Here is a 57671-nt window from a genome sequence, read left to right on the forward strand (position 1 = left end):
CGCTTTCGATGCAGTCGTACCGCCGATCGTGCAGACCTCGCTCTTCACCTTCAAGAACTATGACGAGATGGTCGCTTCCTATCGGGGCGAGCGCGTGCGGCCTATCTACACCCGCGGCCTCAACCCGACGGTCAGGCATTTCGAGGAGATGCTGGCGAAGCTCGAAGCCACCGAAGACGCCATCGGTTTCGCAAGCGGCATGTCGGCGATCTCCTCCACAGTCCTCTCCTTCGTCGAGCCGGGCGACCGCATCGTCGCCGTGAAACATGTCTATCCCGACGCGTTCCGCCTCTTCGGCACGCATCTGAAGCGCATGCGTATCGAGGTCACCTATGTGGACGGGCGCGACGAAGAGGCGGTTGCCAGGGCGCTTCCCGGCGCCAAGCTCTTCTACATGGAAAGCCCGACCAGCTGGGTGATGGACACGCACGATGTCGCAGCGCTTGCGGCTCTCGCACGCCGGCAGGGGATCGTCACGGCCATCGACAACAGCTGGGCCAGTCCGGTGTTTCAGCAGCCGGTCTCGCTCGGCGTCGACCTCGTCATTCACTCCGCATCGAAATATCTGAGCGGCCATAGCGATGTCGTCGCCGGCGTCGTCGCCGGGTCGAGCGACCTGATCGGCCGCATCCGTTCGGAAGCCTATCCCTATCTCGGCGGCAAGCTTTCGCCCTTCGACGCCTGGCTGCTGATCCGGGGCATGCGCACGCTGCCGGTGCGGATGAAGGCACATGAGCGCTCGGCGCTCGCGGTTGCCCGTCGTCTGGCCGAGCATCCGCTGGTCGAAACCGTCTGCCACCCGGGCCTCGGCAACCATCTGCCACCCGGTCTCTCCGGCACCTCCGGACTTTTCTCCTTCATCTTCCGCGAAGGCGTCGACGTGCGCCGCTTCGCCGATCACCTGAAACTGTTCAAGCTCGGCGTCTCCTGGGGCGGCCACGAAAGCCTCATCGTGCCGGGCGAAGTCGTCCTGGCGCAGAAAGCCGAGCCCAATTCCGCGGCAGCCTTCGGCATTTCACCGCGGTCGGTACGGCTCCATGTCGGCCTGGAGGGAACGGAGGCCCTCTGGAGCGATCTCGAAGCGGCGATGACAGCCGCTTCATCAGGCTGACGAACACGCAACCAGCGAGAACAAAGGGAACGATAAAATGAGGAAACTGATCACCGCCACCCTGCTTGCCACGCTGATGGCCGGCAGCGCCCTTGCCGATACCAAGCTGAAGCTCGTCGAGGTCATCACCAGCCCCGAGCGCACCGAAACGCTGAAAGCGATCGTCGCCAAGTTCGAACAGGCGAACCCCGGCACGACCGTGGAGATCATTTCGCTGCCCTGGGGCGAAGCCTTCCAGAAATTCGCGACCATGGTCTCGGCCGGCGAAATCCCCGACGTCATGGAAATGCCAGACACCTGGCTGTCGCTCTACGCCAATAACGGAATGCTCGAAAGCCTCGAGCCCTATCTCGAAAAGTGGGAGCACACCCCCGGCCTCACCGAGCGCGCGCTCGAACTCGGCCGCGACGTCAACGACACCGCCTATATGCTGCCCTATGGCTTCTATCTCCGGGCGATGTTCTACAACAAGAAGCTGCTCTCCGAAGCGGGCGTCGCCGAACCGCCGAAGACGATGGACGACTTCGTCAAGGCTTCCGAGGCGGTCTCCAAGCTGCCGGGCAAATCGGGCTATTGCCTGCGCGGCGGTCCGGGCGGTCTCAACGGCTGGGTGATGTTCGGCGCGACCATGGCCGGCGACAACAAGTTCTTCAACGAGGACGGCACCTCGACGATGAACAGCGAGGGCTGGATCAAGGGTCTCACCTGGGTCATCGACCTCTACAAGAACGGCCTCGCCCCCAAGGATAGCGTCAACTGGGGCTTCAACGAGATCGTCGCTGGCTTCTACAGCGGCACCTGCGCCTTCCTCGACCAGGATCCGGACGCGTTGATCGCGATCGCCCAGCGCATGAAGCCGGAGGATTTCGGCGTCACCACCATGCCCAAGGGGCCGAGCGGCAAGGCCTTTACCACGATCGGCTTTGCCGGCTGGTCGATTCTTGCCGCCAGCCAGAACAAGGATCTCTCCTGGAAGCTGATCGAAACGCTGGAAGGCCCCGAAGGCAATATCGAGTGGAACAAGCGCACCGGCGCGCTGCCCGTCCATAAGTCGGCCGAGAAGGACCCCTTCTATGCGAGCCCGCAGTTCAAGGGCTGGTTCGATGAACTCGCCGACAAGGACGTCGTGCTGACGGTCATGCCGACCTATCTCGAAGAATTCGCCTTCTTCAAGGATTCGCTCGCCATCAAGACGACCCAGGAGGCCCTGCTCGGCGACATCACGCCGGAAGAGCTCGCCAATCAATGGGCCGACTACCTGACCAAGGCGCAGCAGAAGTACCTCGCAAGCAAGAAGTAACGCAGGCACCGGCGGCGGTCAGCCGCCGCCGGTCGTCCGACGCAGGAAAAGGCACGCCGATCGATAACGGCGGTCAAAAAAGGGGAAATTTCGATCGATGGCCTATGCCGCACGCCATGACGGCCTGCCCGCAACCCGTCCGCCGCTGATGAAGCGGATCGCCGACGCCTCTGCGCCCTATCTCTATACCGCTCCGGCGCTCATCCTGATCGTTACGGTCATGCTCGTGCCTCTGGTGCTCGGCATCTCCTACGCTTTCCGCGACATCCAGCTGCTCAACCCCTTCTCCGGCGGTTTCGTCGGCCTCGATCACTTCCGTGCGCTCGCCCAGGACCAGGCCTTCTTCCGTTCGCTGCGCAACACGCTCTGGTGGACCGGCGCCTCCGTGTTCCTGCAATTCGCCTTCGGGCTCATCCTGGCACTCCTGCTCGACAAGCCATTCTATGGGCGTGCGGTTGCACAGGCGCTCGTCTTCCTGCCCTGGGCGGTGCCGAGTTTTCTGGCCGGCCTCAACTGGGCCTGGCTTTTCAACCCCGTCGTCGGTCCGCTGCCGCACTGGTTCTTCGCCCTCGGCATCATGAGCCAGCCGACCAACATTCTGTCCGATCCCCAGCTTGCCATGTGGGGACCGATCATTGCCAATATATGGTGGGGCATCCCCTTCTTCGCGATCACCCTGCTGGCAGCGCTCCAGGCGATCCCGCGCGACCTTTACGAGGCAGCGAGCATCGACGGCGCCGGCCCGGTGCAGCGTTTCCTTTCGATCACCCTTCCCTTCCTGGCGCCGACGATCGCGATCACCATTCTGCTGCGTACGGTCTGGATCTCCAATTTCGCCGATCTCATCATCGTCATGACCAATGGCGGGCCGGCGGACCGAACCCAGATCGTCGCAAGCTACATCTTCACCCAGGCGTTCAAGCGGCTGGATTTCGGTTATGCCTCGGCGATCGCGCTGGTGCTGCTGGCGCTGCTCCTCGCCTATTCATTGCTGATCGTGATCCTGCGGCAGTGGCTCCTGAGCAAGGATTGAGACCATGCGCGCCAAACAAGCATTTCTGACCATTGCGCATCGCCTGGCAATCCTCGCTTATATCGCCTTCGCGCTCTTCCCGCTCTTCTGGCTGCTCAAGGTCGCCGTCACGCCGAACGATCTCCTCTATTCGGAGGGCATTCGTCTTTGGCCGTCGCGGGCGAGCCTCGAACACTTCGACTTCGTGCTGCGGCACAGCGCCTTCCCGGTGTTCTTCCGCAACAGCCTGATCGTTTCCGGATCGACCGCCGTGATCGTCACCATCCTCGCCTCGCTCTCCGGCTACGCGCTCTCGCGCTTCCGGTTCCGCGGCAAATACTGGCTGGTCACGCTGATGCTGCTGACGCAGATGTTTCCTCTGGTGATGCTGGTCGCGCCGATCTTCAAGATCCTCTCGCCGCTGGGGCTGACCAACAGCCTCACCGGACTCGTCGTCGTCTACACCGCCTTCAACGTTCCCTTCGCGACATTCCTGATGCAGTCCTTCTTCGACGGCATTCCGAAGGACCTGGAAGAGGCGGCGATGATCGACGGCGCGACGCAGTTCGTCGCCTTCCGCCAGATCATCCTGCCGCTGACGCTGCCCGGAATCGCCGCGACCCTCGGCTTCGTCTTCACCGCCGCCTGGAGCGAACTGCTCTTCTCGCTGATGCTGATCTCCGGCAACGCGCAGGCGACCTTCCCGGTCGGGCTCCTGTCCTTCGTTTCGAAATTCTCGGTCGACTTCGGGCAGATGATGGCCGCCGGCGTGCTGGCGCTGATACCGGCCTGCCTCTTCTTCCTCCTCATTCAACGCTATCTCGTCCAGGGCCTCACGGCCGGCGCGGTGAAAGGCTGATACGCAATGGCTTCCATCGACATCGCCAACATCAAGAAGTCCTACGGTACCCATCCGGTGCTGCACGACGTCGACCTCAAGATCAGCGACGGCGAATTCGTCGTGCTCGTCGGTCCCTCCGGCTGCGGCAAGTCGACACTTCTGCGCATGATCGCCGGGCTCGAGAGCGTGACCGGCGGCGAGATCCGCATCGCCGGCAGGCGGGTCAACGAACTCGCCCCGAAGGACCGCGACATCGCCATGGTGTTCCAGTCCTACGCGCTCTACCCGCATATGTCGGTCGCGAAAAACATGAGCTACAGCCTGAGGCTTCGAAAGACGGCCAAGGATAGGATAACGACGGTCGTTGCTGGCGCCGCTGCCAAGCTCGGCCTCGACCCGTTGCTCGATCGCCGCCCCAAGGCGCTCTCCGGCGGCCAACGCCAGCGCGTCGCCATGGGTCGCGCCATCGTGCGCGAGCCGAAGGCGTTTCTCTTCGACGAACCGCTCTCCAATCTCGATGCGCGCCTGCGCGAGCAGATGCGCGCCGAGATCAAGAAACTGCACAAGGATCTGGGCGCCACCTCTATCTATGTGACGCACGATCAGATCGAGGCGATGACGCTGGCAGACCGCATCGTCGCCATGAACGGCGGCGTGGTCCAGCAGGTCGGAAGCCCGCTCGATCTCTACGACAGTCCGGCCAATCTTTTCGTCGCCGGCTTCATCGGCTCGCCGGGCATGAACTTCTTCGAAGGTACCTGCCACGCGGGCGACGCGCCGCGCTTCGAGATGTCGGATGAGATCGGCATCCCGCTCGACGCGGCCGCGCCCCTTTCGAATAACGCAAAGGTGACGCTCGGCATCCGTCCCGAACATGTCGTGCTTGCCGGCCACGGCCCGGAGACGCTGCTTGCCGGCGTCGATTTGGTCGAGCCGACGGGCTTCGGCATCATCCTGCATCTCTCGCTCGGGCGGGCGACCTTCAAGGTCTTCACCAACGACCGGTCGTTCCTGACGGCGTCCGGCACGATCCCCGTCCACTTCCCCGCCCACCACCTGCATTTCTTCGATGCGGAGGGCAAGCGCGTCTGACGCACGCGCCGAATGGCGGCCCGCAGGTTCAGGCTTAGCCAGAAGGAGCAATTGACTTCTCTACGACAAGGACTAGCTTCTTTCCTGTCGCACGTATCAACCGCCCCGGCGCACCATTCCTTAAGAGAAGCAAGCACCGCCAAAGCAGATTTGACGATAGCCTTCCTTGCCCCGCGCCGGGCGAAATTGAGGAAGTATCATGCGAATTGCACTTGCTGCCCTGTCTTTTTCGGCACTCTCGCTCTGTCCGCTCGCCGGGCTTGCCCAGGAGGGCGATGCCGAGGCCGGCGCCACCGTCTTCAAGAAATGCGCCACCTGTCACGTGATCGACAAGGACCAGAACAAGGTCGGTCCTTCGCTGCAAGGCGTCATCGGCCGGACGGCCGGCACCCATGCGGACTTCAAATATTCGCAAGCCATGATCGATGCGGGCAAGGGTGGTCTCGTCTGGGACGACGCGACGCTCGCCGAATATCTGCGTAACCCCAGGGCCAAGGTCAAAGGCACGAAGATGGTATTCCCCGGCCTCAAGAAGGACGAGGAGATTGCCAATGTGATCGCCTACATGAAGCAGCATCCCAAATAGGAATACTTGCGGGAAGTGAGAATTCGATCTCGTCCCGATGATTTGCCAGTATTTTCCGTTCGTGCAATAATTGTGATCGGAACTCTGCGATTGCGTATTCGTCTCACGGCCGATCACGGCGGGGGAGGGTCAGGGAATGGCCGTGGTAGTGATTCTGGTTCTGCTGGCCGTCGGCTCGGTGTTGTTCCATTTGCTTAGTCCTTGGTGGTGGACCCCGATCGCCTCCAATTGGAGTTACATCGACAATACCATCACCATCACCTTCTGGATCACCGGCATCGCCTTCACCGCCGTGGTCCTGTTCATGGCCTATTGCGTCCTGCGCTTCCGCCACCGACCCGGCAATACCGCCGCTTACGAGCCCGAAAACAGGCGGCTCGAAGGCTGGCTCGCGACGGGCACGACCTTCGGTGTCGCGGCGATGCTTGCGCCGGGTCTCTTCGTCTGGAACCAGTTCGTCACCGTCCCGCAGGATGCGCCCGAAGTCGAAGTGATCGGCCAGCAATGGCTGTGGAGCTTCCGGCTGCCCGGCGCGGACGGTAAGCTGGGCACGACCGAAACGCGCGATATCGCCCCCGAAAACGCACTCGGGGTCAATCGGGACGACGCCGCCGGGCAGGACGACATCATCATCGAAGGCGGCGAGCTTCACCTGCCGGTCGGCAAGCCGGTCAAGATGCTGCTTAGGTCGGTCGACGTCCTGCACGATTTCTACGTCCCCGAATTCCGCGCCAAGATGGACATGGTGCCCGGCATGGTCACCTATTTCTGGTTGACGCCGACGCGGACCGGAACCTTCGAGATACTCTGCGCGGAACTCTGCGGCGTCGGCCACCCGCAGATGCGCGGTACCGTCGTGGTCGACACCGAAGAAGACTACCAGGCCTGGCTCGCCGAGCAGCAGACCTTTTCGCAACTGTCCGCATCATTGGAAACAAAAGCAATTCCGGGAAAAGCGTGTAGCGGTTCTCCGTCCGGAGTTGCGACCGAACAAGGAACCGGAGCATTCGCGCTTTTTGAAGAAGGGCGAGAATGCTTCGGCCCGGCGGCGACGACGGTCGCCGCCTCAGCGGCGCAGTAGGAGGTGCCGTGAAGTAGCCCTGGGGAGGAGATATGATGGTCGACGTCCGGTCCGGTATTGGCGAGGCACTTCCGCCTCCCGAAGTCGAGGATGTTGAGCTTTACCATCCGCATAGCTGGTGGACGCGCTATGTCTTCAGCCAGGATGCGAAAATCATCGCCATTCAATACGGCACGACCGCGATCGCCATCGGCATGGTGGCGCTGGTGCTGTCCTGGCTGATCCGGCTGCAACTCGGTTTTCCCGGCACATTCGAGCTGATCGATGCCGAGCGCTACTATCAGTTCATCACCATGCACGGAATGATCATGGTGATCTACCTGCTCACCGCCCTCTTCCTCGGCGGCTTCGGCAACTATCTGATCCCGCTGATGGTCGGCGCGCGCGACATGGTGTTTCCCTATGCCAACATGCTGAGCTACTGGATCTATCTGCTCGCCGTGATCGTCCTGGCCGCAAGCTTCTTCACGCCCGGCGGACCGACCGGCGCCGGCTGGACCCTCTATCCGCCGCAGGCCGTCCTTTCCGGCACGCCCGGCGGCAGGGACTGGGGCATCATCATGATGCTCTCGTCGCTGATCATCTTCGTCATCGGCTTCACCATGGGTGGCCTCAACTATGTCGTGACCGTACTGCAGGGCCGCGCACGCGGCATGACGCTGATGCGGCTGCCGCTGACCGTCTGGGGCATCTTCACCGCGACGGTGATGGCGCTGCTTGCCTTCCCTGCCCTTTTCGTCGCCTGCGTCATGATGCTCTTCGACCGGCTGCTCGGCACGAGCTTCTTCATGCCGGCCATCGTCGAGATGGGCGAGCAGCTGCAATATGGCGGCGGCAGCCCGATTCTCTTCCAGCACCTGTTCTGGTTCTTCGGCCACCCCGAAGTCTACATCGTCGCCCTGCCCGCCTTCGGCATCGTCTCCGATCTCATCAGCACCCATGCCCGCAAGAACATCTTCGGCTACCGCATGATGGTCTGGGCGATCGTCATCATCGGCGGCCTCTCCTTCATCGTCTGGGCGCACCACATGTATGTCAGCGGCATGAACCCGTATTTCGGCTTCTTCTTCGCCACGACCACGTTGATCATCGCGGTGCCGACGGCGATCAAGGTCTATAACTGGGTCCTCACCCTCTGGCGCGGCAATATCCATCTGACCCTGCCGATGCTCTTCGCCCTCGCCTTCATCGTCACCTTCGTCAATGGCGGGCTGACGGGTCTCTTCCTCGGCAATGTCGTCGTCGACGTGCCGCTCTCCGACACGATGTTCGTCGTCGCGCATTTCCATATGGTCATGGGCGTGGCGCCGATCATGGTGATCTTCGGCGCCATCTATCACTGGTATCCGAAGATCACCGGGCGCATGCTCAACGAGGCGATGGGCCAGATCCACTTCTGGGTCACCTTCATCGGCGCCTACGCCATCTTCTTTCCGATGCATTATCTCGGCCTCATCGGCGTCCCGCGCCGCTATCACGAGCTCGGCGAGGCAGCTTTCGTGACGGCTTCGATCGCCGAGCTCAACGCCTTCATCAGCGTCATGGCGTTTCTCGTCGGCGCTGCGCAGATCCTGTTCCTCTTTAATCTCGCCTGGAGCCTGCGCCATGGCCGGGAGGCCGGGGGCAATCCCTGGCGCGCGACGACGCTCGAATGGCAAACGCCCGAGACGCCGCCGCCTCACGGTAACTGGGGCGATGAACTGCCCGTCGTCTATCGCTGGGCCTATGACTACAGCGTCCCCGGCGCGCCGGAAGATTTCATCCCGCAGAACCAGCCGACGCCCGGCCGCCTCAGTCACGAGACCGTCTCATGAGCATCGTCGCCTTCTTTCTGGCGGCGATCGCCGCCATCGTCGTGTGGTGGCTCGCAGGGCAACGCCTGACATCGCGCCCCTGGCTTGAGGTCGGTCACTTCCACGACCGCCGGGGCGCAACGCGTTTGCCGCCGGCGAAAATCGGCCTCGGCGTATTTCTCACCGTCGTCGGTGCGCTGTTTTCACTTGCGATCAGCGCCTATTTCATGCGCATGGCGTCATCCGACTGGGGCGCGCTGCCTTTGCCCGGCCTTCTCTGGCTCAATACGGGCATCCTCGCCGCCGGCAGCATCACCCTGCACTGGACCAGGGTCGAGGCAGAGCGGCGGAACGACGAGGCAGCTCGGATCGGTCTCCTGGCGGCGCTCGCCCTTGGCCTCGCTTTCCTCGTGGGTCAGCTCTTCGCCTGGCGTGCACTGTCGGACGCCGGATATTTCCTGGCCGGGAATCCGGCCAACAGCTTCTTCTATCTGCTTACGGGCATGCACGGCCTGCACATCATCGGGGGGCTTTTTGCTCTCGGCCGGGTAACCGTACATGCCTCGCAAACACCGCTCGACAACAGAACGCGCCTGTCGATCGAGCTTTGCGCCATCTACTGGCATTTCATGCTGATCGTCTGGCTGGTTCTCTTCGCTCTTTTTGCCGGCTGGGCCAGCGGCGTGATCGATTTCTGCCGCCAACTGCTGACATAGGAACCGTTGAACATGTCTGCACCGATGAAGAAGCCCGCAGCAGAAACGCTCCCGCGCCCCGCCGGTCTGGCCGGGCTCGCGTCGGACTGGGCCTCCGACCAGCGCACCTTCAAGGATGTCTCCTGGGGAAAGGCCATGATGTGGATCTTTCTCCTCAGCGACACCTTCGTCTTCGGCTGCTTCCTGCTTGCCTACATGTCGGCGCGGATGTCCACCGCCGTTCCATGGCCCAATCCGAGCGAGGTCTTCGCGCTCGAAATCGGCGGAACGCACATGCCGCTGATCCTCATCGCCATCATGACCTTCGTTCTCATTTCGAGCAGCGGCACCATGGCCATGGCCGTCAATTACGGTTACCGCCGCGACCGGCGGAAGACCGCGGCGCTCATGCTTCTGACGGCGCTTTTCGGCGCCACCTTCGTGGGCATGCAGGCGTTCGAATGGTCGAAGCTGATCGCCGAGGGTGTGCGGCCCTGGGGCAACCCCTGGGGAGCCGCTCAATTCGGCTCTTCCTTCTTCATGATCACCGGCTTTCACGGGACCCACGTCACCTTCGGCGTGATCTTCCTGCTGATCGTCGCCCGCAAGGTCTGGCGCGGCGATTTTGAAACGGAGCGGCGCGGCTTCTTCACCAGCCGCAAGGGGCGCTACGAGATCGTCGAGATAACCGGCCTCTACTGGCACTTCGTCGACCTGGTCTGGGTCTTCATCTTCGCATTCTTCTATCTTTGGTGAGGGAGGGCATCGTGGCTCACGCGGAAATACATCCGGCACAACCTGCGGTCGCCCATACGGAGCACCAGCAGCACCCGATCAAGCTCTACCTCCTGGTCTGGGGGCTGCTCTTCGTCCTCAGCGCTCTTTCATACCTCGTCGATTACTTCGGCCTGCAGGGCTATCTCCGCTGGTCGCTGATCCTCATCTTCATGATGCTGAAGGCGGGCCTCATCGTGGCCGTGTTCATGCATATGGCGTGGGAACGCCTGGCGCTGATCTACGCGATCATTCTGCCCCCGCTGCTGGTGCTCGTCTTCGTGGCGCTGATGGTGTCGGAATCGAACTATGTCCTCTTCACGCGCCTCACCTTCTTCGGTGGCGGCGAGTAAAGGCGGCTGCCGAAAGGTCGCGTTTCGGCGGCGCGTCCGCCTGCCGCCTCCCTGTTCGAGGAAAAACCTGTTCCTCGCCGCCCCGCAGGGTGTATTTTCTCGCTATATCAGCTAGATGAGCATCCTCGCGGCCGCGACCGTCCCCGCCCGCCGCCCGCAACATTCTGGTCGTGCAGCACGACGATTATGTCGTAGACAGGCTCAACTCGCGGCGCGGCAGGCTCTAATATCCGGCTTCAAAACCAAACCAGGGTCGCATCAATGGCAGAGTTTCCGGAAAAGGCGAAGGTCGTAATCGTAGGACTGGGTGGCATCGTCGGCGCATCGATCGCCCACCACCTCATCGAGCGTGGCTGGGACGATATCGTCGGCATCGACAAGTCGGGCATCCCGACGGATATCGGCTCTACGGCACATGCATCCGACTTCTGCTACACCACAAGCCACGACTATCTCTCGGTCTGGACGACGCAGTATTCGATCGACTTCTTCGAGAAGATGGGTCACTACGCCCGGATCGGTGGTCTGGAAGTCGCACGCACCGGCGACCACGTCTGGATGGAGGAGATCAAGCGCAAGCTTTCCTCCGCCAAGGCCTTCGGCACCCGCGCACATTATGTCTCGCCGGCCGAAATCAAGAAGCTGTTCCCGCTGATCGAGGAAGATCAGGTGATGGGCGGCATGTTCGATCCGGATGCCGGCCTTGTCATCCCGCGCTCGCAGACGGTGGCCGGCAAGCTGGTCGATGCGGCGGAAAAGTCCGGCAAGCTGCAGATATTCGGCAATACGCCGGCAACTGCGCTGCTTGTCGAAAACGGCCGTATCAAGGGCGTCGTCACACATCGCGGCACGATCATGGCCGACCATGTCGTCGTCTGCGCCGGCATCTGGGGTCGCCTGATCGCTGAAATGGTCGGCGAGGACCTGCCTGTCATGCCGGTCGATCATCCGCTCACCTTCTTCGGCCCCTACAACGAATTCGAAGGCACCGGCAAGGAAATCGGCTTCCCGTTGCTGCGCGATCAGGGCAACTCGGCCTATATGCGCGACACCGGCGACCCGAGGACCACCGAGGGCGGCCAGATCGAATGGGGCTATTACGAAACCGACAATCCGCGCCTCTGCCATCCGCGCGACATCCTCGAAAAGCACGAGGCACGCCTGTCGCCTTCGCAGCGCGACCTCGATATGGAGCAGATCATCGAGCCGCTCGAGCGCGCCATGGAACTTACGCCGATCCTCGGCGAGCTCGGCTATAACGAGGGCCACTCCTTCAACGGCCTGCTGCAGGTATCGGCCGCCGGCGGCCCCTCCTGCGGCGAGAGCCAGAAGGTACGCGGCCTCTGGTACTGTGTCGCCATCTGGGTGAAGGACGGACCGGCCTACGGCAAGCTGATCGCCGACTGGATGACGGACGGGCGTACCCATACCGACCACGCCTCGATCGACTACGCGCGCTTCTACCCGCACCAGCTCGAAGAGAAGTTCATCGAAGGCCGCTGCTTCGAGGCGGCGCAGAAGATCTACTTCCCGGCCGTGCATCCGCGCGAGCCCTATGCGAGCGGCCGCAACGTCAAGCGCTCGCCCTTCTACGAGCGCGAGAAGGAGCTCGGCGGCTACTTCATGGAACTCGGCGGCTGGGAGCGCGCCCACGGCTATGCCGCCAACGAGCACCTGCTCGAAAAATACGGCAACCGCATTCCGGTTCGCGAGAACGAGTGGGACAACCGCCACTTCTGGCGCGTTTCCAACGCCGAGCATCTGGCGATGAGCGAGGATTGCGGCATCGTCAACCTCTCGCACTTCCACATGGTGGATATCGAAGGGCCGGACCATGTGGAGCTTCTCGAGTGGCTTTGCGCCGCCAAGATCGGCGGAGACGGCAATATCGGGAAGGGCATCTACACCCACTTCCTCGATGACGAGGGCATGGTGCGGGCCGACTTCACCGTCTTCCGCATGAGCGACCGCTGCCGCCTCGTGAACGGTGCCGATGCCGGCCCGCGTGACTTCCACTATATGCGCCGTGTCGCGGAAGACCGGGGGCTCGACGTCACCATCACCGACGTTTCGGAGAAGTTCGTCACCATCGGCATCTGGGGCCCGAATGCCCGCGAAACGCTGAAGAAGGTCGTGGCGGAACCGGCCGGCCTCGATCCGGAAAATTTCCCCTTCGCCGCGATCAAGCAGATCGAGATCGCCGGCAGGCCCGTCTCCGCCTTCCGCATCTCCTATGTCGGCGAGCAGGGCTGGGAACTGCACATGAAATACGAGGACGGCCTGGCCGTCTGGGATGCGCTGCGCGCCACGGGCGTCATGGCCTTCGGCGTCGAGACCTACGCGAACTCGCGCCGGATGGAAAAGAGCCTCCGCCTGCAGAACGCGGATCTTCTCACCCACTACAATCTTATCGAGGCGGACCTTGCCCGTCCGAAGGTCAAGGAAGCGGACTTCCGCGGCAAGGCGAAGCATATGGAGTACAAGGCGCGCGAGCACCAGCCCGCCATGCTCTGCACGCTCCTCATGACCGAGAACACCGACAGGAACGGGGTGAAGCGTTATCCCGTCGGCAACCTGCCGGTCATGGACCCGGAGACCGGCGAGGTGCTGGTCGACGAACTCGGCCGCCGCTCCTACACCACCTCCATCGCCTACGGCCCGACGATCGGGAAGAACATCGCGCTCGCCTATCTGCCCTGGTCTTACTGCCAGGTCGGCCGCAAGCTCAATGTCGAGTATTTTGCCGAGACCTATCCGGTCGAGGTTGCCGGCGTCGGCTACAAGCCGCTCTACGACCCGGAGAACCTGAAGCCGCGGACGTAACCGGGCCGGAGAACCTGCCCGTGGTTTCAGGCCGATCCGGCGTGAAACCACGTGGAAGCTCTGGCCGGGTTTGTCGGCATGTTTCCTTGTTCGCAGTCGATCAAAGGACGAAAACATGCAGCATAAGGCGCGCGGCGCTGTAGGAGAGTTTTCGGAGGACTGCAACCTCTCCTCCCCTCATCCCTGTGCTCGTCACAGGGATGAAAGCAGCGCCGCGTCTGCGGCGCGGGAAGCGTTCTTTCAGCCCAAGGACTTGGTCTGGCTGGATTCCTGTGACAAGCACAGGAATGAGGGACCGGGATGTGCGGCTATTACAACCTTCGCTTGCGAATGTGCGAGGGAAGAGTCAACCTGTGACGCCGACCAGCTTTACCCCGGCACGTCACCCGCGTTCGAAGAGCCGCGCCACGGGCTCTTACGCCGGCATTTCGATCTGTATCTTCACGTCCGTGGGGCGCGCCTCGACGGCGCGGTCGAAGGCGGCGATACTCTCGTCGAACGGAATGGTAGCAGAGATCAGCGGTTTCAAATCGACCTTGCCGGAGGCGATCAGTTCGATGGCGCGGTCGTAGACATTGGCATAGCGGAACACCGTCTCGATCCGCAGTTCCTTGGCCTGCATACCGACGATGTCGAAGGGGACGGGGTCGACGGGCATGCCGACGAGCACGACGGTTCCGCCAGGACGCGCAAGACCCGGAAGAGGAAGGATTGCGGGTGCGGCCCCGGAGCACTCGAAGACCACATCCGCCCCCCAGCCGCCCGTCGCCTCCGCGAGAGCCTCGGATGCCGCCTGCTGGCGGACATTGATTGTCTCTATCCCCTCATAGGCGCCGATGACATCCAGTTTCGGCTGCGCGAGGTCAGCCACATAGACTTTGGAGCATCCCCCCGCGAGCGCGGCCAGTGCCGTCATCATGCCGATCGGGCCGGCCCCCATGACGACGCCGACATCCCCCGGCTTGATGCCCGCGCGAAGGGCGGCCTGCACGCCGATGGCGAACGGCTCGACCATCGCCCCTTCCGCGAAGGACACGTGGTCGGGGAGGCGATAGGTGAAGGCCGCCGGATGAACGACCTCGGGCGTCAGGCATCCATGGACCGGCGGCGTGGCCCAGAACCGTACGGACGGATCGACATTGTAGATGCCGAGCTTGGATGACCGGGAGGAGAGGTCCGGAATTCCGGGCTCCATGCAGACACGGTCACCCTTCTTCAGATGCCGGACTTCCGAGCCGACCTCCAGGACGACGCCCGCGGCCTCGTGACCCAGTATCATCGGTTCGTTGACGACAAAGGGCCCGATCTTTCCATGGGTATAATAGTGGACATCGGAGCCACAAACGCCGACGGTGCGGATTCCGATCAGCACGTCGGCGGGCGACAGATCCCGCCTGACCGGAATGTCGCGCAGCGACAATTGTCCCTTCTTTTCAAGTACAAGCGCTTTTGCCACTACCCGTTCTCCTCGTACAATAAGTTGCCGTTTACTGCCCTGGATCGAGATGGTTTTTGGGCCCGTGCCGCCTCTGCAGCAATTCCGGAAGACCCGCGCAGCGATTTCCGTCAGCAATTCCATCAAGTCAGAAGAGCTAGTGTGTTTTTGCGATTCGATGAAGAGAAGAACGCCCGGCGAAGCTTATTTGCCGATGCAGAACATCTCACGAGGTGGTGGGGACGGTCGACCCCTAACGGAAGGATCGAAACCGAAACCATCATCGGACCGATGGATCATGAAAATGCGACCCCGGCATGACATCGGCCGGGATGGGGCAGACATAGGATTTCCCGTCCGTCTTCTCCAGCCATTCCGCCCTGGCGGCGGCAAGCAGGTCCGGCGAAGTCATCAGCGACAGACCCGTCGTGGCGAGCGTCTTGGCGGCATGCGCCATGGCCTTGTGGGCGATCGGGCTTTTGCCCTGCGCAACGACCTGCCAGGTATGCGGGTTGGTGCCGATCGCCCATGCCGGCGCCCAGCACTGCGCCGTCGGCGTCACCCAGCTGACATCGCCGACATCGGTCGAGCCGGCACGGAAGTGTGAATGGCCTTCGAATTCGCGCAGGCCGAGATGCAATGGTGACGATCCATCGACATTGGCGTTGGAGAAGACGTCGCGCTTCATCTGGTAGAGGCGGATGCTGCTTTTGATTGCCTCTTGCGAGAACGTCTCCTGAATGGATCGGGCGAATGCGACGTCGGCCTCGTCGAAGGCGATCGGGCCGAGCGCCACCATATTGTCATGCATGGCGGTCTCGAGCGTGATATTGGGCAGGAGGTTGGTCGAGGCCGTATCGAAGACGATTTCCACCTCCGTCTCGGTCATCATGGCTGCGCCACGCGCCACCTTCTCGACGCGGCTGGCGAGATCCAGCGCCTGAGGCATTTCCGGCGCGCGGATCAGGTAGAGCACTTCGGCGTTCGCCTGCACGACATTCGCCGCCCTGCCCCCGGTATCGGTGATTGCATAGTGCACCCGGCAATCCGGCGGCATGTGCTCGCGCAGAAAGTTGACGCCGACATTCATGAGTTCGACAGCGTCGAGTGCCGAACGGCCGAGATGGGCTGCGTTCGCGGCGTGCGCGGCCACGCCCTTGAAGCGGTAGAAATATTCGAGAACGGCAAGATTGTTGGTGGAGCGCACTCCGTTGAACGGTGCCGGATGCCAGGTAAGCGCAGCGTCGACGTCGTCGAACAGGCCGGCACGCACCATGAAGGTCTTCCCGGAGCCGCCCTCCTCGCCGGGACAGCCGTAATAGCGCACCGTCCCGGGCAGATTGTGGGCCTTCAGATGCCGGGCGAGTGCGATTGCCGCCATCAGCGAACCGACGCCGAGCAGGTTATGGCCGCAGCCATGGCCACTGGCGCCTTCGACAAGCGGCTTCGCCTCGGCGATCCCGGCGGCCTGGCTCATGCTGGCGAGTGCATCGAATTCCCCCAGAAAGGCAATCACCGGCTTGCCGCTGCCGGACTCGCCGATGAAGGCCGTGCCCATGCCCGCCACGCCGCGCCGAACGGAAAAATCATTGTCTTCGAGAGCCTTGGCAAGCAGCCCGGCCGAGCGTTGCTCCTCGAATTTCAGCTCGGCGAAGTCCCAGATGCTGTCGCTCAAGCGGGTAAACTCCGGTTTCATCGATTCGATCGCCGTGGCGATCGAGATCACGTCCTTTCGGTTCATGACATGTCCTCGTATTTCGAAGGGCGGGCGCAGGAGATCGGCCCGGCGCCTGCGGCGCTGCGCGTCTCTTCAGACACGCAAAGGTCGCTTCGCCGGGTCGGTCCGATGGGTGATGGATTGGCCGGGTCGGTGTTCTGCCGCCCGGCGCAGGCGATCAGGGGGCTCAGTCGGCGACCGACACCTCCCAAAGGCGGGCGTTCGACTGCCAGACCGGCTGACCCTTCAGCTTCCTGGTCGCGCCCCAGACATCGACCATGTCGTAAAGGAAGATGCCCGGCATTTCCTTCAGCATGAGCTCGTGGAACTCGTCGAAGATTTTCTGGCGCTTGCCCTGATCAGCCTCGGCATAGGCTGCGTTCATCAGTTCTATAGCCTTCGGATCGTCCCACATCAGGGAAGCGTTCTCGTCCTTGTCGCCAACGTAGAAGGAATACATCAGGGCGGGGTCGAGACGCGGCGCGACCGACTGCGAAATGACCTGGTAATTGCCGGAACGGCGGCGGTCGACCTGAGTTGCGTAGTCCAGAACCTCGATCTGTACGTTGAGGCCGGCCTGCTGCATCATCGCCTGCGCCATGACGGCGGCCGGGAAGCTCGGCACATTGCCGCGCTTGTTGGCGATGATCGAGATCGGCTCGCCGTTGTAGCCCGCATCCGCCAGCTCCTTCTTGGCGGCCTCGATGTCATAGGGAAGACGCTTCTTCTGCGTTTCGCTGAAATAGACCGAGTCCTGCGACACCATCGAGCCGTTCGCCTCGCCCGTGCCGTTGGAGGCCGCAGCAACGAGCTGATCCAGATCGAGCGCCATCGCCATGGCGCGGCGCACGCCCGGATTGCTCAGGACCTTGTCGCGGGTCTGAATGTAGAAGAGGTTCTTGCCGTTATTGCGCGCGACGATCAATTGCATCGTTTCGCTCGACTGGAATTCGGGAATGAGATCCGGCGAGATTTCCGCCGTGTCGAGCACACCGGATTCCAGACCTGCCTTCACGGTCGAGGCATCCGGAATGACCATGAACTTGACACCGTCTGCAAGGGGCCGCTTCGAACCGACCATGCCATCCGGCTTTCCTTCGTTTGCCGGCGATACATAATCCGCGAATTTCTCGAGATGGATGTACTCGCCTTTCTTCCATTCCCCCCACATGAAGGGGCCGGTCCCGATCGGCTGGACGAAGCTGCCGTCGGCAGCGACCGATTCAGGCGAAATCATGCCGGTAAAGCCGCATTCGGGACGCGACATCAGGCCAAGGAAAACGGCCGACGGCTTTGCGAGCGTGATCTCGACGGTTGCCGCATCTGTGGCCTTGACGCCGGCGACAGGCGCGGCCCCGCCTTCTGCGAAATCTTTCAGGCAGGTCCACTTCGTCTCGGGCTTGAGGTAGCGCGTCCAGTTCCACACCACGTCGTCGGCCGTCATCGGTCTGCCGTTGTGGAATTTCACGTCGGTGCGCAGCTTGAACGTATAGGTCAGCCCATCGGCCGACATCTCGAAGCTCTTGGCCAGGAGCGGCTTCACTTCGCCGACATTGTTGTAGCCGACGAGGCCTTCGACGATGTGCAGGATGATGCTGTCGGTATTGCCGTCGCGGTTGACGCCCGGATTGTTGCTGCGCAGATCGGAGCTCTGCGCGATCGTGATGTCGCGTGCTGCTGCCATATTGGCCGTGGCGAGCAGTGCGGCGCCCGCAAGAAGAAGCTTTTTCATTGTTCTACCCTCTTTATTGATCGTTATGAGTGGAATCCGTCCCAGCAGGCACGCGAGAGCCTGCCGATCGTCTCGAGCGCCATCGTGTAACCCGGTGTGCCGTCCGGCATGACCTGCGGCACTTCGTCGGTATAGGCGGAGATGATGTAGAAGGGGGCGCCATCGCGATAGACGATGCCGGCATTCATGCGGCCGCGCTTGCCCGTGCCGCCCTTGTGCGCAACCACCGTACCGAACGGCAGGCGCGACGGAATAGCATAGCGCAGGATCTGGTTCTTCAGCGTCTGCAAGGCATAGGCGCACAACTGCGGCGATGTGCCGAGCTTCGCGATCGCGTCGGGAGAGGTCTGCGCGTCCAGGATCGTCTGCAACAGAAAGGCCTGGTCGCGGGCTGTCGTGGTCGTGACCGAGGTCAGCGAATGGTCCGGCGGCAGGGCCAGCGGCGGAATGAGGAAGCGATGATGCGTACCGTGCATGCCGATCGATTTGCAGTAGCTGTCCACTTCCTCCAGCGTCAGACGCTCGAACACCATCTTGGTGCAGACATTGTCGCTCAGCACCATCATACCGGTTATCGCGTCGCGCAACGAAATCACGATCCCGGGCGTCAGATACCGGAACATGCCGCTCGCGACTTCCTCGGCAAAGCGGGCTTCGTAAGTGATGGGCTCGTCGAGATCCAGCCGCCCCTCGTGCACCGCCTTCAGCGCCGCCATCATGATCGAGGTCTTGCGCGTGCTGGCAGAAGGCGTTTCCTCGTCGGCCCCGCGTTCGATCGCCTCTCCGGTCCTGAGGTTGCGCACAACGAAGCGTGTCACGAAAGGCTGCGCGTCGCAGATCTCCGCAAGCCTTTCCTTCACCGGGCCAGAATCGGTTAGCCTATCCACATCAATTCTCCAGACGCCATTTGAGTGTCACGCCGCCCTTTTCGTTCTGGTCGAGGGCGGGAATGGCCGAGAGAAGCCGGCGCGTATAGGCTTCCTTCGGACTGTCGAAAATCGTGTCGCGATCTCCCTCCTCGATGATCCGGCCGTCCTGCATGACGACGACGCGGTCGGCCACCTGTTCGACGACGCCGAGGTCGTGACTGATGAACAGGCAGGAAAAGCCGTAGCGTTTCTGCAGATCCGAGAAGAGATCGAGGACCTGCGCCCTGACCGTCACGTCGAGCGCGGATACCGGTTCGTCCGCGATCAGGAAGCGCGGGCGCCGCGCGATCGCACGCGCAATGGCGACGCGTTGGCGCTGACCTCCGGAGAGTTCGTGCGCATAGCGGCCGGCATAGTCGACCCCGAGACCGACTTCCTCCAGCGTTTCCAGGGTACGCTTGCGCTTGGCCTTGCCATCGAGGCCCGGGACCAGCCTCAGCGCCTCCTCGACCAGCGCGTCGATGGTCATGCGCGGATCGAGCGATGAATAGGGATCCTGGAACACCATCTGGCAGTTGAGCCGATAATCGGTCCAGTTTTCGGTGCGCGGCCGTCCCTGGAACTGGATGCGGCCCTCGCTTTCCGTGACGAGACCGGCAATGGTTCGGCCGAGCGTCGTCTTGCCGGAACCGGAACCGCCGACGAGTGCCACGACCTCGCCCTCGTGAATGTCGATGCTGACGCCATGCAGCGCGCGCTTCGGCCTGTTCTTCCTGAACAGCGACTTTCGGCCTGCATAGTCCACGATGATATCGCGGGCCGAGATCATGGGCACCCTCGTCATGTCGATCTGGCGCGGCCGGCCGCGGAAGGGCAGCGAGGAGAGGAGCTTCTTTGTGTAGGGGTGCTGCGGTGCCTTGAGCAGGTCCTCGGTCCGGCCGTGTTCCACGATCGAGCCCTTTTCCATCACGACGATACGGCTCGTGTAGCGCGCCACCATCGGAAGATCGTGGCTGATCAGCAAAACGGCCGTACCTTCCGCCCGCGTCAGATCCACCATCAGTTCCATCACGTCGCGCTGGATGACGGCATCGAGTGCGGTGGTCGGCTCATCGGCAATCAGCAGCGCCGGCTTCAAGAGCATGACGGAGGCGAGCATGATGCGCTGGCGCATGCCGCCTGAAAACTCGTGCGGATAGGAGGCAAGCGCCCCCTCCGGATCGCGGATTCCGACCCGCTTCAACATGTCGAGGACGAGGGAGCGTCGCTCCTGCGCCGAGGCCTTGGTGTGCAGGATGAGGCCTTCCTCCAGCTGCCGGCCGATCGTCATCGACGGGTTGAGCGAGGTCATCGGCTCCTGGAAGACGACGCCGATCTCTGCGCCGCGCAGATGGCGAAGCTCATTTTCCTTCATCTTCAGCACGTCGCGGCCCCTGTAGGACACCGACCCGCCGGCGACCTTGACGGTCGGCGGCAGCAGCGAGATCAGCGCTCGGGTCGCCAGCGTCTTGCCGGAGCCGCTTTCGCCGACGATGCCGAAGATCTCGCCCGGCGCGAGGTCGAAGGAGACCGACTTGACGACCTGATGGCCGGTTCTTGCGACTTCAAGCGAAAGGCCGCAGACGGTGAGAAGCTTGTCCATCGTCATTTCAGGCCCCTCATGCGCGGGTCGAGCCGGTCGCGGAGCGCGTCGCCCAGAAGATTGATGCCAAGCAGCGTCAGCGCGATGCACAGGCCGGGGAACAATCCGAGCCATGCGGCCTGCTGGAGGAATGGCCGCCCGGCCGCCAGCATGTTGCCCCAGGTCGGCGCCGGAGGCGGCACGCCGAGGCCCAGAAACGAGAGCGCGCTTTCCGACAGGATGGCCCAGCCGAACATGGAGGTGGCGAGAACCGTGATCGGCGCCACGCAATTCGGCAGGATATGGCGCAACATCGTATAAAGTTCGCCATTGCCCATCACCCGCGAGGCCTCGATGAACTCCCGCTCCCTCAGCGAAAGCACGGCGCCGCGCACGACGCGCGCCATGGAAGGCGTATAGGCGATGCCGAGCGCGAAAATGATGCCGTACTGGTTGGCGCCGAAAACGGCGAGCAGCCCGAGCGCCAGCAATATGCCGGGAAAAGCGAGAAGCGCGTTGTTGACAGCCATGATGATGCCGTCCACCCAGCCGCGCGCATAACCGCTGATGAGGCCTATGAGCGTCCCCCAGACAGTGGCGAAGCCGACGGTGAGCGCGCCGATCCAGACGCTGGCTCGGGCGCCGACCATCAGGCGGCTCAAGACGTCCCGGCCGAATTCGTCGGTGCCGAGCAGATGCGCGCTGCCGGGAGCTGCAAGCCGCGCGGTGAAGGAGAGTTTCATCGGGTCGAACGGTGTCCAGAAGAGACCGACGGCAGCGGTGACGATCAGGATGGCGATCAGGATGCCGCCGATCAGTCCGTTGAGGGTGAAGTTTTTCATTCGGCGACAACACGCGGATCGAAGAGAGGGTAGAGAAGGTCGACGACGAGGTTGACCAGCACATAGGAGAGCGAAACGAACAGAAGGCATCCCTGGATGACCGGGTAGTCGCGCGCGAAAATGCTGTCCACCATCAGTCGGCCGAGCCCCGGAATGGTGAAGACCGTCTCGATGACGGCAATGCCGCCCAGCAGATTGCCCAGGATGAGACCGATCATCGTCCAGGTCGGACCGAAGGCGTTCTTGAACGCATGGCGCCAGAGCACGGCGCTTTCCGACAGCCCTTTCGCACGGGCGTGGGTAATGTAATCGAGACGCAGCACTTCCAACGTGGAGGCACGCGCCATGCGGATCAGCACTCCCGCTTCATGGATGACCAGCGTCACGACGGGCAGGACGAGATAGAGCAGACCGGCGGTCAGATTGTCGCCGATCGAGACATAGCCCAGAACAGGCAGCCAGCCGAGTTCAAGCCCGAAAAGCAACAGCAGCAGCAAGCCGAGCCAGAAGGTCGGGATGGACAGAAGAACCGTTGCCGTTCCAACCAGAGCCAGGTCCGTCAGGCTGTTCTGACGCCACGCGGCAATTACGCCGGCCGGTACGGCAATCAGGCTTGCCAGAAGCACGGCGACGACCACGATCTCCGCACTCACCAGAAAGCGCGAAACGACCAGCGGCAGCACGGCCTCGTCATTGACGATCGAGCGGCCGAAATCGCCTCGCAGCACATCGCCGGCCCAGATCAGGAATTGCTGGGGCATGGACTTGTCGAGACCGAGCTCCACGCGCATTGCTGCGATCTGATCGGGCTGAGCCATGTCCCCCAGCATCAACGCGGCGGGGTCACCGGGAATGAAGCGGATCAGTGCAAAGACCGCCACGGCGACAAGCACGATCGTCGGAATCGCCACCATCAGACGGCTCAGGATAAAGCGTAGCATCGGTTCCCCACGATTGATGGTCGAGTTGAAATCGAGCCATCATCGGTTTCTTCGGCCCAGACTATGCGGGAATGAGGAATGCCGCGCAATATTATGCATATTCGTCATAGCCTTATGCGGGCTTTGGAAGATTGCGGAGCAATGGAACGGAGGGCTTAAAAAGAGCCAATATTTTGCTTTTATTGATCTTCTTGCGAAAGCCGGATCTGCTTCTTCAGGGCGTCGCTGAGCGCCTGGGCGGCGATGGAGAGCGGAACTCCGGCGGCACGCACCAATCCGAATTCCTGTGTCGCGCGAGGCACGAACGGCCGGTATACGACGGGCAGGTGACGGTAGAGATTCGCATAGAAGCTGCTGATGATCGACACGCCCAGTCCATGCGCGACATAGGAACACGCCGAACTGTTGGTGTGGGTTTCGATCTTGACCATCTGCTTTACCCCCGCCCGCTGAAAGGCCTGGTCGAGCGCCATGCGGTTCGGCCGCTGCCGACCGATCAGGATCAGCGGCACGTTTCTCAGATGCTTGATGGTGATCTCGGGCAGTTCGGCAAGCGAGTGATCCTTCGGAACGACGCAGACGCTTTCACCGCTCGCAACCTTGTCGATCGCAATGCCCGGCCCCGTTTCGCCTTCGATACGTAAAAAACCGAGGTCGATCACGCGTTCCTCGACCAGTTTGGTGATCGCCGTGGTCGTCTCGAAGAACGTTTCGATGCGAACGCCGGGAAAATCCCTGACATAATCGATCAACATGGCGGGTGCGAAATTTTCCCACATGCTGCTCGGCAGCCCAATGCGGACGATCTCCGGCCCGGAGGAGCCGTTGCGAAGGTCCTCCGCATGGCCGGACATGCGCTCGATGGCCAGCAGGACGTTTTGCGCATCACGCCCAAGAACCGTCGCCTCCGGAGTCGGAATCAACCGGCCCTTCTCGCGGGCGAAAAGCGTGATGGCCAAATCGCTTTCAAGCTGCTGCAGCATGCGGCTCACTCCCGACTGGCTGAGACCCATGGCCTTCGCGGTTGCGATGGTCGATCCGGTTGCAAGGAGTGTCCGCAGGACTTCCAGTTGCTTGATGTTCATGGGGTCAACACCTTCGATGGCGGCATGTTCGTCCCGGCTAGCCGGAAATGCCCTGCTGAAAGCCGGCGGTATCTTCGACAGAGGAAGCTCTTCGTGGCCGACAAAGCAATAGGTGACCGCCAGATAGAGCGTTTCACTGTGTCATTTAAAGACTGAAACGCTCTGTCGCTTTGAATCTAGGCATGTCCCGACGGAAAACCGCGCACTCTTTCCCGCCTCCGCTCGATTGCAGCGCCGGGCTCGAGCCTTGCTCTTCATGGACCTCAAACGCGGGTCATGCTGCGACGGCGCCATTGGTCGAAGATCACCACGACCACGATGACGACGCCCTGCGCGATGCGCTGCCAGAACGGGCTGACATCGAGCAGGTTGAGGCCGTTACCGAGCACGCCGATGATGGCCGCGCCGATGATCGATCCCCACACACCGCCTTCGCCGCCGAAGAGATTGGTGCCGCCGATGACGACGGAGGCGATCGAACGCAGCTCCTCGCCATCCGCCATAAGCGCATTGGCGGAGTTGAGGCGCCCGACCAGGATGATACCCGCGATCGCCGCCAGCAGGCCGGAAATGGCATAGGTCATGATCTTGGTCCGGGAAATGCTGATGCCGGACGAATGGGCGGCCGCACGGTTGCCGCCGACGGCATAGATCGCTCGCCCGAGCGCGGTGTAGCGAAGCACGTACCAGCCGGCAGCCGCGCAAAGGAGAGCGATGAGCGCGCTCACCGGCACGCCGAAGAGCTGCCCGCCGCCGACCCAGATCAGGCTTTCGGGAAGTTGCCGGCCGGCATTGAAGGAGGGGACGGGCAGGCCGTCGGTGACCAGGAGCGCCGCGCCGCGGAAAGCCGTCATCGTGCCGAGCGTCGCGATGAAATCCGGGATCTTGAACTTGGAGATGAGCCAGCCGTTGAGCGCACCGGCGCCCATGCCGATCAGAATACCGATGAGGATCGCCGCCGGCGGCGGCACGAAGCCGAAATCGATACCGAACAGCACGAGCGGCTGCGTGAGCAGGACGGCGGTTATCGAGGCGGAAAGCGCCGCAATGGCCGCGACCGAAAGATCTATGCCGCCCGTCAGGATGACGAATGTCTGCCCGACCGCGAGAATGGCAACGAATGCGGACTGCCGTGCCACGTTGGAAAGGTTGTCGAACGTCAGGAAGTTGGATGTGGCAAAGGTAAGATAGGCCATCAGCAGGACCAGGGCGATCAGCGGACCAGCCTGGAAGACGACCGCCTTCAACTTCGCCTTACGGGCACCAGCCGCACCGGCCGGGATGTCCGGATTCTTTTCCGCACGCATATCCATTCCCACTCCCTAGCTTGCATATCGCAGCAGGTTCTGCTGCGATATCTCTTCCCTCGGCAGCTCCGCCGAGAGGCGTCCGCTCCGCATGACCAGCACGCGGTCCGCCATGCCGATCAGTTCGTTGAGCTCCGAAGAGATCATCAGAATTGACGCGCCTTCCGACACCAGCCGGCTCATCACCGCGAACACTTCTGCCTTGGCGCCGACGTCGATGCCGCGGGTCGGCTCGTCGAAGATCAGGATTCGCGCGCCGCTCGACATCCACCGCGCCAGAATGACCTTCTGCTGGTTGCCGCCGCTGAAGAAGAACAGCTTGTGCGTGGCCGACGCCGGACGGATGCGCAGATCGGAAATGTAGCGGCTGCCTTCCTCGCGCTCGCGCGTAAGATCGAGACGCGACAGAAGCGACTTCCCGGAAAGCCAGGAGAGGCTGAGATTGGGACCGACCGGCTGCATCGGCACGAGGCTCTGCCGGCGGTCGCGCGAGATCAAGCCGAGGCCGGCCGCGATCGCGTCCGAGGAATGCCGGAAGTCCGCACGCTTGCCCCCGACCTCGATCGAGCCGGCCTTGACCGACTGCAAGCCGAATAGGGCGTTGGCAATCTCGGCCTGTCCCGCGCCCATAAGCCCGTAGATGCCGAGGATTTCGCCGCGGCGGAGGATGAACGAAAGATCCTTGAGCGTGCGGCCGGAGGCGAGGTTTTCGACGGCCAGCACGGGCGCCCCGAGTTCCACCGTTTCCTTGGGAAACTGTTCTTCCAGCCTGCGGCCGACCATCAGCCTGATCACCGTCGCCTCGTCCGCCTTATCGGCGGGCAGCGTCTCCACGACGAGGCCGTCGCGCAGCACCGTAACGCGATCGGCGATCATCGGAATTTCCGAGAGGTGATGGGAAATGTAGATGATGCCGTGACCGCGCTGTTTCAGGCGACGAATGACATCGAAGAGCCGGCTGCGCTCATTATCCGAGAGTGCCGAGGTGGGCTCATCGAGCAGAAGGATGCGCGGGCCGCGCTCCAGGACGCGGGTAATCTCGATCAATTGCTGCTCGGCCACTTCGAGGGTGCGCACTTCGGCCGTCGGGTCGATGGAAACGCCGAGCGCCTCGAGTGCGCGGCGCGCATCCTCGTAAGCCTTGCCCCAGTCTATCCTGCCGAAAGCCTTGCGCGGCATCCGGCCGAGCAGGATGTTTTCGGCGACGCTGAGCGCCGGGATAAGACTCAGTTCCTGATGCACGAGGCCGATGCCGAGTTCCGTGGCAAGCGTCGGCGTCAGCGCCGAAACCTTCCGGCCACCCACCACGATTGCCCCGCCCGTCGGCGCATGCTCGCCGGCGAGAATCTTCATCAACGTCGACTTGCCCGCGCCGTTTTCGCCGAGAAGCACCTGCACCTCGCCCGCGCGCACCTCGAGCGAGATCGACTTCAATGCCACGACACCGGGGAAGCGCTTCTCGATATTCTCGAGCTTCAGAAGGATTTCGTGTTGATCCATGCCCCACAACTACCGCTAGGAACTGGCACGGAACGTGCCCTTTCTATCTCTGCATGCCGTTTGCATCTGCATACAAGCGGCGGCGCGGAGCACCCCTCTCTCGAGAGGATGCTCCGCAGCCCTGGGAGAAGCTCAGTCGGCTTTCTTGCAGTTCGCCCGGATGGTCTTCCAGTCGATCGGCTCAAGCTTCGGTTCCGGATAGAAGTTGCGCGCATTCGCCTCGTAAACGCTGCGCGGGCGAATATCGAAGGTCTTCGGCACTTCCAGGCCGCAGGCGAGTTCGACGGCAAACTTGGTGCCGAACCAACCCCAATCGGCGAAGCCGTGGGTCGTTTCGGCGATCATCTTGCCCTCGGCTATGCGGTCGACCGACTCCGGCGTGACGTCATTGGTGAAGATCGCCACCTTCTTGTCACCGACAGTCGCGCCGTCCTGTGTGGTTTCGAGCCGGTTCTGCGAGCCGGCGACGAGCATCGCGCCGAGGCCCATCTCGTTCGACGCCGCCCAGATGAAATCGAGATCGCCCTGATTGGCCTGCAGGATGTCCTCGGCGCAACGCGTGCCCTTCTCGCGGTTCCAGTCGCCGGCGCAGGTGCCGCCGACGATCTCGATACCCGGGAACTGCTCGAGCACCTTGCGGAATCCGTCGAGGCGGGCCGTCGAGAAGAAGCCGCCGGCAACGCCCTCGATGATGGCACCGCGCGCCTTGATCTTGGCCTTTTCTTCGGCCGAGAGCTTGGAAGCGATATCCTCCCAGAACTTCAGGTCGAGATAGGTGCCGGGTTCGACATCGACCTTGTCGCCCCTACCGAGCACGCCCGGACCGCCGAAATAGTCTACGACCGAATAGGCGCTCACCTCCGCGCCCTGCGTATTGTCGAAGCCGATGTAGGACGAGACGTCAACGCCGTCGATCGGCTCGAGCAGATTGACGACGACGACCGGGATACCGGCTTCCGTCGCGCGGGCAAGGGCCGGCTTGACGGTCGCGACTTCAGCCGGGGAAACGGCGATGAGGTCGACCTTACGCTGGATCATGTCCTCGATGATGCTGACCTGCTCGGCGAAGGCCGTGGGGCTGGTGGGCGACTTCGTCAGAACCTTGACATTGAAACCATTCTTATTGGCGTCCTCGGCAGCCAGTTCGAAGAAATTCGTGGCCGTCTTGAAGACGCCGGTAATGTCCGGCGGCACCCAGCCGATGGTAACGTCGATATTTTCGCCGTCCTGCGCAACGGCCGGCACAGCGCCCAGCATCGGCAAGAGTGCGATAGTGGCCGCCGCTGCGAACAGCGATGATTTTGCGAGCTTTTTGAACATAGCTCCCCTCCCTCTCGAATTCTCCTCCACACGTGCGGCGGACGCCGATCGGCTTTCCCACTCTCACGCAAGGACATGCTAGACAATGCCATTTCGTAATTCAACTACATTTTTTGGTGATTTCGCTTGCGACAAGCCATTCCTCGCTTCAGGGAAACGCCAGAAACTTGGCCGTACACCAGGGAGCACTAGATGAATCAGACAGGAATCTATGCTGGATATGTAGCTTGACTACGTAAAACCCAGGAGCAATAGGCACCGACAGGAAATCACTGTCGACGCTTATTTATCATGTTGTACGTATAGCGTGTCATGCTGATAAATCAAACCGGGATCGGGTCCCCCTCCTCCCAAACCGCAATCCCGGACGGAAAACTGCTACGCACTTTTCCTGGAATTGCTTTGGTCGCTTAACCGCAATCCCGGACGGAAAACCGCTACGCATTTTTCCTGGAATTGCTCTTACCAGCAGGTATAGCCGGCATCCGCGGCAACGATGGACCCGGTCATGAGGCTGGAGGCGTCGGACGCCAGGAAGAGCACGACCGAGGCGATCTCGTCCGGCTGGCCGAGGCGATGCATCGGCGTCATGTCCAGCCATTGCTCGTACATCGGCTTGTCCTCCTTGGCGAAAGTCAGAAGCGGCGTGTCGATATAGGTCGGCGCGACGGAGTTCACCCGCACGCCGCGGGTCGCCCACTCGGCAGCAAGCGAGCGGGTCAGGTGATGGACGCCCGCCTTGGCCGCATTGTAATGCACCTGCTGTTGCGGCCGGTTGACGATGGTGCCGGACATGGAACCGATCGTGACGATCGATCCCCCGCCCTTGGCCAGCATATGCCTGCCGAAGGCCCTGCAGGACCGGAAAGCGCCGCTGAGATTGATGCCGATCATCCGCTCCCAGTCTGCGTCCGAGAGCTCTTCGGCCGGAACGCCGGCATGGGCGATCCCGGCATTTGCAACGAGGATGTCGGCCGCCCTGCCGCCATCTGCCAGGCGGTCCGCCACCGCATTGATGGAAGCGCTGTCGCCGATGTCGATCAGGTCGGTCTCGACGGCATATCCTTTGGCTGCCAGCGCGGCCCGACCGGCTTCGCAGCGCTCTACGCTGACGTCGGTGAGCACGACCGCCGCGCCGGCTTCGCAAAGCGCTTCCGCGCAGGCAAGCCCGATCCCCTGCCCGGCTCCCGTCACCACGGCCACGCGGCCGGAAAGATCGAATTTCTTAAGGTACATACCATTCCTTTCTGGCCGGGCACTGCCGGTCCGTTCCCACCTCAGCCGTGCTGGATATAGACGGCTTGCGTTTCCATGTACTCGTAGAAACCGTGCTTGCCGTCCGCACCGCCGATTCCGGATTTCTTGCGCCCGGCATGGAAGCCCTGATAGGCCTCGCCGTTTTCCCGGTTGATATAGGTCTCGCCGAACTGCAGGCGCCGCGTGACGCGCATCGCCTTGTTGAGATCCTGCGTGTAGAGCGATGACGTCAGACCGTATTCGGTATCGTTGGCGAAGTGGACCGCCTCGTCCGCATCTTCGACGACGGCGACCGGCGCGACGGGACCGAATATCTCCTTGCGCATGATCTCCATGTCCGGGGTGCAGCCGGTAAGCACGGTCGGTTCATAGTGGTGGCCGCGATTGCGCTCGGCGCGCTTTCCGCCCAGCACCACCGAGGCCCCCGCCTCGCGTGCCCGGTCGACCATGGCCTCGACCTTGTCCAGTTGGACCGCATTGACGAGTGGCCCCATGTCGACGGTCCGCTCGGCGATCGGATCGCCATAGGTGACGGCCGCCATGCGTTTTATGAAGCGCTCCGTGAATTCGTCCGCCACCTGCCGCTCGACGAAGATGCGTTCCGCGCAGTTGCAGACCTGCCCGGTATTGATCACGCGCGACGCCGTGATGGCCTCCACCGCGAGGCCGAGGTCGGCGTCCTTCAATACGATCGCCGGGGCCTTGCCGCCGAGTTCGAGGTTCACCCGCGTGAGATTCTTCGCCGCCGCCTCCATGATGGCGACGCCCGTCGGCACGCTGCCGGTGAAGCTGACGAGATCGATGCCCGGATGACCGGACAGGGCGGCGCCCGTCGTGCGCCCGCGCCCGGAAACCATGTTGAACACACCCTTCGGCAGGCCGACCTCATCCGCCAGCTCGGCGAAGAGAAACGCATTGAGCGGCGTTTCCTCGCTCGGCTTGATGACGATCGTATTGCCGGCAACGAGCGCCGGGGCGAGCTTGCGTCCGATCAGATAGAACGGAAAGTTCCAGGGCAGGATGCCGGCGACCACGCCGACCGGCACGCGATTGAGATAGATCGTCTCGCCCTTTCGGTCGCTGGCGATGATCTCGCCCTCGATACGGCGCGCCCACTCGGCCATGTAGTCCATCAGCCCGGCCATGCCGAGCACCTCGCCCCGGGCCAAGGATAGTATCTTGCCCTGTTCGCGGGAAATCGTTTCGGCGAGAACATCGACCTTGCCGCGGATCTTCTCGGCGATCGCCTTGACATAACCTGCCCGTTCGATGGGCGGCAGTTCCGACCAGGCGAATTGCGCCCTGCACGCGGCGTCGACGGCCGCATCGACGATCTCGGCCGGACCGTCCGGAATCTCCGCGATCTGCTCCGCGGTTGCCGGGTTGTACACGGCGATGCGGTCGGAGGTGCGGTCCTCGACAAACTGGCCGTCGATGTAGTGCGTGTTCCTGGACATGGTGTTTTTCCCGTGTTGCATTGTTCTCGTCAGGCATCCGGCGCGACGCGGGCGACGATCTTGCCCGTCACCGCCCGGCGCCGCAGCCGCCGCAGCGCGTCCGGGACATCCCCGAGCGCCACGATCTCTTCGATCATCGGATCGATCCCGCCCGCCGCAAGACGCGCCATCATGTCATCGCCGATGCGGGCGAAATCGCGCTGGGTCGGCAGGTGGCCGGCATGATAGGCGCCGCCCAGAGCGACCTCGTGGATCGATGCGGCATAGGTATAGGACGGCACGTCGGTCATGACCGGCAGCGGGTCGATCGATACGAGATGTCCGTTGTAGTGAACGAAGGCGAGCGACTTGCGGGCGTCCCCGGGGTTGACGACTTCCAGCATGACATCGACGCCTTCGCCGCCCTCCGTTTCTGCCCGCACCTTCTGCAACAGGTCCGCGTCCCGGTAGTCGAAGACGACATCGGCGCCGAAGCCGCGAACGGCGGCGAAATGCTCCGGCCGCGCCAGCGCGATCACCTTCGCGCCGGCCTGATGGGCCAGTTGCGTGGCAAATCCGCCGACGCCGCCATTGGCGCCCTGGACGAGGACGGTCTGGCCCGCCTCGAGGCGTGCCTTTCGGAAGAGCGCCTGATAGGCCGTGTAGCCGGCACAGGGGATGGCCGCCGCGTCGGTAAAGCCCACGCCGTCGGGCAGACGCGACGTGGCGTGCGCCTGTGTGAGGCAATATTCGGCGAAGACGCCGGCCTTCCAGAGGCTGTTGTGAACCACTGCCCGGTCGCCGACCGCCCAGCCTTCGACACCCGGCCCGACCGCGTCGACGACACCGGCGGCGTCGAGCCCCAACACATGCGGATAGCTCCATTCCGGCTTGTGATCCAGGGTCAGCTTCCAGTCCACCGGATTGATCGAAACGGCGATGACCCTGAAGCGCAATTCGCCGGGACCCGGCACGGGTATGGGCAGCTCGTCGAGCGTTACGTCATCGAGCCGTGCCTGCAGTCCGGGGAGAACGATAGCTTTCACGTCTGCCTCACATGGTCAGATAGCCGCCGTCGACGACCAGCACGCTGCCGGTAACGAAGCTTGCGAGCGGCGAGGATAGATAGAGAACACCACCGGCAACTTCCGCCGGCTCGCCCCAACGGTTAAGCGGCGTGCGGCCGATGATGGCCGCATTGCGCTCCGGGTTCTCGCGCAGGGCCGTCGTCAGGGGCGTCGCGATCCAGCCGGGCGCGATCGCATTCACCCGGATTTTATCGGCCGCATAGGCGATCGCCAGCGATTTGGTGAGCTGGGCGATGCCGCCCTTCGAGGCCGAATAGCCGGGCACCAGCCCTCCGCCGAAGAATGACAACATGGAAGCGGTGTTGACGATCGTGCCGGCGGCTTCCGCAAGGCGCGGCCGGGCGGCGGCACAGATGCGCATGGAGCCGTTGAGGTTGACGTCGACGACATCGGCGAACACATCCGGGTCGAGTTCCTCGTTACGGCGGATCACGCCGGCGCAGTTCACCAGGTGGTCAAGCCGCGGCAGATCGGCGACCAGAGCCTCGACGGCAGACCTGTCGCGCACGTCGAGCGTGGCGAATCGCACTTTCCGGAGTTCAGCCCGGTTTTTGGCGGCGGCAATCTCCGCCTCGGTAACGCCCGTGGCCAGCACGTCCGCGCCGAGTGCGGCGAAAGCCTCGCAGATCGCCGCCCCGATGCCGGAGGTCCCGCCGCTGACCATCACCTGCCGACCCTCGAACAGGCCGGGGCGCAGGTAGGCGGCGGGATTGCCGGCTGCGCCGGTCCGCCCGTCAGCGGATGAACTGGTCGACATAATCCGCCCCCAGCCCGACCGCCTCGTAATGGGCACGGCACATATCGATCTTGGTGAACACGTCCTCGAAACCGAGCGGCTCGCCGAAGGCGTCGACGTAGTACATGATGCCGTTGACCTGGAAAAAGGTGATCATCTCCTCCACGTCGTCGGGCACGACCAGCGTGTGGGTTTCGCCCGGCGGCTCGAAGACATAGCCGCCCTCCTCGGCCACCCAGTCGTGTTCCAGATAGTGCCAGCGGCCCTTCAGCACGAAGCCGTGGACCGCCTGCGGATGCCGGTGGCGGCTGAGCACGCCGGATTTGCGAACTTTCAGCAGGTTCATCCAGTAGCCGGCGGAACGGTTGAGACAGAGCGGGCGAAACCAGACATTCTGCCCCTGCGGTACCCACACCCGGTCGTCGGCCGGGATCGCGTCGGGAATGACGATGTCGGGCAACGCCTCCTTCGGCATGGGATATTGATAGGGCATGCGCGGATTGGGATCGGTCTTCATGGGGGGCATGGCTGTTTCCTAGGCTGTCTGGCGATTTGTCGAGGGGCTGCGGGGGGCGATTCCCGCAGGCTGGCGGCGCTTGCCGCCGGTGATGAACTCCACCGCCTTGTCGGCGACGACCAGCACGGCGGCGTTGGTGTTGCCGGAAACGATAGTCGGGATCGCGGATGCGTCGATGACCCGGAGCCCTTGGACCCCGCGGACCCGCATCTCGGCGTCGAGCACGCCGCCGGCGTCGCCATCTCGGGCCATGCGACACGTGCCGACCGGGTGATAGACGGTCTTGACGAACCGCCGGGCATGCTCGGCGAGATCCGCATCGGACACCTTGTCGGGACCGGGAAACACCTCGCGCGCGATCATCGACCGCAGGGGCTCCTGCCGCAGGATTTCACGCGCGCGGCGAACGCCGCCAATCGACAGGCGCAGGTCCTCCGGATCGGCCAGATAGTTCGGATCGACCAGGGGCTGATCCTTTGGATCGGCGGAGGCGAGCTGTACCGAGCCGCGCGAACGCGGCCGGGCAACGCAGGAATTCAGTGTGAGCCCGTGGCTGGCCTCCTGATCTGTATGGTCCTTGTCCAGATAGACCGTCGGTACGCAAAACTGCTGAACCTTCGGGTCGCCTCCGAGATCGTCGGGATCAAAAAAGGCGCCCGCCTCGACGCCGTTGGACGTCACCGGCCCGCTGCGGTTGAGAAGATATTCGAGGCCGTTGCGCATCTGCTTCCAGCCACGATCGTGGCCGTAATAGCCGAATGGTCCGTTACAAAGCGCCACGACCGGCGTCTCGGTGTGATCCTGCAGGTTGGCACCGACGCCCGGCAGGTCGACAAGCGTCGAAATGCCATGGGACTTCAGGTGATCCCCGGGCCCGATTCCCGAGAGCATCAGAAGTTTCGGCGTCGCGATGGCGCCGGCGGCAAACAGCACTTCGCCATCGCAGCGGGCTTCGGCGACAGACCGTCCGCTACCGTTCCCGGAATAGCGTACGCCGACGGCGCGGCCGTTCTCGATGATGAGTGAATGAACGAGACAGCAAGTCTTCACGTCCAGCCGGCCGCTCGCCATGGCGGGGCGCAAAAAGGCATCGACTGCCGAGCAGCGCCGACCGTTGCGCGTCGTCACCTGATAGGCGCCTGCACCGCGCTGGCTTCGACCGTTGAAATCGCCGTTATGCGGCAGACCGATGCCCTGGGCCGCCAGGACGAAGGCGCGCGAGAGCTCGCAGATGTGCTCGAGATCCGACACTTTCCACGGACCGCCGACGCCATGATAGTCGTCGTTCAGCCGCGCATTGTCCTCCATGGCCGTGAAATAGGGCAGCAGCGCATCATAGGACCATTGATCGTCACCGATCTCGTCCGCCCAGCCGTCGTAGTCGGCCGGCTGGCCGCGCATATAGACCATCGCGTTGACCGACGAACCGCCGCCGAGCACGCGTCCTTGCGGGACGATGGGCCTTCGGCCCCCGAGCCGGGCCTGCGCCACGGACTTGTAGAACCACATGTATTTCTCGACGCCGAGCAGCTTGACGAAGCCGGCGGGCATGCGGATCAGCGGATTGCGGTCGTCCGGTCCCGCCTCCAGTACCAGCACCCGCGCGCCGTGCTCTCCCGCAAGCTTCCCGGCTGCAAGACAACCCGCCGTTCCGCCGCCGACCACGATGTGGTCGTAGCTCATGCGACGATACTCTCGACCTTGCCCGCCTGCGACCGCGGGAACAGCAAGAGGTGCTCCGGGTCGATCGAGACCGGCACCGCCTCGCCGCGCTTGGGCGTGACCGACGGATGGGCGACCAGGGTGAACCGTGTATCGCCGACGTCGACGAAGATCAGATTCTGATCCTGCAACTCTTCCGTGATGAAGACCTTGCCGTCGAGGCGCAGCGGGCTGTCGCCGTCGATCGAAAGAAAGTGCGGCCGGATCGCCGCGAGGCCCCCCTCGCCGATAGCCTGCGCGGCGGCATGAAGACGCTCCGGCAAAACCAGCTTCCGGCCTTCGAACTCGATCCCCCAGCCGCCGTTCGCCGCCACCACGCGGCAGTCGAAGAAATTGATCGGTGGCTCGCCCACGAAACCGGCAACGAACGCGTTCTTCGGGCGGGCGTAGACCTCGTCGGGCACCGCCATCTGCTGGATTTCGCCGTCGCTCATCACCATGACCCGGTCGGCGAGCGCCAATGCCTCCTCCTGGTCATGGGTGACGTAGATCATGGTGTAGCTGAACTTCTGGTGGAGGCTCTTGATGAAGCGGCGCATGCGGTAGCGCTGGCGCGTATCCAGATGCGAGATCGGCTCGTCGAGAAGGAATACCGCAGGGTTGCGCACCAGCGCCCGTGCCAGGCCGACACGCTGCGCCTGTCCGGAGGAGAGGCCCTTCGGCTTGAGGTTCAGGAGCGGCGTCAGCTCCATCTTCTCGGCAATGTCGCGGACCTGGCGGTCGATTTCCCTGTTGTCGACATTGGCCGAACGCAGCGGAAAGGCGATGTTCTCGTAGATCGAGATCGTCGGATAGAGCGCGTAGGACTCGAAGGACATGGCGACGTTCCGGTCGCGGGCGCGCACGTCGTTGACGCGCCTGCCGTCGAAATAGATGGCCCCCTCGGTGATCGTCTCCAGACCGGCGATCATACGCATCGTCGAAGACTTTCCGCAGCCCGAGGGGCCGAGAATGGCGACGAACTCGCCATCGGCAATTTCGAAATCGATGCCGTGCACGGCCTGGAAGGCGCCATAGCGCTTGACGAGTTTTTCAGCTCTGATGGATGCCATTTGTCAAACTCCTGCGGAAGGCGTCGCGTGCGTGACCGCCCGGGCGTTCTGGAACAGATGAATGGCATCGCGCGGGAAGGCGATGGCGACCGTTTCGCCGACACCGAGCGGCGTGCCGGCGGGCACCGAGACGGAAACCTGGTCGCCGCCGATGCCAACCAGTGCGATCTTCATATAGCCTAGGTTCTCGATGACATCGACGCGGCCGCGAAGCGCGTTGGAATCTCCCTCCCGGGCGATCCGGACCTCGTTGGAGCGGAAACCCACCTGGATCCGCGAGCCGGGCACGTCGTCGAGGTCCCGGACGGCCTCGGCCGCAAGCGAGGCCACCGGCATTCCGTCCGCCGTAACGAAATCGACCTTGCCGTCGTTGCGCCGCGGCTTCACGGAGATGAAGCTCATCGGCGGGTCGCCGACGAAGGAAGCGACGAAGGCGTTGGCGGGCCGGTGATAGAGATCGGCGGGTTTGCCGACCTGCTCCAGCTTGCCGGCATTGAGTACGGCGACGCGGTCGCCGAGCGCCAATGCCTCGCGCGACGAAGTCGTGGTGAAGACGACAGTCGCGGCCAGGTCCTCAGCCAGCGCCTTCAGTTCGGCGCGTATCTTGTGGCGCAGTTTCGCGTCGAGATGGCCGACCGGCTCATCGAGAAGATAGATATCGGCCGGCCGGATGATCGCACGGCCGAGCGCGACGCGTTGGCGCTGCCCGCCGGAAAGGAAGCCCGGCCGCCGCTCGAGCAGGTGCCCGATGCCGAGAATCCCGGAAATCCGCCTGACCCGCGCCTCGATCTCGGCGCGGTCGAAACCGCGCGCCTTCAGCGGAAAGGCGAGGTTCTCCCCGACCGAAAGGTGGGAATAGAGCGCATAATTCTCGAAAGCCATGGCCGCGTCGCGTTTTTCCGGCGGCACGCGCAGAATGGACGTGCCGTTGCGCAGCACGTCGCCGCTGGTCGGCTTGGATATCCCCGCCAGGATGTTGAGAAGCGTGCTCTTGCCCGCGCCGGCAGGCCCGTAGATCACCAGGAATTCCCGGTCGCGCACGGCAAGATCGATCTTGCGCAGCGCGACCTTGGCAAGCCCGTATCGCTTGTGGACGGATCTCAATTCGTACATCAGACGTCCTCCTGCATCAGGGCGGCAACGTCGGCCTCGGCCTGCCGACGCTCGGCGATAAAGCGATTGCGCGCGCGGACGACGAAAGCCGCAGAGATCGCGAACGCAACGATGTTCATGACGATGACGGACACAGACCGGCTGGTGAAATACGGCTCGATCAGGCCGAGCCAGACGAAAACGATGCCGACATAGATGAGGATCACGCGGAAGCCGGTGTCCCAGCCTTGACTGAAGCTCATGACCTTATCCTCTCACAGCGCCGAAGGTCAGGCCTCGGACCATGTAGCGTTGCATGGCCAGCACGAAGACCAGCATCGGCAGGACGCTGATGGTGGCAGCGGCCGCGACCGGCCCCCAGAGAATGCCTTGCAGGGTGAAGAAGGACTCGACGCCTACCGTCACGGTGCTCGCGGCCTTACGGGTCAGGATGTAGGCGAAGAGGAACTCGTTCCAGCTGAAGATCAGCGTGAACACCCCGGTGACCGCGATGCCGGGGGCGGCCAACGGGCACACGACCTTGGCCAGGACCTTCAGCCGCGACAGGCCGTCGAGACGGGCGGAATGTTCGAGCTCGCGGGGAATGTCCTGGAAGAAGGACACCAGCAGCCAGATGGCGAAAGGCAGGTTGAACACCGTATAGGAGATGATCAAAGCCCCCGGCTGATCGAGGCCGATGCCGAAGAAGCGGCCGATGCCGGTCTTGCCGACATCCCGAAAGATCAGGAAGTAAGGCAGGATCACCGCAATCGCCGGAAACATCTTTGTCGACAGGATGAAAAAGAGCAGATGGCCGTCGCCGACATTGTAGCGGGCGAAACTATAGGCCGCGAGCGACCCCGTGAGGACGACGATGATCGTCGAAGCGACGGAGATGAACAGCGTGTTCTTGATGTAGAACAGGAAGTTCTTGTCGTAGATCGCGTGCGTGTAGTTTTCGAGCGTCGGGGTGAACAGGAAGCGCGGCGGCGACACCATGACCGCATCGGCGGGCTTGAACGAGGTGATGATCATCCAGGCGATCGGAAAGACGATGAAGCCGAGCACGAGCACGATCAGGCCGTAGCGGAGCGCCTCCTTGGCGAAACTTGATTCACGTTGCAGCATGGCGCTCTCCTCAGCCTTCCGATGCGCGGGACGAAAATTGGGTGAGCAGCGGGCGCAGCGCGAAGAGGCTTGCGACCAGCATGGCGTAGAGGAAGAAGATCGCCATGGTGGATGCATAGTCCATCCGGAACAGCTTCAGGCCCGTACGGTAGAGATAGAAGGTCATGGTTTCGGTCACCGTGCCCGGTCCGCCGCGCGTGAGCACCGCCACCGCGTCGTACAGCCGGACGCTGTCGATGGTGCGCAGCACGAGGACGAGGAAGAGCACCGGCTTCAGCATTGGAAAGGTCAGGGTGCGAAGCACCCGGAAGGTGCTGGCGCCATCGAGTTCGGCGGCTTCGAAAGGCTCCTTGGGCAGGGCCTGGAGACCGGCGAGCGCGATCAGCGCGACGAAAGGTGTCCATTGCCAGACATCGAACAGGATGACGGACCAGAGCGCGATCGTATAGTCGCCGAGCCAGTTGGGCTCCGGCAGCCCGACGAGACCAAGGAAGTAGTTAATCAGCCCGAACTGCGTGTCGTAGAGATAGCGCCAGAAAAGGCCCGTCACCGCGGCCGAGGTAGCAAGCGGCAGGATCATCAGGCTGCGGATGACGCCCTTGCCGGCCGTGGCGCCGTGAATCAGGAAGGCGATGGCGATGCCGAGCACCATTTCGAGGGTGACGGCCGTCAGCGTGAACTTGAGCGTAACCCAGACGGAGCTCCAGAAGGCCCTGTCGTGCAGCACCGCCCGGTAGTTGTCGAGACCGACGAAATCTCCGATCCGGCCGCGCGTCAGGTCGGCGAAACGAAAGGACACGTCCAGCGCATAGGCGAGCGGCAGCAGGGCGAAGACAAGAATGACCAACATCGCAGGCACGACGAGAAGGATCGAAAACCAGCGATCGGACATGGCAGTCGGGCTGGCCACTCCCCTTTCCCGTGACGCCGGCACGGATAGCGACTGCGACATCAAACTCCTCCAGAAGGTTGCGCGGGGTCGTCCGCGCCTTTCGATCGATCCGCATGGTGGGCAGGCGCCCACCATGCATTGCGTTGAGGGATGCCTCCGATCACTTGCCGATCGGGCACGGGCCGCCGCAAATCTTCTCGACTTCGCCGGCAAGCTGTTCGGCGGCCTGGCGGGCCGAGATCTGGCCGGCAGCGGCCGATTGCAGCGGGATCTGCATCGTGTTGTAGATCTTCGCGCCGAACGGCGTGTCGAACAGGTTCGAGCGGAAGCCCTTCATCGACTCGAAGATTTCCAGGAGCGTTGCGAAATGGCCGGTCTTCGCGCGGCTCTCCGGTGCGGCGAAGGCCGGATCGGAAAGAACGCTCATCAGCGTGGAGGTCCCGCCAGCCTTGGCGAACTCCATCTGCGCATCATGTCCGCCGATATAGGCGACGAAATCCATCGCCTCCTTCGGGTGGGCGGATGATGCGGAAACCGCCAGCAGGAAACCGCCGATATAGGCTTTCTTCTCCGGCGCCTCGGCGACGCCCATCCGCGCTCCCGGTACTTTTTCGGTCTGCACCGCATTCGGCCACTGATCGAGGAAGAAGGAATAGGTCTGGGCGATCTGCCCGTCCTTCATCTGGTTCATGACCCCGTCATAGGTGACGGTAAGCGCGGCCGGCGGCGCGTATTTGACCAGTTCCAGATAGTCGTTCATCGCCTTTTCGACGGCATCGACGGGTACCTTGCCTTCGTCCGTCAACCAGTCGGCGCCCTGGGACCAGAGCACGCCGGACATTTCGTCCTGGATCTCCGGGAAGGGACCAGCCATCAGGCCGACGCCGTAAAAGTCCTTGGTGAGCTTTTCCCCTTTCAGCGTCTCGCCAGCCTTGCGCGTGAAGAACTCGGCGATGTCGCGGTGCTGCGCCCAGGTGGTCGGCACGACGAGGTCGTAGTTGAAGCGCTTCTTGAAGGCTTCCTTTTCGGTCGGGTCGTCGAACAGGTCGGCGCGATAGATGTAACCGGCCGTGTAGGTGTAGTAAGGCAGGCCCCAGACATCGCCCTTGTACTGCGTCGTCAGCGCTGCGAGCGTCGGCGCGACATCGTCGAGTTGCTCCTTCTTGTCCCCGAAATATTCGGTCATCGGCAGAATGAAGCCGTTTTCGGCGAATTCCGCCTTTTCGGAGGTTTCGAGGGTCACGACGTCATAGGCACCGGTCTGGGCGACCATTTCGATGACCTGCTTGTTGTAGAGCTGCGAGTTGTCGATGTTGACGACATTGACCTTCACGCAGTGGCCCGCCTCGAAGCCCGACACCAGCTTCGCCATCGCATCCGTGTAGAAGCCCGCGATCGTGGACCATGTGATCGGCACGCGATCCGCATCCGCGCATTCCTGCGCCATGGCGGCCGGCGCCGTCGAGGTCAACAGCGCTGCGGCCAGCAATCCCTGCTTCAGCATCGTTTTCATTCTATTCCTCCCCAGTTGATGGCCGGAGGCTCCCTGCCCCGGCACGTGTTGGCTATGAAACTAACTCCCCTCGGAGCTTCCGGCCGGTTCGGCCGGGTCCCGCAGCAGACCAAGAAAGGCCGCGGTATCGGGATCGATCGGAATGCCGGTTTGCGCACGCGCGGCTTCGACACGCCATTCGCGGTCGCCAGGCGCCAGCACTTCGCCCCCCTCCTGCGCGGGCGCGGCCCGCAGGGCTTCCAGATAAGCAGCCATGCCCCTGTTGAAGACGTCGCGTCCGCCAAATCGGTCCGGATCGATGGCAAGCAGGAAATGACCCATTCCGCGCGGGGTCGAATAATCATCCGTTCCGACCATGGGCATGAGGTCATGATCGAGGGTCATGCCCTGCAGGATGGCCGACAGCAGCGTCGCGACGCCGGCAAGAGCTGCACCCTTGAAGGAAAAATCCACGCCGCCGAGCGGCAGAAGCGTCCTGCCATCGGAAGGCTCCACGGTCGGCCGGCCCGCCTCGTCGACCGCGACCCCCGCCGGCAAAGACACTCCGAGGGACTTGTAGAGGAGCAGCCGGTTCAGCGGGATAGACGAGGTTGCCATGTCGAGCAGCCAAGGCCGCGCGCCGCCGCTTGGCGCGGCAAATGCCAGGGGGTTGGTGCCGTGGAAGGCCTCGCGACCCTGAAACGGCGCCACGACCCTGTCGGAATTGGTGGTGGCAAAGCCGATCATGCCCGCCTCGGCGGCCACCCGTGCATAGGCGCCAGCCGCGCCGAAATGCGAGGAACGGATGACTCCGACCGCGCCGATGCCGCTTTCGCGCGCCAGTTCGATGGCCTGATCCATGGCGACATAGGCCGCGTGATGGCCGAGCGCGTTGTCGCCATCAACGACGGCCGTGGCGGCCGCGGTCCGGCGGACCGTCATGCTCGGCGTGCCGTTGACCCGGCCGCCGCGCAGCACGCGGTCATAATGAACCACCAGCCGCACGCCGTGACTGTCCACCCCGATGCGCGAGGCGTGCATCATCGCCCGCACCGCTGCAGCGGCCGAGTCCTGCGCAGCGCCGGCCTGGCGCAAGGCGTTCTCGACTCGCGCTTCGAGCAAATCAGGGGCAACTAGTATCTGGACGGACATATCAAGCCTACCTGGAGATTGCGGGCGACGGGGCCTCCTCGTTCGAAGACCATGTGTGCCTTGCCGAGCTGGTCGCGAGCAGTGACGACGATGCCGCAATCGACCTCATGGGACGGCACATCGCGGCGACGCGAGAGCACTATCTGGCTGCAGCGAAGGCGCGCGACGCTGAAGGGGCGACGGCGACCAAGGGACGACGCCGGGCAACCCGTCGCTGAGGTCCCACCCTTCCAGCGGTCCGGCCGGAAACGGCATTGACGCAGGACGCCCATGCAATAACCCTCCTGTAGCTTAGCTACATTTAACCGAGACAGCGCCAGGATAAATTTACTCATCCCCGGCGTAATCCGGCAATTCCACCTCTGATAGTTAGATTTTCGGATTGACACTCGATTGTCAAGGTAATTAAACTACATTTTTAGAGGCGCCGGGATGCGCATAGCCAGGGAGGGGAGAAGTGTACGCTGAGCTTTTCAGACTGAATGGGCGCGCCGCTTTCATCACTGGCGGAAGTCGCGGCATCGGCTTCGCCTGTGCCGAGGCGCTTGGCGAAGCCGGTGCGCGCGTGGCCATTTCCGCCCGCTCGCGCGACGAAGGTGAAAAGGCTGTCCGGCAACTGAAGCAGAAGGGGATCGAGGCGATCTACCTGCCCGCTGACATTTCCAACGAGGCCGCTGCGCAGCAGGTCGTCAGGCAGGCAGCAGCAGAGTTGGGCGGGCTCGACATCCTCGTGAACAATGCCGGGATCGCGCGCCATTGCGACAGCCTGAAACTCGAGCCGGAAACCTGGAACGAGGTGATCAACACCAATCTGACCGGCCTTTTCTGGTGCTGTCGCGCGGCTATCGAGACGATGGCGGCGGCCGGCCGCGGTTCGATCGTCAACATCGGATCGATCTCGGGTTACATAAGCAACCTGCCGCAGAACCAGGTCGCCTACAACGCCAGCAAGGCGGGCGTACACATGTTGACGAAGTCGCTCGCGGGTGAATTCGCCAAGAGCAACATCCGCATCAACGCCGTCGCCCCCGGCTATATCGAGACGGCGATGACGCAGGGTGGTCTGGATGATCCCGAATGGTCGAAAATCTGGCTCGGCATGACGCCGCTGGGGCGCGCGGGCAAGGCCAGCGAAGTGGCGGCAGCGGTGCTGTTCCTTGCTTCGGACGCTGCCAGCTACATCACCGGCTCGGTGCTCACCATCGACGGTGGCTACACCATCCACTGACCTACACATCACCATGCAGCGATAGGAGCAATTGAATGGCACGGGCATTCGGCGGTCCGAACAAATACATCCAGCGCGCGGGCGAGATCGACAAGCTGGCGGCCTATCTGGCGCCGCTCGGCAAACGCGCGCTCGTCCTGATCGACCGCGTGCTGTTCGACGCACTCAGCGAACGCATCGGCAAAAGCTGCGGCGACTCGCTCGACATCCGCTTCGAGCGGTTCGGCGGAGAGTGCTGCACCTCCGAGATCGAGCGCGTCCGCAAGGTCGCAATCGATCAGGGCAGCGATATTCTCGTGGGCGTGGGCGGGGGCAAGACGGCCGACACAGCCAAGATCGTCGCCATCGACACTGGAGCCCGCATCGTCATCGCACCGACCATCGCCTCGACCGACGCGCCCTGCAGCGCGATTGCCGTGCGCTACACCGAACATGGGGTCTACGAGGAGGCGCTCCGCCTGCCCCGCAACCCGGACGTCGTCGTCGTCGATTCCGCCCTGGTGGCAGCCGCGCCGGCACGCTTCCTCGTCGCGGGGATCGGCGATGCGCTTTCGACCTGGTTCGAGGCTCGCTCCAACATCGAGTCGCGCACGGACAATTATGTGGCCGGCGGCTTCCCCGCTACCGAAGCCGGGATGACAATCGCCCGGCATTGCCAGGATGTGCTGATACGCGATGCCGTCAAGGCGAAGATCGCCGTCGAGGCCGGCCTGCTGACCCAGGCGGTCGAAAACATCATCGAGGCCAACACGCTGCTATCCGGCCTCGGTTTCGAGAATTGCGGCTGCTCGGCCGCGCATGGCATCCATGACGGCCTGACAGTGCTGGAGGAGGTGCACGGTTATTTCCACGGCGAGAAGGTCGCCTTCGGCACGCTTTGCCTGCTGATGCTGGAAAACCGCGACCGATCCGAGATCGAGACGATGATACGCTTCTGCCGCAGCGTCGGACTGCCGACCAAATTGGCGGACTTCGGCGTCGTCGATGACGTGCCCGCCAAGATCGGCCGCGTGGCGGAAGCCGCCTGCCGGCCCGGCAACATCATCTATGCCACGCCGGTCGCCATTACCGTAGCGGCCGTGCGCGACGCGATCCTGGCGCTCGACGCGTTTTCAAGCAGCATCCACTGACCGACTGGAGGCAAACCATGACCGGCAGAAAGCCGCTCGTCATGATCACCGGCGCAAGCGCCGGCATCGGACGGGAAACCGCGCGCGTCTTCTCGGCCGCCGGTTATCCCCTGCTCCTGATCGCCCGCCGATCCGAACTGATCGAGGCGATGGCGCTTCCGAACATGCTCGCGGTCGCCGCCGACGTCCGTGACTATGATGCGCTCGCAAGCGCGATTCGGCAGGGTGAGGCGCAGTTCGGCCCGGTCGACTGCCTCATCAACAATGCCGGTATCTCCCGTCTCGCCCGGCTTGACGAGCAGGACCCAGCGCAATGGCGCGATCTCGTCGATATCAACTGCCTCGGCGTTCTCAACGGCATGCACGCGGTCGCTCCCGGCATGAAGGAGCGGCGCCACGGCACCATCATCAACGTCTCCTCCATCGCAGGCCGCAAGGTCTATCCGCACCATGACGTCTATGGCGGCACCAAGCATTTCGTACATGCCGTCAGCGAAGGAATGCGCCAGACCATGTCGTCTCATCGCGTCCGCGTCATGGTCATCTCGCCCGGCGTTGCGAAGTCGGAGATCGACAAGACCATCACCCACCAGAACGCCTACGACTTCTGGGACAGCGGCCGCAAGCAGCTCGACGGCGGGCTGGATGCCAACGACATCGCGCGGACCATGCTCTTTGCCTACGAGCTGCCGCAGGACGTCAATCTCCAGGAGATGACGATCACCCACACAGGCCAGGAATTCTGACATGACGCAAGTCCCCTCCTTCGACGACCTGCTCGATTTCAGCGGCAAGACCGTCGTGGTCACGGGCGCCGCCACCGGCATCGGCAGGGCAGTTGCCGAAGCTTTCGCCGCGAAGAAGGCGCGCGTCGCGCTTCTGGATCGCGACGCCGCCGTTTGGGATGTGGCCGTTTCGCTCGGCACCGGCCACATCGCCCATGTGGCGGACGTGGCGGACGAGCAGGGAGTCGAGCGCGCCGTCAAGTCGGTGACCGAAGCCTTCGGCCGGATCGACATTCTGATCAACAATGCCGGCATCGGGCCGCTTGCCCCTGCGGAAAGCTATCCGACGGTCGAATGGGACCGTACGCTCGCCGTCAATCTCAAGGGTGCCTTCCTCATGGCGCGCGCGATCGCCCCCGGCATGCTGGAGCAGGGGTCGGGCCGCATCGTCAACATGGCCTCCCAGGCGGCGGTCATCGGCATCGAGGGCCATGTTGCCTACTGCGCCAGCAAGGCGGGCATCATCGGCATGACGAACTGCATGGCGCTGGAATGGGGTCCACGCGGCGTCACCGTCAACGCCGTCTCGCCGACAGTGGTCGAAACGGAGCTCGGGCTAACCGGCTGGGCTGGAGAGAAAGGCGAGCGCGCTCGCGCCGCCATCCCGACGCGGCGCTTCGCCAAGCCGTGGGAGATCGCCGCATCGGTACTCTACCTCGCCAGCGGCGCGGCCGCGATGGTCAACGGCGCGAACCTCATGATCGACGGCGGTTACACGATCGCCTGAACCAAGAACGAGACATACGAGGAATTACTTTGACAAAGCTATTTGAGCCCGCAGGGTGCCAGGTCGATCTGCGGACCGGTGCCATGAGCGATGCAACGGGCGCCTATCAGAAACGCTTCCGCGATCTCGCCGGTCTTTATGCCGACGAGGCGGCATTCTCTGCCATGCAGGAAACCTGGAACGATACGGTCGTCTACGAGGTTTCGGAATTCCGCCCCAACGAACGCACCGGCGACCTCATTTTCGGTATCACCCGCATGCTGCCGGGCAAGGTGGGCGAAGAGTATTTCGTCACCCGCGGCCACATTCACAAGCAGTCGGACCGGCCGGAAATCTACTATGGTCAGAAGGGTCGCGGCCTCATGCTCCTGGAATCTCCGGAGGGCGAAGTCCGCGTCGTGCCCATCGACGCGCAGACGGTCTGCTACGTGCCGCCATACTGGATCCACCGGTCGGTGAATATCGGCGACGACGAGCTCGTGATGCTCTTCTGCTACCCTGCCGACTCTGGCCAGGACTACGACTGCATCGCCAAGGCGGGCGGCATGCGTGCGCGCATCATCGATGACGGCAAGGGCGGCTGGAAGCAGGTCGACAATCCCAATTGGCGGATGCGCGACGCGGCGACGGTCGCCGCGCTCTATGGCCGCGAAAAGAAGGAGAAAACCGCATGATTGCCCCGTTCGACACAGCCGCAACTCTCGGCGTCGTTCCGGTCATCGCGATCGAGCGCTCCTCCGACGCCGTCGCGCTGGCCGATGCGCTTCTCGAAGGCGGCTTGCCGCTTGCCGAAATCACATTCCGCACCGAAGCAGCCGCCGAGGTGATCGCGATCATGGCCGAGAAGCGCCCGGAACTGCTGGTCGGCGCCGGGACGATCCTGACGCCGGATGCTTTGCGCGCAGCGATCAGTGCGGGTGCGCGCTTCGGCCTCGCGCCCGGCTTCGACGCAGAGATCGTCGCAGCCGCCAAGGCCAAGGATTTTCCATTCGCTCCAGGCATCATGACGCCCTCCGACCTAACGGCCGTATCCCGCAACGGCCTGAAGCTCGCAAAATTCTTTCCGGCCAAGGCGGCCGGGGGCCCGTCGATGCTGGAGGCGATCAGTGCTCCCTTCGCCCATCTCGGCACCCGCTTCGTGCCGACCGGCGGCGTCAGCCTCGACAACATGCATGAATGGCTGAAGCTTGGTGCGGTGGCCGCCGTCGGCGGCACCTGGATCGCCACCAAGGCCGACATCGGTGAAGGTCGTTGGGCCGACATCACGGCAAAGGCGCGCGCGGCAGTCGCACGGGCGAAGGAGATACGCGAGGTGACCCGATGAGCCGCTACCAGCCCGCGACCCAGCCAACTTTCTATTTCATCGGCGTGACGACGGCGAAGAGCTCGATCATGCGGGTCTTCCCCGCCTGGGCGCGTCACCTCGGCCTGAAGGACGCGGTCCTGAAAGGTATCGACTTTCCGCTTCATGCCGATCCGGCGGCCTACCGCGAGGCCGTTTCCTTCATCAAATCGGACCCGCTGTCGCTCGGCGCGCTGGTCACGACCCACAAGATCGACCTGTTCAATGCGGCACGCGATCTCTTCGACGTGATCGATCCGCATGCACTGCTGATGCACGAGACGAGCTGCCTGTCCAAACGCGGCGGCAAACTCGTCTGCCACGCCAAGGATCCCATCTCATCGGGTCTCGCCATCGACGGCTTCTTGCCGGCCGGCCATTTCGCCGAAACCGGCGCGGAAGTTCTGTCGATGGGAGCCGGCGGTTCTACCATCGCCATCACCTGGCATCTCATGCAGGAAAAGCGCGGGGACGATTTACCCTCCCGCATCGTCGTGACCAATCGGTCGCGCCCCCGCCTCGAGGAATTGAAGCGGATTCACGAGGCAATGGGCGCCCGCGTGAAGGTCGATTATGTCCTGGCCGACAGGCCGGAGCTGAACGATGCGGCCATGGCCTCACTGAAGCCCGGTTCCATGGTGATCAACGCGACCGGTCTGGGCAAGGACGCGCCGGGTTCGCCGATCACCGATGCCGGCCTTTTCCCCGAGCGTGCCGTCGTCTGGGACCTCAACTATCGCGGCGACCTCGTCTTTCTCGATCAGGCGCGACGGCAGCAGGCCGCGCGCGGGCTGCAGGTGGAGGACGGATGGACCTATTTCCTGCACGGCTGGACTCAGGTCATCGCGGAAGTGTTCGATATCGTCATTCCGACCTCCGGGCCGGCCTTCGACGAGATTTCGCGGATCGCCATCGAGGCGGCAAAGGGGTGACGCCGTGAAGCGCATTCTCGTGACACCCCGTTCGCTCTCCCTCGCCCCGCCGCCGGAACTCGAGCCGCTTCGGCAGGCCGGATTCGAGCTCGTATTCTCGACGCCTGGCCGTATGCCGGACGAGGCCGAACTGATCGATCTCGTGCCAGGCTGTGTCGGCTGGCTGGCGGGCGTCGAGCCCGTTTCCGGCAAGGTCATCGCCGCCGCCGACAGTCTGCGGGCGATCAGCCGCAACGGCACCGGCATCGACAATCTGCCGCTCTCCCTGCTCGAGGGACGGGGCATACGCGTCCTCAAGGCCGAGGGCGCCAACGCAGTCGGCGTGGCGGAACTTGCGGTCGGGCTTATCCTTGCCGCCCTACGTCACATTCCAACCGAAACCGCCGGCATCCGCGCCGGCGGCTGGCCCCGCTCGCGCGGCAAGGAAATCGCCGAACGCAGCGTCGGGATTATCGGTTGCGGCGCGATCGGAAAGCGCGTCGCACGCGCCGTCTCGGCGATGCGGGCCAGCGTCATCGCCCATGATCCGTTCCGTCCGAATGTCGAAGTGTATGGCCCGTTCAAATGGGGGAGCCTCGACGAGGTCTTCGCGGAGGCGGACATCGTCTCACTGCACTGCCCGGCACCGGCCGATGGCCGGCCGATCGTCGATGCGGCGCGTCTGGCGGCAGTGCCCCCGCACGCCATCCTCATCAATACCGCGCGCGCAACACTGGTGGACGAGGAGGCGGTGCGCGCCGCACTCGACGAGGGCCGGCTGCAGGCCTATGCGACCGATGTCTTCGTCGAGGAACCGCCGGCGGCCGGCTCCCTTGCCAGCCATCCGCGCGTCATCGCCACCAGCCATATCGGCGGCTTGACCGACGAGAGCGTCAGCAAGGCGACCGCGATTGCGGTGGCCAACCTTCTCTCGGCCTTGGAGGAGGAGAGCGCATGATGTCGCTGTCGCCCGTGCCCTTTTCGGGTTCGCTTACCGAGCGGCTCGCCGTGCCGCCGGCCGACGGCATCCGCTTCTACTGGCTCGGGCAGGCCGGTTTCGTGATCGCGACGAACCGTTTCCGCATCGTCATCGACCCCTATCTCTCCGACAGCCTCGCGGAAAAATACCGCGGCCAGCGCTTCGAGCACGACCGCATGATGGCGGCCCCGGTCGCGCCGTCCGGGCTCGGCCCGGTCGACCTCGTGCTCGTGACCCATCAGCATACCGACCACATGGATCCACAGACCCTCAGGCCGATCGCCGCGGCCAACCCGGATTGCCGCTTCGTCGTGCCCCGCGCCGCGCTGGCTGCCGCGCAGGAGCGTATCGGCGTCGGGCCGGGACGGCTTATCGCAGTCGACGCGGGCGAGCACATCGAACCTCTTGCCGGCCTCGGCGTCACCGCAATCCGCGCCGCACATGAAACACTCGAACGCACCCCCGAGGGCTGGCACAGGTTCCTCGGTTATGTGATCGCGGCCGAGGGTGCACGCCTCTACCATTCCGGTGACACGATCCCTTACGAGGGACTCGTCGAGGAGGTGTCGCCCCTCCGGGTCGACCTGGCGCTCCTGCCGGTCAACGGCCGCCGCGCCGAACTTACGCAGGCCGGCATTGCCGGCAACCTGACGCTGGACGAAGCATGCCTGCTGGCGGAACGGATCGGCGCATCCGACATGATCGCCCATCACTACGGCATGTTCGCCTTCAATACCGAAGACCCCCGGGTGATCGACGCCAAATCGGCGGCCGCCGATTGCAGGGTACGGCTCCATCGGGCAAAGCTGTCGGTCGAATACCGACTGTCCAAGTAACCGGGGATCTCCATGTCGACCAATGCGCTCCAGCCCAAAACGATCGGCGGCAACAACAACATACTCGAAGTCATCAGGCTGAAGCGCGCGGACTTGCGCAAGTCGGACCGCAAGGTCGCCGAACTCGTTCTGGCCGATCCGAAGCGCGTCATCAATGCGACCATCGCCGAGGCGGCGGAATGGGCGGAGGTGAGCCAGCCGACGGTGATCCGTTTCTGCACCTCGATCGGCTGCACGGGATACCAGGACTTCAAGCTCCGCCTCGCCCAGAGTCTCGCGCTCGGCATGTCCGCGACCCACTCGGTCATCGACGCCGGCGACAATCCGGCCAAGGTATCGGAGAAGATCTTCGACTATACGATCACCAGCCTCGACTGGGTGCGCAATCATCTCGACCCGGTCCAGGTCGACCGAGCCGTCGACGCGCTTGCCAAGGCCAACCGCATCGAGTTCTTCGGCTTCGGCGCATCGGGCATCGTCGCACGCGACGCCCAGCAGAAGTTTCCCCTCTTCGGGGTCCCCTGCGGCGCGGAAACAGACGCCCACCAGCAGATCATGGTCGTTTCCATGCTGAAGCCCGGCGACGTCGCGGTCGTCATCTCCAATACCGGCGCGACGCTGGCGATCATCGAAACCGCGCGCCGGGCGCGCGAGAGCGGCTGTCTGGTCATCGGCATCGTCGGGTCGGACGGCCCGCTTGTCGAATTCTGCGATATCGTGCTGATGGTCGAGACGCTGGAAAACACCAACATCTACACGCCGACGATCTCCCGCATCGCCGCGCTGACGGTCGTCGACATCCTGTCCACCAGCGTCGCACTGCGCCGCGGCGCTGAACATGTCGATCTTTTCACCGGCATGAAGCGCAATCTTCGTTACCTACGCACCAGCACAGAGACATAGAGATGAACGACACCCGCCGCCAGCCGCCGGCCTCCCTCGCCCCTCGCGATCTCGCCGCCTTGATCGATATCAGCGCCGTTCAGGCCTTCCACACGGAAGCGGACGTGCGGGAACTGGCGGAAATCGCGGTTGCGGAAGGGTTCATCGCTGCGCATGCCCTGCCGAATTTCGTGCCGCTGCTGCGAAGCCTCGTCCCCTCGGGCGGCCTGACGCTTGTCGGCGGTCCGGTGGGCTTCCCCTCGGGAGGCCACAGCACCCGAACCAAGACCGCCGAGGCTGTGGAGCTTGCCGGGAATGGCGCGCAGGAACTCGACATGATGATCAATGTCGGCCGCCTCAAATCCGGCGACTTCGGCTATGTCCGCAACGAGATACGCGCCGTCGCAGAGGCTATTGCCCCGGTGCCGCTCAAGGTCATCCTGGAGCTCGCCCATCTGACGGACGAGGAGATCCGGACGGCTTCGGCGATCGTAGCCGAAAGCGGAGCCGCCTTCGTGAAGACCGGCACCGGCTGGACGCCGACCGCCACGACGCTGGAAAAGCTGAAACTCATCGTCGATAGCGTTGGGGGCGCGGTGGAGATCAAGGCCTCCGGCGGCATCCGTTCGCTCGATGCCGTCGCCGGCATGATGCGTCTGGGCGTCACCCGGTTCGGCATCAATACGCAGGTCGCCGTCGACCTCGTGCGCCAGTGCGCCGCCCTGCCCGGCGGCCGCCTCGACATTGCCGGTAAGGCGGGCTGACGCCATGGGCGACACCGTTGCGGCATTCGACCTCGGAACCGGCGGTGTCAAGGCCGCGATATTCCGTCCGGACGGGACCTGCATTGCGGAAGAGGTGGTTTCCTACAGAACGTTCTACCCCTCGTCCTCCTGTCACGAGCAGCGCCCCGAAGACTGGTGGGAGGCAATTTGCGCCAGCCTCCGGATTCTGTTCGAGAATGCCGCGGTAAAAGCCGGCGACATCCGTGCCATTGCCGTTTCCGGCCACAGCCTCGGCTGCCTTCCGCTCGACGAAAACGGCGCGCTGCTGCAGGAATTCGTACCGATCTGGTCCGACGGACGCGCCGTCGCGGAAGCGGAGGATTTCTTCACGCGCGTCGATCCGGACACCTGGTACCGGACGACCGGCAACGGTTTTCCGGCCCCCCTCTACACCGTGTTCAAGGCCATGTGGCTGCGCCGGAACGCACCCGACATCTTCGCGCGGACACGGACGATCATCGGCACGAAGGACTACATCAACCTGCGGCTGACCGGCCGCATCGCCACCGATCCGTCCTATGCTTCGGGCACCGGCGTCTATGACCTCAAAGCGGGGCGCTATGCCTGCGAACTTGTCGAAGCGGCGGGACTGGGCCGGGACCTGTTCGCGCCCATCATCGCCTCCACCGATGTCCTCGGCGAGGTCCTGCCCGACATTGCCGAACGGCTCGGTCTCTCCCCCGGGGTGAAAGTGGTCGCGGGCGGCGTCGACAACAGTTGCATGGCGCTTGGCGGCCGCACCTTTCTCGAGGGCGACGCCTATGCCTCGATGGGCTCGTCGAGCTGGATCACCGTTTCGACTTCGGAGCCACTCCTCGACGATCGGGTGCGTCCCTTCGTATTCGCCCATGTGGCGCCGGGCATGTTCATTTCGGCGACCTCGATCTTTTCCTCGGGCACGAGCTTCAACTGGGTGACGGACACGCTGCTGCCGGACGTGAAGCATGCGGCCGAAGTTGCAGGCATGGACGTCCATGACGCGCTCTTCCGGCTCGCCGGCGAGGCTCCGGCCGGTGCGCGCGGCCTGATCTTCGTGCCGACGCTCGGCGGCGGCACGAGCTTCGAGGGCGGACCGGCAGTGCGCGGCGGCTTCGTCGGGCTCGACCTGCAGCACGGCCGTGCCGACATCCTGCGCGCGACGCTCGAGGGTGTGGCACTCGGGCTGCGGATCGCATTGGACGAGTTGCGCCGCATGACTGTCATCGGCCCAGAAATGATCATTGTCGGTGGCGGCGCGCGCAGCGCCTTCTGGCGGCAGGTCTTCGCCGACGTCTTCGACTGCACGATCGTCAAGACGCGGGTCGATCAGCAGGCGGCGGCACTCGGTGCTGCGGCGTTGGCCTTCGTCGGCATGGGGCTGTGGGAGGACTTCCTGCCGATCCGCGGACTGCACGTTCCGGAAGGAGGCAGCGAACCCGCGCCGGATGCACGCACGGTCTACCGGGCCGCGCTTGCTGCCTATCGCCTCGCGGCCGAGCAGCAACACGAACTGTCCGGCGCACTCGCCGCATTGAGGGAGGCCGCAACATGACCGGAGAACTCTTTCTGGCGATCGACGTCGGTACCGGGAGCGTGCGGGCGGCGCTCATCGACACCAGCGGGAACATCGTCGAAATCGCCGCGCGCGAGCACGACCAGATCGTGCCGCAGTTCGGCTGGGCAGAGCAGCGACCGCTCGACTGGTGGGAGGGGGCCTGCATCGCCATCCGAACCGTGCTCGACAAGGCCGAAGGCGCGCGCGAGCGCATCTCCATCGTCGCCGTATGCGGCCAGATGCACGGTCTCGTGCTCATCGACGATGCCGGGCAATTGACGCGCGATACCGCACCGCTCTGGAACGACAAGCGCACACTGAACCTCGTGCGCCGTTTCGAGGCGGAGAACGAGCCCGGCAGCTATCTCGCCGAAAGCGGCAACACGCCGACGCCGGCCTGGCCGGGCTTCAAGCTGCAATGGGTCCGCGATGCCGACCCTGAGGCCTATCGGCGCAGCGCCGTCGCCATGATGCCCAAGGATTACATCAACTTCCGGCTGACCGGCGAGATCGCCATGGATACCGGCGACGCCTCCTGCAGCTTTCTGATGAACCCCGCAACGCTCGCCTGGTCGCCGGCGATGATCGAGCGAATGGGGCTTGATGCCCGGCTGCTTCCGCCCATCCGCAACCCCCTGGAAATCATCGGCCGCGTCACGGACCAGGCCGCGCTCGCGACAGGACTGAACGCCGGCACCCCCGTCATGGTTGGCGGAGCGGACTATCCGGTGGCGCTGCTCGGCTCGGGGGTCTGCCGGCCCGGCCTCGGATCGGACAGCACGGGCACCGGTGCCATCGTCACGATGATCGCCGACAAGCCCTTGCTGGATCCGGAGATTTCCAACGTCGCCACCATCGAAGGCAACTGGGCGCCCTTCGTGCTCCTCGAAACCGGCGGCGACGGCATGCGCTGGGCGCGGCGCGCCTTCCATGACGGCGCGCTGAGCTACGGCGACATCGTCGCGCGCGCCGAGAAGGCGCCGGCCGGCTGCGAGGCACTGCTGTTCATGCCGTTTCTCACCGGCGAACGCCTCGGTCAGCATCGCAATGCGCGGGCACAGTTCTTCGGCCTCGGCGCCGGACACGGCATGGAGCACCTGCACCGGGCCATCCTGGAAGGGATCGCCTTCGCCATGGCCCGCCATATCCGTATCATGGAGCACAGCTCGGGCAAGCGCCTGGAGCGCATGATAGCGGCGGGCGGCGGTGCCCGCACGAAGCTCTGGCTCAAGATCAAGGCAAGCGTCTTCGACACACCGGTGATGGTGCCGCAAGAGCCGGAATGCGGCCTCATGGGCTGCGCGGCCATGGCCGCGACCGCGACAGGCCGCTTTTCCCGGCCGGACGACGCGGCGGACGCCTATGTGCGTTATGCGGAAGAAATCGCGCCGGACCCCGCATGGGTCGAGGTCTACAGCCATGTCCAGCCGGTTTTCGAGCGGCTCTATCATCACAGCATGGCGCTTTATGACGACATGGATGCGCTTGCCGCCCGGATCCATCCGGCCGGCACGCGGACCTGAACAACGACTATCATGCCTGAGGAGGAATTCATGAAAGACATCGTCGATACGTTTCGTCCGGACCTTTTTGCCGGCAAGGACATTCTCGTCACCGGCGGTTCGTCCGGCATCGGCCTTGCCATTGCACAGGGCTTTGCCCGGCTCGGCGGCTCGGTCATCGCACTCGGCAGTTCGGAAACAAAGCTCAAGGCTGCCGCGGCCGATCCCCAAAACGAGGCAATCCGCTTCGAGCGTGTCGACGTGCGCGACCCGGCAGCGATCAACGCCTTCGCCAGGACGCTGAGCAAGCTCGACGTTCTGGTCAACGGCGCAGGCATTGCCCGGCCCGAGTCGGAATTCGAGGACGCCACCTACATGGAGGTGATGGACGTCAACCTGAATAGCCAGATGCGCTTTGCCATGGCCGTCCTGCCGCTCCTGAAGGCCTCGCGCGGTGTCATTCTCAACACGGCCTCGATGCTGAGCTATGTCAGCGATCCGCTCGTGCCGGCCTATGGCGCCAGCAAGTCGGGCGTGCTCGGCCTCACACGCCATCTTGCCCACGCCTTCGGCCCCGACGGCATCCGCGTCAACGCCATCTCCCCCGGTTACCACAAGACCGACATGACGAAGGGTCTTTGGACCGACCCGGTGCCGGCGGAGAAGATCGCCCAGCGTTCGGCGCTCAAGCGCTGGGGCACCGTGGACGACCTGGTCGGAACCGCCCTCTTCCTCGCCTCGCCGGCCGCGGAATTCATCACCGGCGCGGACTTGCCAGTCGATGGCGGTTTCGTGGTCGGCGGCTTCTAGATCAAGGTGATTTCAGGTCGGATCGAGCTGAAATCATGAGCGTAATCTATTCCAAGAGTTAGGGGGATGCGGGCAAAGCGCGCACACTTTTCCTCGTCCCGCTCTGGCTGACTTGCCCCTCATCCGGCCTGTCGGCCACCTTCTCCCCGCAAGCGGGGCGAAGGGACCCGTGGCGAGCGCCTCCGCCGCCATGATCACCAGCGTCGGGCGGGGCACGTCGCCTCGCCCGCTTTGCGGGGCCTAACGGCGCGACCGGGCGGTGACGAACTGTATGAGCATTGCCAGGATGATGATCAGTCCGAGATAGACGTTCTGGTGATAGCCCGGCACGCCGGCGAGGTTCATGATGTTGGTGATGATACCGAGGATCAGCGCGCCGAGCAGCGTGTTGAACATGCCGCCGCGCCCGCCCATGAGGCTCGCGCCGCCGATGACGACCGCCGCGATGACATCGAGCTCCGCACCGACACCGACCTGAGGCGTGCCGATGCCCGTCCGGCCCGCGGCGACGATGCCCGCGACCGCGGCGAGTGCGCCGCTGATGACATAGACCGACAGGACATAGCGCTCGACCGGCACGCCGGAGAGCCGCACGGCCTCCTCGTTCGAGCCGATCGCGGTGACGATGCGGCCGAAGCTCGTATAGAGCAGCACCACGCCCCCGATTGCATAGATGACCAGCATCAGGATCGCTGGCTGTGGAATACCGAAGAGAAAGCCGCTGCCGAAATCGACGAGCGACGCGCCGGGCGATCCCATGGTGATCGGGCGCCCCCCACTGATGATCAGCGAGATGCCGCGGGCGATCGCCATCATCGCCAGCGAGATGACGAAGGACGGCAACCGCATGTAGGCGACGAAGAAACCGGTGACCACGCCACAGGCGGCGCCGGTCAGAATGACCAGCAGGATCGCCATCGGCACGCCATAGCCCTGTGTTGCGACAAGGTGGGCGCAGAGCACCGATCCGACGGCGGCGATGGAGCCGACCGAAAGGTCGATGCCGCGCGTGAGCACGACGAAGAGCATGCCGACGGCCATGATGCCGGCGCCGGAGGCGACCTGGCGCACGACGTTCATCAGGTTGCGCTCCGTCAGGAACGCATCGGACCAGAAGGACGCGACGACCACCAGCACCAAGAAGATGCCGAACGTACCGTAGTGGCGGATCGCGTCCAGAACGCGCGGCGTAAACGACGAGGGCGCGGCGGCGCTTGCGGACGTAATGCTCATGGGCTTGTCTCATTCCTTTCCCGGCCCGACCGGGTCATTGCCAGCGTCAGCAATTGCTGCTCGGTGAACTGGCTTTCAGTGAGTTCGCCGACGATGGCCCCTTCCGCCATCACGAGAACGCGGTCGCAGATGCCGAACAGTTCCTGATGTTCGGACGAAATAACGAGGATTGCTTTCCCGGCTTTGGCGAGGTCGTTGATCAGATTGTAGATCTCGCCCTTCGCCCCGACGTCGACGCCGCGCGTCGGTTCGTCGAGGATGAGCAGGTCGCAATCGGCGTGGAACCATTTGGCAAGCGCCACTTTCTGCTGGTTGCCGCCCGAAAGACTCGAAACCGGCGCGTCGACGCTCGACGCCTTGAGCCGCATCTCGGCGCCAAGCGCCACGGCGACCTGCCGCTCCTTGCCTACGTCGAGGAAGCCGAGACCGGATATGCTGCGGATCTTGGCAAGCGTCGTGTTGATCCGGATCGGCGCATCGAGGATGACGCCCTGCTGCTTGCGGTCTTCCGGAACGAGGCCGATGCGGGCGCGCACGGCCTCGCGCGGTGAGGAGAGATGGAGCGGTTTGCCGTTGAGTTCTACAGTGCCCGAATCCATCTTGTCGGCACCAAAGACGAGGCGAGCGACTTCCGTACGGCCCGAACCGACGAGACCGCCGAGGCCGACGACTTCGCCGGCGCGAACCGAGAAACTGACGTCGCGGACCTTGCGGCCGCGCGCAACGTTGCGCACACGGACGATCACGTCACCCGGAACACGCCCGGCCTTGGATGGAAAAAGCGCGGACATCTGCCGCCCGACCATGCGTGCGATCACCGCGTCGACATCCGTGGCGGAGGTCTCCAGCGTTTCCACATGCGAGCCGTCCTTCATGACGGTGATGCGGTCTGAAAGGTCGAAGACCTCGTTCAGACGGTGCGAGATGTAGACGACACCGGTACCGCCCGCGCGCAACTCGCGGATGATCGCGAGCAGGCGCTCGGCATCGCTGTTGGCAAGCACCGCGGTCGGCTCGTCGAAGACGATGATGCGCGCCCGGTTGGAGAGCGCCTTGGCGATTTCCACGACCTGCTGGTGAGCGACTGTCAGGCGTCCGGCGTGCGTGGTGGGGTCGATGTCGAAGCCGAGACGTTCGAGGATTTCGCTGGCTGCCTTGCGCAGCCGGCGGTGATTGACGATGCGCGGCAGGCGCCCGAGAAAGATGTTTTCCGCGACCGTCAGGTCGGGCGCCAGCGCCAGTTCCTGATGGATCACCGAAATACCCCGGCCGGCGGCGTCCCGCGGGGCGGAGTGCTGCGTCGTCTCGCGGTGAATGCTGACGGTCCCGGAGGTCGGCTTCATTTCGCCGGCAAGCACGCGCATCAGAGTGGATTTTCCCGCGCCGTTCTCACCGACCAGCGCATGGACTTCGCCGGCCCTCAGGTCGAAGTCGACGCCCTTCAGGGCCTGTACTCCGCTAAAGTTCTTGCTGATGCCGGACAGTCTGACAAGTACGGTCATTGGCTCTCCAAGGGATGCACCGGAGACCCGGTGCATCCCTTTCTTCATTGTCGATCAGAATACGGACTGCGGGTTGTAGTATTTGTCGACG

53 protein-coding genes and 1 pseudogene (2 of these 54 running past the window's edge) are annotated in these 57671 nt (G+C 63.6%); 27 read left to right on the top strand and 27 right to left on the bottom strand.

All coding sequences use genetic code 11. The annotated features are described in order from the left end of the window. The 12 genes from ACTJKL_RS02930 to ACTJKL_RS02985 form a co-directional block, all read left to right on the top strand. On the top strand, positions 1 to 1111 hold the 3' portion of the coding sequence (locus ACTJKL_RS02930; RefSeq protein ID WP_440852121.1) for a PLP-dependent transferase. It extends 62 nt beyond the left edge of the window; 1111 of the gene's 1173 nt are visible here — the last part of the coding sequence; the start codon falls outside the window, past its left edge; it ends in the stop codon at positions 1109 to 1111. Positions 1112 to 1148: 37 nt separating this feature from the next. Next, the gene (locus tag ACTJKL_RS02935; RefSeq protein ID WP_440852122.1) at positions 1149 to 2411 is read left to right on the top strand and encodes an ABC transporter substrate-binding protein; all 1263 of its coding nucleotides are present in this window, start codon (positions 1149 to 1151) and stop codon (positions 2409 to 2411) included. A gap of 97 nt (positions 2412 to 2508) precedes the next feature. Continuing rightward, positions 2509 to 3444, top strand: coding sequence for a carbohydrate ABC transporter permease (locus ACTJKL_RS02940; protein ID WP_018095792.1), 936 nt, complete (start codon positions 2509 to 2511; stop codon positions 3442 to 3444). 4 nt (positions 3445 to 3448) lie between these two features. Next, the gene (locus tag ACTJKL_RS02945; RefSeq protein WP_018095793.1) at positions 3449 to 4282 is read left to right on the top strand and encodes a carbohydrate ABC transporter permease; all 834 of its coding nucleotides are present in this window, start codon (positions 3449 to 3451) and stop codon (positions 4280 to 4282) included. Positions 4283 to 4288: 6 nt separating this feature from the next. After that, the gene (locus tag ACTJKL_RS02950) at positions 4289 to 5356 is read left to right on the top strand and encodes an ABC transporter ATP-binding protein (protein WP_440852123.1); all 1068 of its coding nucleotides are present in this window, start codon (positions 4289 to 4291) and stop codon (positions 5354 to 5356) included. 199 nt (positions 5357 to 5555) lie between these two features. Continuing rightward, positions 5556 to 5942, top strand: coding sequence for a c-type cytochrome (locus tag ACTJKL_RS02955; protein WP_018095795.1), 387 nt, complete (start codon positions 5556 to 5558; stop codon positions 5940 to 5942). A gap of 136 nt (positions 5943 to 6078) precedes the next feature. Next, entirely contained in the window at positions 6079 to 7023 is a 945-nt protein-coding gene (locus tag ACTJKL_RS02960; RefSeq protein WP_440852124.1) for a cytochrome c oxidase subunit II, read from the top strand. A gap of 32 nt (positions 7024 to 7055) precedes the next feature. Beyond that, positions 7056 to 8837 carry a cytochrome c oxidase subunit I gene (ctaD, locus tag ACTJKL_RS02965; protein ID WP_440852125.1) on the top strand — a complete coding sequence of 594 codons (1782 nt, stop codon included), beginning with the start codon at positions 7056 to 7058 and terminating at the stop codon, positions 8835 to 8837. Further along, positions 8834 to 9532 carry a cytochrome c oxidase subunit 3 gene (locus tag ACTJKL_RS02970; protein WP_440852126.1) on the top strand — a complete coding sequence of 233 codons (699 nt, stop codon included), beginning with the start codon at positions 8834 to 8836 and terminating at the stop codon, positions 9530 to 9532. The genes ctaD and ACTJKL_RS02970 overlap by 4 nt, the downstream gene beginning before the upstream one ends. 12 nt (positions 9533 to 9544) lie before the next feature. Further along, positions 9545 to 10267, top strand: coding sequence for a heme-copper oxidase subunit III family protein (locus ACTJKL_RS02975; protein WP_275597468.1), 723 nt, complete (start codon positions 9545 to 9547; stop codon positions 10265 to 10267). Positions 10268 to 10278: 11 nt separating this feature from the next. Then, positions 10279 to 10638 carry a cytochrome C oxidase subunit IV family protein gene (locus ACTJKL_RS02980; protein WP_018095800.1) on the top strand — a complete coding sequence of 120 codons (360 nt, stop codon included), beginning with the start codon at positions 10279 to 10281 and terminating at the stop codon, positions 10636 to 10638. 261 nt (positions 10639 to 10899) lie between these two features. Then, positions 10900 to 13461, top strand: a complete 2562-nt coding sequence (locus ACTJKL_RS02985) for a GcvT family protein (RefSeq protein WP_275597467.1) — start codon at positions 10900 to 10902, stop codon at positions 13459 to 13461. Positions 13462 to 13876: 415 nt separating this feature from the next. Here ACTJKL_RS02985 and ACTJKL_RS02990 read toward each other — a convergent pair whose 3' ends face one another. From ACTJKL_RS02990 to ACTJKL_RS03105, 24 genes are all read right to left on the bottom strand, one after another. Then, the gene (locus tag ACTJKL_RS02990; RefSeq protein WP_440852127.1) at positions 13877 to 14917 is read right to left on the bottom strand and encodes an NAD(P)-dependent alcohol dehydrogenase; all 1041 of its coding nucleotides are present in this window, start codon (positions 14915 to 14917) and stop codon (positions 13877 to 13879) included. A 259-nt stretch (positions 14918 to 15176) separates the two neighbouring features. Then, on the bottom strand, positions 15177 to 16637 hold the full coding sequence (locus tag ACTJKL_RS02995) for a M20 family metallopeptidase (protein ID WP_440852128.1): 1461 nt from the start codon (positions 16635 to 16637) through the stop codon (positions 15177 to 15179). A 163-nt stretch (positions 16638 to 16800) separates the two neighbouring features. Then, positions 16801 to 18345: an ABC transporter substrate-binding protein gene (locus ACTJKL_RS03000; RefSeq protein WP_411933786.1), complete on the bottom strand. Its 1545-nt coding sequence runs from the start codon at positions 18343 to 18345 to the stop codon at positions 16801 to 16803. A 23-nt stretch (positions 18346 to 18368) separates the two neighbouring features. Further along, complete coding sequence (locus ACTJKL_RS03005) at positions 18369 to 19232, bottom strand: serine hydrolase (protein ID WP_411933785.1); 864 nt, start codon at positions 19230 to 19232, stop codon at positions 18369 to 18371. A 1-nt stretch (position 19233) separates the two neighbouring features. Continuing rightward, positions 19234 to 20862, bottom strand: coding sequence for a dipeptide ABC transporter ATP-binding protein (locus ACTJKL_RS03010; protein ID WP_440852129.1), 1629 nt, complete (start codon positions 20860 to 20862; stop codon positions 19234 to 19236). Then, entirely contained in the window at positions 20859 to 21677 is an 819-nt protein-coding gene (locus tag ACTJKL_RS03015; RefSeq protein ID WP_440852130.1) for an ABC transporter permease, read from the bottom strand. Before ACTJKL_RS03015 ends, ACTJKL_RS03010 begins: the two co-directional genes overlap by 4 nt. Further along, complete coding sequence (locus tag ACTJKL_RS03020; protein WP_440852131.1) at positions 21674 to 22618, bottom strand: ABC transporter permease; 945 nt, start codon at positions 22616 to 22618, stop codon at positions 21674 to 21676. Before ACTJKL_RS03020 ends, ACTJKL_RS03015 begins: the two co-directional genes overlap by 4 nt. A gap of 179 nt (positions 22619 to 22797) precedes the next feature. Then, entirely contained in the window at positions 22798 to 23703 is a 906-nt protein-coding gene (locus ACTJKL_RS03025; RefSeq protein ID WP_411921566.1) for a LysR family transcriptional regulator, read from the bottom strand. A 263-nt stretch (positions 23704 to 23966) separates the two neighbouring features. Further along, positions 23967 to 25016 (bottom strand): ABC transporter permease, encoded by a 1050-nt coding sequence (locus ACTJKL_RS03030; RefSeq protein WP_440852132.1) that lies wholly within the window; start codon positions 25014 to 25016, stop codon positions 23967 to 23969. A 9-nt stretch (positions 25017 to 25025) separates the two neighbouring features. Further along, positions 25026 to 26510 carry a sugar ABC transporter ATP-binding protein gene (locus tag ACTJKL_RS03035; RefSeq protein WP_440852133.1) on the bottom strand — a complete coding sequence of 495 codons (1485 nt, stop codon included), beginning with the start codon at positions 26508 to 26510 and terminating at the stop codon, positions 25026 to 25028. Positions 26511 to 26642: 132 nt separating this feature from the next. Next, the gene (locus ACTJKL_RS03040) at positions 26643 to 27830 is read right to left on the bottom strand and encodes a sugar ABC transporter substrate-binding protein (protein ID WP_440852134.1); all 1188 of its coding nucleotides are present in this window, start codon (positions 27828 to 27830) and stop codon (positions 26643 to 26645) included. Between the two features lie 462 nt (positions 27831 to 28292). Next, positions 28293 to 29066, bottom strand: coding sequence for an SDR family NAD(P)-dependent oxidoreductase (locus ACTJKL_RS03045; RefSeq protein WP_440852135.1), 774 nt, complete (start codon positions 29064 to 29066; stop codon positions 28293 to 28295). A gap of 41 nt (positions 29067 to 29107) precedes the next feature. Further along, positions 29108 to 30544: an aldehyde dehydrogenase gene (aldA, locus tag ACTJKL_RS03050; RefSeq protein WP_440852136.1), complete on the bottom strand. Its 1437-nt coding sequence runs from the start codon at positions 30542 to 30544 to the stop codon at positions 29108 to 29110. Positions 30545 to 30573: 29 nt separating this feature from the next. Beyond that, positions 30574 to 31569 (bottom strand): zinc-binding dehydrogenase, encoded by a 996-nt coding sequence (locus ACTJKL_RS03055; RefSeq protein ID WP_440852137.1) that lies wholly within the window; start codon positions 31567 to 31569, stop codon positions 30574 to 30576. Positions 31570 to 31576: 7 nt separating this feature from the next. Continuing rightward, a complete protein-coding gene (locus ACTJKL_RS03060) occupies positions 31577 to 32368 on the bottom strand; it encodes an SDR family NAD(P)-dependent oxidoreductase (protein ID WP_440852138.1) in 792 nt (263 codons plus the stop codon). Continuing rightward, complete coding sequence (locus tag ACTJKL_RS03065; RefSeq protein WP_440852139.1) at positions 32346 to 32873, bottom strand: 2,4'-dihydroxyacetophenone dioxygenase family protein; 528 nt, start codon at positions 32871 to 32873, stop codon at positions 32346 to 32348. Before ACTJKL_RS03065 ends, ACTJKL_RS03060 begins: the two co-directional genes overlap by 23 nt. A gap of 9 nt (positions 32874 to 32882) precedes the next feature. Continuing rightward, positions 32883 to 34547: a GMC family oxidoreductase gene (locus tag ACTJKL_RS03070; protein WP_440852140.1), complete on the bottom strand. Its 1665-nt coding sequence runs from the start codon at positions 34545 to 34547 to the stop codon at positions 32883 to 32885. After that, a complete protein-coding gene (locus ACTJKL_RS03075; RefSeq protein WP_440852141.1) occupies positions 34544 to 35638 on the bottom strand; it encodes an ABC transporter ATP-binding protein in 1095 nt (364 codons plus the stop codon). The genes ACTJKL_RS03070 and ACTJKL_RS03075 overlap by 4 nt, the downstream gene beginning before the upstream one ends. 3 nt (positions 35639 to 35641) lie before the next feature. Further along, positions 35642 to 36751 carry an ABC transporter ATP-binding protein gene (locus ACTJKL_RS03080; RefSeq protein ID WP_411921555.1) on the bottom strand — a complete coding sequence of 370 codons (1110 nt, stop codon included), beginning with the start codon at positions 36749 to 36751 and terminating at the stop codon, positions 35642 to 35644. After that, on the bottom strand, positions 36751 to 36993 hold the full coding sequence (locus ACTJKL_RS03085; protein ID WP_411921554.1) for a hypothetical protein: 243 nt from the start codon (positions 36991 to 36993) through the stop codon (positions 36751 to 36753). Before ACTJKL_RS03085 ends, ACTJKL_RS03080 begins: the two co-directional genes overlap by 1 nt. Positions 36994 to 36997: 4 nt before the next feature. Next, positions 36998 to 37858, bottom strand: a complete 861-nt coding sequence (locus tag ACTJKL_RS03090; RefSeq protein WP_440852142.1) for a carbohydrate ABC transporter permease — start codon at positions 37856 to 37858, stop codon at positions 36998 to 37000. A 10-nt stretch (positions 37859 to 37868) separates the two neighbouring features. Then, complete coding sequence (locus ACTJKL_RS03095) at positions 37869 to 38768, bottom strand: carbohydrate ABC transporter permease (protein ID WP_234704913.1); 900 nt, start codon at positions 38766 to 38768, stop codon at positions 37869 to 37871. A 142-nt stretch (positions 38769 to 38910) separates the two neighbouring features. Beyond that, a complete protein-coding gene (locus ACTJKL_RS03100; protein ID WP_440852143.1) occupies positions 38911 to 40263 on the bottom strand; it encodes an ABC transporter substrate-binding protein in 1353 nt (450 codons plus the stop codon). Positions 40264 to 40323: 60 nt separating this feature from the next. Next, positions 40324 to 41394: an Ldh family oxidoreductase gene (locus tag ACTJKL_RS03105; protein ID WP_440852144.1), complete on the bottom strand. Its 1071-nt coding sequence runs from the start codon at positions 41392 to 41394 to the stop codon at positions 40324 to 40326. Between the two features lie 32 nt (positions 41395 to 41426). Between ACTJKL_RS03105 and ACTJKL_RS03110 the strand changes: the two are divergent. From ACTJKL_RS03110 to ACTJKL_RS03180, 15 genes and pseudogenes are all read left to right on the top strand, one after another. Then, a pseudogene (locus tag ACTJKL_RS03110) lies at positions 41427 to 41612 on the top strand (GntR family transcriptional regulator); the annotation flags it as partial. 239 nt (positions 41613 to 41851) lie between these two features. Then, positions 41852 to 42622 carry an SDR family NAD(P)-dependent oxidoreductase gene (locus ACTJKL_RS03115; protein WP_411921549.1) on the top strand — a complete coding sequence of 257 codons (771 nt, stop codon included), beginning with the start codon at positions 41852 to 41854 and terminating at the stop codon, positions 42620 to 42622. A gap of 35 nt (positions 42623 to 42657) precedes the next feature. Continuing rightward, a complete protein-coding gene (locus ACTJKL_RS03120; RefSeq protein ID WP_440852145.1) occupies positions 42658 to 43752 on the top strand; it encodes a glycerol dehydrogenase in 1095 nt (364 codons plus the stop codon). A 17-nt stretch (positions 43753 to 43769) separates the two neighbouring features. Further along, entirely contained in the window at positions 43770 to 44498 is a 729-nt protein-coding gene (locus ACTJKL_RS03125) for an SDR family oxidoreductase (RefSeq protein WP_440852146.1), read from the top strand. Position 44499: 1 nt separating this feature from the next. After that, positions 44500 to 45264: an SDR family oxidoreductase gene (locus tag ACTJKL_RS03130; RefSeq protein WP_440852147.1), complete on the top strand. Its 765-nt coding sequence runs from the start codon at positions 44500 to 44502 to the stop codon at positions 45262 to 45264. A gap of 29 nt (positions 45265 to 45293) precedes the next feature. Next, a complete protein-coding gene (locus ACTJKL_RS03135) occupies positions 45294 to 45938 on the top strand; it encodes a glucose-6-phosphate isomerase (RefSeq protein ID WP_440852148.1) in 645 nt (214 codons plus the stop codon). After that, positions 45935 to 46588: a bifunctional 4-hydroxy-2-oxoglutarate aldolase/2-dehydro-3-deoxy-phosphogluconate aldolase gene (locus tag ACTJKL_RS03140; RefSeq protein WP_440852149.1), complete on the top strand. Its 654-nt coding sequence runs from the start codon at positions 45935 to 45937 to the stop codon at positions 46586 to 46588. Before ACTJKL_RS03135 ends, ACTJKL_RS03140 begins: the two co-directional genes overlap by 4 nt. Next, a complete protein-coding gene (locus tag ACTJKL_RS03145; RefSeq protein ID WP_440852150.1) occupies positions 46585 to 47538 on the top strand; it encodes a shikimate dehydrogenase family protein in 954 nt (317 codons plus the stop codon). The genes ACTJKL_RS03140 and ACTJKL_RS03145 overlap by 4 nt, the downstream gene beginning before the upstream one ends. Positions 47539 to 47542: 4 nt before the next feature. Then, positions 47543 to 48475, top strand: a complete 933-nt coding sequence (locus ACTJKL_RS03150; RefSeq protein WP_440852151.1) for a phosphoglycerate dehydrogenase — start codon at positions 47543 to 47545, stop codon at positions 48473 to 48475. Then, on the top strand, positions 48472 to 49332 hold the full coding sequence (locus ACTJKL_RS03155) for an MBL fold metallo-hydrolase (RefSeq protein WP_440852152.1): 861 nt from the start codon (positions 48472 to 48474) through the stop codon (positions 49330 to 49332). Before ACTJKL_RS03150 ends, ACTJKL_RS03155 begins: the two co-directional genes overlap by 4 nt. Positions 49333 to 49344: 12 nt before the next feature. Further along, positions 49345 to 50235 carry an SIS domain-containing protein gene (locus ACTJKL_RS03160; protein WP_411921540.1) on the top strand — a complete coding sequence of 297 codons (891 nt, stop codon included), beginning with the start codon at positions 49345 to 49347 and terminating at the stop codon, positions 50233 to 50235. 2 nt (positions 50236 to 50237) lie between these two features. Then, positions 50238 to 50978 carry a deoxyribose-phosphate aldolase gene (gene deoC / locus ACTJKL_RS03165; protein ID WP_440852153.1) on the top strand — a complete coding sequence of 247 codons (741 nt, stop codon included), beginning with the start codon at positions 50238 to 50240 and terminating at the stop codon, positions 50976 to 50978. A 4-nt stretch (positions 50979 to 50982) separates the two neighbouring features. Continuing rightward, entirely contained in the window at positions 50983 to 52530 is a 1548-nt protein-coding gene (locus ACTJKL_RS03170; protein WP_440852154.1) for a xylulokinase, read from the top strand. Next, entirely contained in the window at positions 52527 to 54056 is a 1530-nt protein-coding gene (locus ACTJKL_RS03175) for a xylulokinase (RefSeq protein WP_440852155.1), read from the top strand. Before ACTJKL_RS03170 ends, ACTJKL_RS03175 begins: the two co-directional genes overlap by 4 nt. Before the next feature lie 30 nt (positions 54057 to 54086). Next, positions 54087 to 54845 carry an SDR family NAD(P)-dependent oxidoreductase gene (locus ACTJKL_RS03180; RefSeq protein WP_026168682.1) on the top strand — a complete coding sequence of 253 codons (759 nt, stop codon included), beginning with the start codon at positions 54087 to 54089 and terminating at the stop codon, positions 54843 to 54845. A 240-nt stretch (positions 54846 to 55085) separates the two neighbouring features. Here ACTJKL_RS03180 and ACTJKL_RS03185 read toward each other — a convergent pair whose 3' ends face one another. The 3 genes in view from ACTJKL_RS03185 to ACTJKL_RS03195 are tightly spaced (at most 54 nt apart) and all read right to left on the bottom strand, a layout consistent with a single transcriptional unit that may run on beyond the window. After that, positions 55086 to 56078, bottom strand: coding sequence for an ABC transporter permease (locus ACTJKL_RS03185; protein ID WP_440852156.1), 993 nt, complete (start codon positions 56076 to 56078; stop codon positions 55086 to 55088). Next, a complete protein-coding gene (locus ACTJKL_RS03190) occupies positions 56075 to 57580 on the bottom strand; it encodes a sugar ABC transporter ATP-binding protein (protein ID WP_440852157.1) in 1506 nt (501 codons plus the stop codon). Before ACTJKL_RS03190 ends, ACTJKL_RS03185 begins: the two co-directional genes overlap by 4 nt. A 54-nt stretch (positions 57581 to 57634) precedes the next feature. Then, a protein-coding gene (locus ACTJKL_RS03195) for a substrate-binding domain-containing protein (RefSeq protein ID WP_440852158.1) crosses the window boundary here: on the bottom strand, positions 57635 to 57671 show its final stretch. Its footprint extends 929 nt past the window's final position; 37 of the gene's 966 nt are visible here — the last part of the coding sequence; the start codon falls outside the window, past its right edge; it ends in the stop codon at positions 57635 to 57637.

It is taken from the genome of Sinorhizobium sp. 22678 (assembly GCF_052044265.1).
Taxonomy (GTDB): Bacteria; Pseudomonadota; Alphaproteobacteria; order Rhizobiales; family Rhizobiaceae; genus Sinorhizobium; species Sinorhizobium meliloti_A.

What these genes read in the sequence shown, in the direction of transcription:
- ACTJKL_RS02935 (WP_440852122.1), top strand. Translation starts at nt 1,149, where the DNA reads ATGAGGAAACTGATCACCGCCACCCTGCTTGCCACGCTGATGGCCGGC.
- ACTJKL_RS02940 (WP_018095792.1), top strand. Translation starts at nt 2,509, where the DNA reads ATGGCCTATGCCGCACGCCATGACGGCCTGCCCGCAACCCGTCCGCCG.
- ACTJKL_RS02945 (WP_018095793.1), top strand. Translation starts at nt 3,449, where the DNA reads ATGCGCGCCAAACAAGCATTTCTGACCATTGCGCATCGCCTGGCAATC.
- ACTJKL_RS02950 (WP_440852123.1), top strand. Translation starts at nt 4,289, where the DNA reads ATGGCTTCCATCGACATCGCCAACATCAAGAAGTCCTACGGTACCCAT.
- ACTJKL_RS02955 (WP_018095795.1), top strand. Translation starts at nt 5,556, where the DNA reads ATGCGAATTGCACTTGCTGCCCTGTCTTTTTCGGCACTCTCGCTCTGT.
- ACTJKL_RS02960 (WP_440852124.1), top strand. Translation starts at nt 6,079, where the DNA reads ATGGCCGTGGTAGTGATTCTGGTTCTGCTGGCCGTCGGCTCGGTGTTG.
- ctaD (WP_440852125.1), top strand. Translation starts at nt 7,056, where the DNA reads ATGATGGTCGACGTCCGGTCCGGTATTGGCGAGGCACTTCCGCCTCCC.
- ACTJKL_RS02970 (WP_440852126.1), top strand. Translation starts at nt 8,834, where the DNA reads ATGAGCATCGTCGCCTTCTTTCTGGCGGCGATCGCCGCCATCGTCGTG.
- ACTJKL_RS02975 (WP_275597468.1), top strand. Translation starts at nt 9,545, where the DNA reads ATGTCTGCACCGATGAAGAAGCCCGCAGCAGAAACGCTCCCGCGCCCC.
- ACTJKL_RS02985 (WP_275597467.1), top strand. Translation starts at nt 10,900, where the DNA reads ATGGCAGAGTTTCCGGAAAAGGCGAAGGTCGTAATCGTAGGACTGGGT.
- ACTJKL_RS02995 (WP_440852128.1), bottom strand. Translation starts at nt 16,637, where the DNA reads ATGAACCGAAAGGACGTGATCTCGATCGCCACGGCGATCGAATCGATG.
- ACTJKL_RS03000 (WP_411933786.1), bottom strand. Translation starts at nt 18,345, where the DNA reads ATGAAAAAGCTTCTTCTTGCGGGCGCCGCACTGCTCGCCACGGCCAAT.
- ACTJKL_RS03010 (WP_440852129.1), bottom strand. Translation starts at nt 20,862, where the DNA reads ATGACGATGGACAAGCTTCTCACCGTCTGCGGCCTTTCGCTTGAAGTC.
- ACTJKL_RS03015 (WP_440852130.1), bottom strand. Translation starts at nt 21,677, where the DNA reads ATGAAAAACTTCACCCTCAACGGACTGATCGGCGGCATCCTGATCGCC.
- ACTJKL_RS03020 (WP_440852131.1), bottom strand. Translation starts at nt 22,618, where the DNA reads ATGCTACGCTTTATCCTGAGCCGTCTGATGGTGGCGATTCCGACGATC.
- ACTJKL_RS03025 (WP_411921566.1), bottom strand. Translation starts at nt 23,703, where the DNA reads ATGAACATCAAGCAACTGGAAGTCCTGCGGACACTCCTTGCAACCGGA.
- ACTJKL_RS03030 (WP_440852132.1), bottom strand. Translation starts at nt 25,016, where the DNA reads ATGGATATGCGTGCGGAAAAGAATCCGGACATCCCGGCCGGTGCGGCT.
- ACTJKL_RS03035 (WP_440852133.1), bottom strand. Translation starts at nt 26,510, where the DNA reads ATGGATCAACACGAAATCCTTCTGAAGCTCGAGAATATCGAGAAGCGC.
- ACTJKL_RS03040 (WP_440852134.1), bottom strand. Translation starts at nt 27,830, where the DNA reads ATGTTCAAAAAGCTCGCAAAATCATCGCTGTTCGCAGCGGCGGCCACT.
- ACTJKL_RS03045 (WP_440852135.1), bottom strand. Translation starts at nt 29,066, where the DNA reads ATGTACCTTAAGAAATTCGATCTTTCCGGCCGCGTGGCCGTGGTGACG.
- aldA (WP_440852136.1), bottom strand. Translation starts at nt 30,544, where the DNA reads ATGTCCAGGAACACGCACTACATCGACGGCCAGTTTGTCGAGGACCGC.
- ACTJKL_RS03060 (WP_440852138.1), bottom strand. Translation starts at nt 32,368, where the DNA reads ATGTCGACCAGTTCATCCGCTGACGGGCGGACCGGCGCAGCCGGCAAT.
- ACTJKL_RS03065 (WP_440852139.1), bottom strand. Translation starts at nt 32,873, where the DNA reads ATGCCCCCCATGAAGACCGATCCCAATCCGCGCATGCCCTATCAATAT.
- ACTJKL_RS03070 (WP_440852140.1), bottom strand. Translation starts at nt 34,547, where the DNA reads ATGAGCTACGACCACATCGTGGTCGGCGGCGGAACGGCGGGTTGTCTT.
- ACTJKL_RS03075 (WP_440852141.1), bottom strand. Translation starts at nt 35,638, where the DNA reads ATGGCATCCATCAGAGCTGAAAAACTCGTCAAGCGCTATGGCGCCTTC.
- ACTJKL_RS03080 (WP_411921555.1), bottom strand. Translation starts at nt 36,751, where the DNA reads ATGTACGAATTGAGATCCGTCCACAAGCGATACGGGCTTGCCAAGGTC.
- ACTJKL_RS03085 (WP_411921554.1), bottom strand. Translation starts at nt 36,993, where the DNA reads ATGAGCTTCAGTCAAGGCTGGGACACCGGCTTCCGCGTGATCCTCATC.
- ACTJKL_RS03090 (WP_440852142.1), bottom strand. Translation starts at nt 37,858, where the DNA reads ATGCTGCAACGTGAATCAAGTTTCGCCAAGGAGGCGCTCCGCTACGGC.
- ACTJKL_RS03100 (WP_440852143.1), bottom strand. Translation starts at nt 40,263, where the DNA reads ATGAAAACGATGCTGAAGCAGGGATTGCTGGCCGCAGCGCTGTTGACC.
- ACTJKL_RS03105 (WP_440852144.1), bottom strand. Translation starts at nt 41,394, where the DNA reads ATGTCCGTCCAGATACTAGTTGCCCCTGATTTGCTCGAAGCGCGAGTC.
- ACTJKL_RS03120 (WP_440852145.1), top strand. Translation starts at nt 42,658, where the DNA reads ATGGCACGGGCATTCGGCGGTCCGAACAAATACATCCAGCGCGCGGGC.
- ACTJKL_RS03125 (WP_440852146.1), top strand. Translation starts at nt 43,770, where the DNA reads ATGACCGGCAGAAAGCCGCTCGTCATGATCACCGGCGCAAGCGCCGGC.
- ACTJKL_RS03130 (WP_440852147.1), top strand. Translation starts at nt 44,500, where the DNA reads ATGACGCAAGTCCCCTCCTTCGACGACCTGCTCGATTTCAGCGGCAAG.
- ACTJKL_RS03140 (WP_440852149.1), top strand. Translation starts at nt 45,935, where the DNA reads ATGATTGCCCCGTTCGACACAGCCGCAACTCTCGGCGTCGTTCCGGTC.
- ACTJKL_RS03145 (WP_440852150.1), top strand. Translation starts at nt 46,585, where the DNA reads ATGAGCCGCTACCAGCCCGCGACCCAGCCAACTTTCTATTTCATCGGC.
- ACTJKL_RS03155 (WP_440852152.1), top strand. Translation starts at nt 48,472, where the DNA reads ATGATGTCGCTGTCGCCCGTGCCCTTTTCGGGTTCGCTTACCGAGCGG.
- ACTJKL_RS03160 (WP_411921540.1), top strand. Translation starts at nt 49,345, where the DNA reads ATGTCGACCAATGCGCTCCAGCCCAAAACGATCGGCGGCAACAACAAC.
- deoC (WP_440852153.1), top strand. Translation starts at nt 50,238, where the DNA reads ATGAACGACACCCGCCGCCAGCCGCCGGCCTCCCTCGCCCCTCGCGAT.
- ACTJKL_RS03170 (WP_440852154.1), top strand. Translation starts at nt 50,983, where the DNA reads ATGGGCGACACCGTTGCGGCATTCGACCTCGGAACCGGCGGTGTCAAG.
- ACTJKL_RS03175 (WP_440852155.1), top strand. Translation starts at nt 52,527, where the DNA reads ATGACCGGAGAACTCTTTCTGGCGATCGACGTCGGTACCGGGAGCGTG.
- ACTJKL_RS03180 (WP_026168682.1), top strand. Translation starts at nt 54,087, where the DNA reads ATGAAAGACATCGTCGATACGTTTCGTCCGGACCTTTTTGCCGGCAAG.
- ACTJKL_RS03185 (WP_440852156.1), bottom strand. Translation starts at nt 56,078, where the DNA reads ATGAGCATTACGTCCGCAAGCGCCGCCGCGCCCTCGTCGTTTACGCCG.
- ACTJKL_RS03190 (WP_440852157.1), bottom strand. Translation starts at nt 57,580, where the DNA reads ATGACCGTACTTGTCAGACTGTCCGGCATCAGCAAGAACTTTAGCGGA.